This is a genomic window from Acinetobacter sp. V102_4, from assembly GCF_031799005.1.
In the GTDB taxonomy this organism is placed as follows: domain Bacteria; phylum Pseudomonadota; class Gammaproteobacteria; order Pseudomonadales; family Moraxellaceae; genus Acinetobacter; species Acinetobacter calcoaceticus.
In genome coordinates this window covers 288,357-346,027 of sequence record NZ_JAVQNR010000052.1, presented here as the reverse complement: position 1 = coordinate 346,027, position 57,671 = coordinate 288,357, and the positions used below count along the sequence as shown (strand labels likewise).

Here is a 57,671-nt window from a genome sequence, read left to right as displayed (position 1 = left end):
TGAATGAGGGAAGTGCCGGAGCTGAAAAACGCCGTATTGTGGTTTTTAGCGATCAAACCGTGATTTGTAGTGGAGTGAGTTCTGAACAGGCTCGGCAATATTTACAACCATGGTTTAAAATCTGGCGTTACGCACAACAACAACCACTAGTTTTGCCAGCAGCCTTATTATTAAAACCGTTAGAAAAAGCCAAAGCATATCAGTGGGAAACGGCAGATCAGGCAGAAAAAGCAAAACTGGATGAGAAGAGCTATGCTGAGCTGTTAAAATACTGGAATGAAACAGGGTCATTTACCACGATGGATATGACTCAAAATGAAGCTTGCAAGCTACATAAAGACTGGAGCTTTATTTTACAAGAACAAGATGCACAAGCTTTACTTCAACATGCTTGTGATGAGTTTGCGTATGATCTGTACCATCCAGTTTTTCAATTTCAACATTCGGAGTAAGACATGAACTCAAGAGTACAGGTGTCTTATCAACCTATTATTGATATTGATTTTAGTGGATTACACTTAATTGAAGCTTCGGCAGGTACAGGAAAAACTTATACTTTATCGAGCTTGATGGTCCGTATTTTTCTTGAAAAGTACTTGCCTCGACAAGTGATTGCGACCACGTTTACCCGTGCTGCTGCTGCCGAGTTAAAAAGCCGTATTCGTGCCCGTTTGGTCGAAACGTATCGTTATTTAGAGACGAAGCGCAGTTTTACAGAACACGAATTAATTACGCAGGCCGAGCAAGAGCCTGATTTGTTACTCCAACACATTTTAAAAAGCTTTGCGACGCGAATTGCCTATGCGTGTGAGCGTTTAAAATTAGTTATAGATCAGTTCGATGAGCTATTTGTTGGAACACTCGATAGCTTCAGCCAAAAACTATTACGTGAGTTTGCTTTTGAGAGTGGCAAAATTGAACGTGCTCAAATTACCGATGATGCAAAAACTTATAGCCGACAACTCATTCATGATGTACTACGTGAATGGATACAGTCTCAGCCTCAAACCGTGATTGATGCTTTGTATCTAGCAGGTGAACTTAAGAGCGTCGATAGTTTTGTCAAACTTGTCGAAGACTCACTTAATTTTAGTTCTGCTCATTTTAAACTTCCTGAAAAACCCACTATTCAGTTTGAGCAACTTGCGCAGCTCAAACAGTTGGCGACAGAAATTGACTTAAGCCTTTTAGAGCACTATTACCAGCTTGATGGCGAACACTATAAGCATGTGAGCGGTACGGTATTTCGAAACGGCGCTTTTAATAAATTATTTAGTGAATGTTTACCGCAGCTACTGCAAGTTTTAACGCAAAGCGACAGTATTTTAGTTTTTGATGGGTCGCTATCAGCACAGCGTGAACTTGTTTTTAAATTTTTAGGTCAAATTGCCGATCAGAAAGTTTTTAAAAAATGTCCGGCTGAAATTTCAGATGGTTTCTATCAACACCCTACAGTTCAGCAAATACAGCAACTCTTTGGTGTACTGAAAAACTATGCTGAGCAGTTCGACCAACTTCATATTTATTTGAAGGCCTATTTGTGTGTCGAAGTTAAAAAACGACTACCGCAGGTTTTACAAAATAAAGGCGAAACGACCTTTTCTCAGCAAATCCGTACACTGTCTGATGCTTTAAAAGGCGAGCAGGGACAACGTTTTGCAGTATTTGTTCAGGCGCGTTATCCCTTAATTTTGGTCGATGAATTTCAAGACACTAACCAAGATCAAGACGACATGCTCGCCAGTATTTGGCGCCATCCGCAGCGTTATCAAAAAGGCTGCATGATTATGGTGGGTGACCGGAAACAGGCAATTTACGGCTTCCGTGGCGGGGATATGCTCACCTTCCTAAATGCCTATAAGGATATTCAAGCTAAACATGGGCGCGAATATAAGTTAATTCATAACCACCGTTCGGTAGCCGATCTGGTTGAAGTGGTCGATGCCTTATTTCAACGGCAAATTGACTTTGGTGAACAGGTTCAATATGACCCGATTCGGGCAGGTACTCGACCTCATCCTGTACTGATTGAACACAACAATAATAATCCTCATCCTTTGCGCTGGCTGATGCTTAAAGATAAAGAAACAGAGGCTCAGCAAGTTGCATGGAAGATTCGGGATTTACTCAACCGTTCTCATGAGGGTCGTTTATATTTTCAAAAAGACTCTCAGATTCAAGTCTTAAACGAAGATGATATTGCAGTATTGTCCCGTAATCATGATGGGCTTGATAAAGTTCAATATGAGTTAGAGCGTTTAGGCATTCGGGTTAATCGTCCATCGAAACGAAGTGTTTTTGATTGCACGATTGCTCAAGACGTCGGTGCTTTATTGACAGCAATACTTCACCCTTACGATGAGGCAAAAGTGAAGCGGGCTTTAATTAGCCGTCTATTCGCTATGGATTTAAAACAACTATTACAGCTTGAGCAGACAGCAGAAGGCTTAAGCCAGTTCATGACTGGTTTTGACACTATTAGAGAGTTGTGGTCCGCTCAGGGCTTTTTAGTGGCATGGCAACAATGTCTCATCCAGTTTGATATCTGGCAAAATTTGGTGGCTGCTCAAAGCAAAGATAATGAACGAGTTGTGGTGAACTTGCGTCATTTGACTGAAATTTTGAGTCAGCACAGTGAGAAATACTCAGGCGCGCAAAACCTCTATCATTGGTATCTCAAACAGTTGCGTTCTCCTCTTGATCGTGATTGGGAGTTAGAACGTAAATTGTCGAGCGAAGCTGGCGTTCAGCTCATGACAATTCACCAGTCAAAAGGACTGGAATTTAAAATTGTTTTTTTGTTGGGTGCAGACAAGCCGTTTCGAGAAAATAATAAAACTCTGAATTTTTCGACCCAAGATGTAGTCCAGCCAGACTCAAGCCAGATGTTGACTCAACGAGTCGTTGCGATTGCTGACAAGACATATTTGAATGAAATTGAACTTAAACAACATGAAGAGCGGGCATTAGCTGAACAGAATCGTCTTTGGTATGTCGCTTTAACGCGCGCGAGTCACCGTGTCTATGCCGTTTTACAAGATGCTGATGGTAAATCAGTTTCAGGCTTAGCTTTCTGGAAAAATAGGAATGAGCCTTTTCAGCACCATTGCTGTACAGATGAAATGGTTTTGGAGCAGATTCCACAGGCAATTCATTTAGCTAAGCAAACCAGTATTATTGAACTACAAGCACAACGCTTTCCTGAGCAACGTTTTTATTCTCGTGGTAAAACCAGTTTCAGTTACTTGGCGCAGCATTTAAAACATAAGGTTGGCACAGATTTATTGGCGAGTCAGAGCAATGATGCTGTATTAGCAGAAGATGAGCTGGACTTGGTCAACACTGTTGAAACAATCAGTGCTCAGCCGATTGACTGGATAAAGAATAATTTTCCGCGAGGAACGCTTGCTGGTAATTTCCTGCATGAAATTTTTGAGCATATCGATTTTCAATGTTCAGATGACTGGGTCATAGAAATACGTCGTCGTTTTAAAAATGATTATAGTAGTCTCTGGCTAGATTTACTCAGTACATATAAAGAGAGCTTCCCAGAGGAAGAAGACGCCGAGAATCTGCTTTATCAGTCAGTTGCACAGTGGTTGCAAGATGTTTTACGAACACCACTCTATCAGGGCTTCCGATTGAATCAACTTCAACCAGAGCAGCATTTGTCGGAGTTTCCTTTTTATTTGGCATTGTCGGATCGGGTTTTAGCCATGACTCGTGTTCAGCAGCTCTTTGCTGAATATGGCCTAAATATGCCGGAGCTACTTGAAGCGCGTTCGGCCCGTTATCTCAATGGTTCTATCGATTTGGTTTATTTTGATGGACAGCGCTATCACATTGCCGATTATAAAAGTAATTATTTAGGAGAAGATCTTGCAGATTATCGTAGCGATAACATTGCACAAAGCATGTCTTTGGCAAGTTACTGGCTACAGGCAGGTCTATACTTGGTGGCATTACATCGCTATTTGCAAGTCAAAATGCAGGATTACCAAATTGAGCAACATTTAGGTGGGGCGACTTATCTTTATTTGCGTGGCATGAATGGTGAAGCAGAGCAGGGGTATTATTACTGGCAACCTAGTATTGAGTTTATTCTGCGTCTTGATGCCATTTTGGGGTATTTTGCTGAGGATAAAATCGCATGAAAAATGCTGATAAGTTAGGTAATTTTAAGATTAACAAATACTTGACATGTGGATAAGCCTGTCTATAACCATGTGGACAAGCGTGTGGAAAACTAGGTGGATAAGTGTGTGGACAATCTAAATAGCCCTGAACAAGCCGATTTAAGCTGGTTAACAACGTGGAGTAACTTCTTAAATCAGGCTCCATTTACTGAGCAATCACAAGTGCCAGATACCGCTTCTTATTTACAGCAGCTTATTGAAGCTAGCTTGCAAGGTGATAGCTGTATCGATGTCAGTCCAGAGCAAATTGCAGCACTTGGTCAACTTGCTATATCAGCCGATCAAGCGACTTCAAAAGTTGCACCATGCGTCTACGATGAGCAGGGGTTGGCATTATACCGATATTGGCACCTAGAGCAACGCCTTGCAGAACAAATTTGTCGATTAAAGCAACAATTAATTCAGCCTGTATCTTGTGATGACTATATAAGCTTACTCACAGACCCTCATCAGCAGGCAGCTTTACAAATGGTTGCTCGGCAGAGCTTGAGTATTATTACGGGTGGGCCGGGTACAGGTAAGACCTATACACTTGCACGTATTATTGCTGTGCTTAGCCAAGCAATTCCGCATATTCGTGTGGCGATGGCTGCTCCAACGGGTAAAGCAGCACAGCGCATGCAAGAGGCCTTGCAGAACTCGTTTAATGACCCTAAATTGCTTGAGTCCGGATTAATGAGTGAAGAGCTCAGAAATCAGGGAACACAAACGATTCATCGTTTATTGGGAATGGGGCATAGCCAAACACCACGGTTTAATCAAAAACAACCGCTTCCTTACGATGTGATTGTGGTGGATGAGGCCTCCATGCTGGATTTAAATCTGGCAACTCTTTTATTTGAGGCTGTGCCAGAGTCTTGTCGAATTATTTTATTAGGAGATGCAAATCAGCTCGCTTCCGTTGATGTAGGTGCAGTACTTGCTGACTTGCAACAAATACAGGCACTAGCCGACAACAGAGTACAATTACAAACCAGTCGTCGTTTTGCTGAAGGGGCGTTGATTGGGCAAGTTGCTAAATTTATTCAGGCACAAACCTATCAACAAAATCATGAAGTGGTTTTGCAGCAATTTGAGATTGATATTGTTGAGGTTTCTGAATTAAAGCCTATAGTTTTACAAAATGACATGCCAGATGTGGTTCAGCTTGAGTATTTACCGGAAGGGAATCACACAGAAGTCGAAATTTATTATCAGAAACTCATGTTAGGTTTTCAAGGCTATGTAAAGAGCCTAAAAAATTATTTAAAAGAAGAACACTCGATTGAACAGGTTCAAAACGTAGTAAGAGCATTCGATGACTACCGTATTTTAACGGCGGTCCGTCATGGCCCATTTGGCTTACAGCAGTTAAATCAGTACGCACAGCGCTGGCTACAACAACAGTTATCAATAGTTACAGTGGGTGGTTGGTATGTAGGTCGTCCGGTAATGATGACTTATAACGACTATCAACTTGGTATTTCAAATGGAGATATTGGCCTATGTTTTGAACATAGAACTCAGCCTCAGCAGTTTGAAGTATATTTTCCAAGTTTAAATAAATGGGTGGCGGCAAACCGGTTACCTAAAAGTATCCAAAGTGCATTTGCTTTAACAATTCATAAGTCGCAAGGGTCTGAATTTACACATACTGCTGTGGTTCTTGATCAGGCTGCAAAGAATTTATTAAGTCAGGAGCTCATTTACACTGCGATTACACGAGCTAAAAAAGTAGTGAGTCTTTTGGTTCATCCAGAAGCTTTAGTTCAGGCATTTACAGTTCGTACTACACGAAAAAGTGGTTTAGTTCAGAAAGTTAATCGGTTAGTTCGTTAAGACAAACTTAATATTTTTACCCTTGTAAGAAAAAGCTTACATAGATTCGAGATATTTGCTGCTAGAGTACACCCCACGTTTTTGAGATTATAAACACACAACGAGCTTGGCACGGAATGTCGGGCAAAATCGCACAATAATAATAGCTTAAGTCGAGAGACTGCGAACTTACAATGATGTAGGTGTATAAAGAGGAAACTTACAGCCGCTAAGCCTTGTAGTTTTGGGAGAGACTACAGGGCTTTTTTATATTCACGTTTTAATTTACTTCTAAAAAATTATCAAAAAAGATCTGTTTTAGACCTCTATTTAGTATGTTTTCTTTTAAAAATTTATATCAATATATTTATCTGTAATATGATTTTTAAACAGCCATTTTTCCTGTGAATTGTTAAGTTATATGTTATACAGAACTGTACGTTAAATGTTAAAAATGGTTATTTACTAAATATTATACAGACCTGTACGTTTTTACTTACATGATGATAAGAAAAATACTACTTTTCTTCATAATTGGATGTGTCACAATACATCACATAAGGAAATAGAAACAAAGACACTGGAAGTGAGTTAAAACAACAAGAAGGATGTGACTAGCATCTCACCAACGATAATAAAAACAGAAATAACACGATAAACAAAAACTACAGCGCAAAAAACCCAAGCAGAAATGCTTGGGTTTTTTATTTGCTTTTACACTAAGTTAGTTTCGTGTGAGTCGCTACCAAACAAAGATCGGCGCTGATCTCTAGGAATGCGTGGGCATTGTGTCGAAATCTGATAAAGCACGTTGGCTAAAGCAGGAAGGTGGGTTCCCACGACAGATTTGCCCGTTGTTAATAGAGACACGCTAATATCTCTTTCAGGGTCGGCCCAACATAAAATATTAGAGAACCCTAAATGACCAAAAGCTTGTCCTGTCATTGGACCAAAAAGACCTACAGGGTTACTACCTAACATTGGTCCTAAGGCATAGCGCATTGGAATTAATAAAGTACGATCAATGCTAACGCCTGTAGTCGGCAGTGTTGCCCTGAAAATCGTTTTCTCACTGAAGATTTGCTGACCGCCATAGCTTCCTCCACTTAAAAGCATTTCAAAGAAACGACCAGCTTGTTCTGCGCTGGTATAGATGTTTCCGGCTGGGCAAATTGTGTCCATAAAACGATTGTCGTTAGTGACATCAACTGCAAGTTGTAACCCTCCACCTAATACATGGTTCAGGTAGTGGTCGGTACCAAGGCGAGGATGTAGGCCCGTTGCACAATTTAAAGCAACCTCTGAGCGGTACTCTGGTTTTAAACCATAGTTGAAATAAGGCATTCCCATCGGCTTTTCGATAGTTTGATGCACAAATTCACGTAAATCTTGCCCAGTCACCCGCTCAATCACTTCTCCTAAAATATAACCCGCCGTAACAGCATGATAGGCAAGGTGGTTTCCAGCAGGAGACACAGGTTTGGCAGCATATAAACGTTTTAAAATTTGATCTTTATCAAAGAGTAATTCTGGTGTGACATCGCCGTCTATATAGGGAATGCCGCCACGATGTGCTAATAAATGAAAGATAGTCGCACGGCGTTTACCATTTACGCCATATTCCGGAATATAGTAGCTCACAGGATCAAGCAAATTGATTTCGCTTTTTTCATCTAATAGATGAATTAACATGGCGGTGATCATCTTTGATGCTGAAAACAGGCAAACAGGTGTATCTGGAGTCGCAATCAGAGCGTTTTCTTGAAGTCCTGCCGGAGAGTTCCCTTGGGCATATCCAATGCTTCTGTTCAGCAAAACTTTACCTTGTCGACGTAGACAAAAAGTAATAAGTGGATAATTTCCGGTTTTATATAATGCTTCTACACTGTTCCAGATTTTTTGAATCTGGCGTTCAGTCATTCCACCCTGTTCGGCAGCAACCTCATCTTTACGACGAATAACTTGCTCAATATTGTCCGGTACTGGACAAGTGTTGGTTGAAAAAATTTTCACACGTTCCTCGCGCTTATTTCTTTTTATTCAAGGGTAGTGTGCAGAGTTAATATGCTCATGTCAGTGTCTAAAATGACAAGTTACTGAAAACTATTTTGCAATCCACCTATAGATACCTTAAAATAGGCGACTTGCTGTAGTGATGCACGGCAGTCAGTTGCCTCAACTGATTCATATCGTTTACTTTTTTTAAGCATCTCGGAGAAATCGAATGGCTTTAACTAATGCAGACCGCGCAGAGATCATTGCTAAATTTGCTCGCGCTGAAAATGACACTGGTTCACCAGAAGTACAAGTAGCTTTATTGACTGCTCAAATCAATGATTTACAAGGTCACTTTAAAGCTCACAAACACGACCATCATAGCCGTCGTGGTTTGATTCGTATGGTTAACCAACGTCGTAAATTGCTTGACTATTTAAATGGTAAAGACCACGGTCGTTACACTGCTTTGATCGGTGCTTTAGGTTTACGTCGTTAATTCGATTTTCACTTTGTTTTCGCTATTTCGCATGTCGCAATGCTTGATTGCTGAAAAGAGAGTTTCACTTAATTTTAGATTAAGTGATTTTTAGAAGGGGCGCTTGTGCGCTCCTTCTTTGCGTTTAACTTTTAACATTATTTAAAATTTTTGGTCTAGTGTGATGGCTTCTAAGCTTTGTCATTTATCTACCAATCGGTGTAGTCTGAATGCCAAACCTTAGGGGTCTCACTAGAATAAAATTAGGAAAATACAATACATGTCAATGTTTAATATCGTTCGTAAAGAATTCCAATATGGTCAACACACTGTTGTTTTAGAAACAGGTCGTGTTGCACGTCAAGCAAATACAGTTTTAGTTACAATGGGCGGCGTAACTGTTTTAGTTGCAGTAGTTGCTCAACCTAAAGCAAAAGCGGGTCAGGACTTCTTCCCGTTAACAGTTAACTATCAAGAAAAACAATATGCTGCGGGTCGTATCCCAGGTGGTTATGGTAAACGTGAAGGCCGTCAGTCTGAAGCTGAAACTTTAATTTCACGTCTTATTGACCGTCCAATTCGTCCATTGTTCCCAGAAGGTTTCTATAACGAAATCCAAGTGACAGCGACTGTTGTTTCTTCTGATAAGACTATGGATGCTGACATTGCTGCAATGATCGGTGCTTCAGCTGCAATGTCAATTGCAGCTGTTCCATTCCGTGGTCCAATTGCAGGCGCACGTGTTGGTTTAATCAACGGCGAATACATTCTTAACCCAACCCACGAACAATTGAAAGAAAGTGATCTTGATCTTGTGGTTGCGGGTACTGAATCTGCGGTACTGATGGTTGAATCTGAAGCGAAAGAACTTTCAGAAGACCAAATGTTAGGTGCTGTACTTTTCGGTCATGACGAAATGCAAATTGCTGTTCAAGCAATTAAAGAATTTGCTGCTGCTGCTGGTGCAGTTGAATCAACTTGGGTTGCTCCAAGCAAAAACGAAGCTCTTCTTGAGCAATTAAAAGCAGCTTTCGAAGCTAAAATTTCTGAAGCATATACGATTGCGGTTAAACAAGATCGTTATGCAGCACTTGATGCACTTTATGCAGAAGCTGTAGCTCAGTTCGTTCCTGAAAATGACGAAACTGGTATTGCTGACGAAGTAAACGAATTATTTGAAGAACTTAAATACCGTACAGTACGTGACAACATCTTGTCAGGTAAACCACGTATTGATGGCCGTGATACTAAAACTGTTCGTGGTATCGACGTTCAAGTTGGCGTATTAGATCGTGCTCACGGTTCTGCATTATTTACACGTGGTGAAACTCAAGCGTTGGTAACAACAACTTTGGGTAATACTCGTGATGCACTAATGGTTGATACATTGTCAGGTACGAAAACTGACAATTTCATGTTGCACTACAACTTCCCTGCATACTCTGTAGGTGAAACTGGTCGTGAATCTGGTCCTAAACGTCGTGAAATTGGTCATGGCCGTTTAGCACGTCGTGGTGTTCAAGCAGTTCTTCCTGCAGCTGACCGCTTCCCGTATGTTATTCGTATTGTATCTGACATTACTGAATCTAACGGTTCATCTTCAATGGCTTCTGTATGTGGTGCGTCATTATCACTTATGGATGCGGGTGTTCCACTTAAAGCACCAGTTGCTGGTATCGCAATGGGCTTAGTGAAAGAAGGTGAGCGTTTTGCAGTACTTTCTGACATCTTGGGTGATGAAGATCACTTAGGCGACATGGACTTTAAAGTAGCAGGTTCTGCAAATGGTATTACTGCACTTCAAATGGACATCAAGATTGAAGGTATTACTGAAGAAATTATGGAAGTTGCATTAAACCAAGCATTTGCTGGTCGCATGCACATCCTTAACGAAATGAATAAAGTCATTTCACGTGCTCGTCCTGAAATCAGCGCTCATGCACCGACATTTGAAGTCATTAACATCAATCCAGACAAGATCCGTGATGTTATTGGTAAAGGTGGTGCAACGATTCGTGCCATTACTGAAGAAACTAAAGCTGCAATTGATATTGAAGACAATGGTACAGTTCGTGTATTTGGTGAAACTAAAGCTGCTGCTCGTGCTGCGATTGCAAAAATTCAAGCACTTACTGCTGAAGTTGAACCAGGTAAGATCTATGACGGTAAAGTAATCCGTATTGTAGAATTCGGTGCGTTTGTAAACATCATGCCGGGTACTGATGGTCTTCTTCACATTTCGCAAATTTCAAATGAACGTATTGCGAACGTAACTGATGTTCTTACAGAAGGTCAGGAAGTTAAAGTACAAGTTGCTGATGTTGATAATCGTGGTCGTATTAAATTGACTATGAAAGACATTGAACAAGCATAATTGTTCTAGTGACATGAAAAAGTCCGCTTGATGCGGACTTTTTTTATGGCATGATGCAAGTAATACAAAAACAGATCATCGTGGTATGCAGGTTTATTACTTTTATCGCCATCAAAGCGACGGCTATGTCTTTTTAAGCCGCGAACAGCATAGTGAACATGTTCTAGAGTTTTTCTGGATTGATAGTCTCAGAGCGGATGTGGTCAATCATAATGAAGAATGGCAACAAGAGATTCAAAAGCTTTCAGGCGTAGTTATTAATGAGTTTCATATGCGGGATATTTCGAATATTGAACATCCTTGCGCCTTTGACACGCTTGAAGAATATGACTTACTGATTTTTAAAAAGCTAGTTACGCCTGATGATGAAATTAAACCTGCTGAATCCCAAGACAGTGTTTTTGGTTTGGCGACTACACCAATTAGCTTTATTTTGACGCCAGATGTGCTGATTAGTGTGCGTGAGCCGGGAAACAAGTCTATTGAAAATTATATTCAACGTCTTGATAACATTTTATGTAGAACTTTAGAAGAGCAAAATAAAACCCGTAAATTACCAAATTCACCGATCGATTTATCGTTACGGTTGTTAAACAGTATGATTGATGGCTATCTCGATATTCGCTCGCCATTGACGAGAAGAGTCGAGCATTGGCAACAGCAATTGCTTCAGGGTAATCGTCGTTTTAAACAATGGCATCAACTATTCCATGAAAATATGGCATTTCAGCAAGTGGAAAATCTATGCGAGGAGCAAATTGAAAGCTTGCAAGAGTTTAGAGATGAAATCGTAGAAAATTACCACCATGTGATTGGCAAGCATATCCACAATTCACAAGATATTTTACTGGTGCGTTTAAATGATTTAATGAGTCATGTTGAACGTATTCAAAAACATACATTACGGTTGCGTAGCGCCATTCAGTCTGCAATTGATCTGCATTTTTCAGCCATTGCGAACCAGACCAATGAAAACATGCGGATTCTTGCAATTATCACCGCCGTTTTTGCGCCTCTTACTCTTTTAACGGGTATTTATGGAATGAATTTTGAGTTTATTCCTGGTCTTAAATCGCCAGTTGGTTTCTGGATTATGCTAGGGGTCATGCTGCTTAGTACAATTTTTCTATTGTACTATTTTTATCGACAGCATTTGGTGGGGCGAGGTGAACGAAGTGTCATTGATTTATTGGCCCAACAACACCGTCAAGATCGGATGAATTTATTTTGGTTTTTGGAATATGAACCGATTAAGCAGACATTGAAGGAAGTGGAGAAGATTACTCGGTTGAAGTAATAGGAATTTTCAAAGATCAGTAAAGTTGATTTGTTAGTACTGCCTCAAATTTAGGGATTAATTTGATACTTATTGTCTAGGCATATCCTTACTTTTGACTGGGCAAAAGTAACAAAACCCCTTCCTTGGACTGACGGTACATCCATGTTACCGCAGTCCAAAAGGCGGCATCCATGCCGCCCATCACGTTAGCTCATACCTGTGTGAAAGATTATTTAGAAGAAAAAATCTTAATGAAAATGCTTCAACTGTTTTCTAAGTTGTTGTACTTCATCAATCAAATCTAACATCACTGCAACTGCCGCCAAACTTGCGTCAAAGTCACGTTGTAGACGATAAGCTTTACGAGCACGAGAGACATCTTCGCCCATAAACTGATGGGTTTCAGGTGCAGTATTGACCGATAAAATATCATATTCAATTAGCTGAATAATCCAGTCGGGACTTTGACCACAAGCTTGTGCAAATTCTTGTAGATCAAATGTGGATTGTTCATCAACGACCTCAGCACTAAAGGTATGGCCGTCATATACAATTTCTCGATAATGAATGGTTGTCATAATCTTGCTCCCTAATGAGATGAACGAGGTTCGAATGAAGCAAAGGCTTCAGCCAGTTGCTGATAGGCTTGTTTTTCTTTTTCAGAATGTGCAGGTGGAAATACAATATTTAAGATTAAGTATAAATGCCCTGGTGTTTTATTAGGTATCCCTTTGTCTTTTAAACGTAGCTGTTGTCCTTGTTTTGCATTGTGAGGTAAATTGACATGCAAAGGTCCAGCTGGTGTTTTTACTTCAATACCTTGACCTAGCGCTGCTTCCCACGGAGCGACATCTACAGTCAAATATACATCACTGCCTTCGACATGAACGCGATCTGTATCTTTATACTGGATTTCAATATAGAGATCGCCGTTAGCACCGCCATTGATACCACTTTGTCCTTGTCCACTTAAGCGGATTTGCTGACCTTCTTTCATACCTTTTGGTATTTTGACTTGAAGGGTTTTACGTTGAACTTCAGGTTCGCCATACGCATTCACGGTCGGAATTTGCAGGGTAATTTGTTGCGTTGATCCATGATAGGCAATATCAAGATCGACCTCTATGCTGGCATGTTGATCTTCACCGCGATAACTACGCTGTTGTCTCTGATGTTGCTGTTGACCACCACCAAATCCTGCACCAAAGCGGCCAAATAAATCTTCAAAACCGCTAAAGTCTGCTTGCTCACCACCTGTAAAGCCCTGGCGATAAAACTGTGCTCCATCAAAACCACCTTGCGCAGCACCCTGACCAAAGTTATTAAAACCTTGTGGATGATCTAATAACTGGTCATATTCAGCTTTTTTTTCTGCATTGCTTAACGTGTCGTAGGCAACATTAATTGCCTGCATCTTTTCTTCGGCATCTTTTTCTTTGCTGATGTCAGGATGATATTTACGAGCTAATTTTCGATAAGCTTTCTTAATTTCATCAGCAGAGGCTTTGCGTGTAACCCCTAATTCTTCATAATAATTTTTAGCCATAATGTTTTATCAGGATGGTGTGGTTTATTTCATTATGAAACGATTTTTAGAGTTTTCAATAAGCTAGATTGTATAAGAGTTGTTCTATTAAAAAATAAAATTGAGAGAAAGAGGTATAGATGGATTAGGGCTATACCTCTCATTAGTTAGATAAAAGTTTGGTACAAGCCGTAAATAGCAATCAATAGAAGTAATAGACCACAAAGCCCTAATATTTTTGGATATAAATGGCTATTAGAAAGACGGTGGAAAAATACATAAACCAGAGATAAAGTTAAGAAGTCTAAAACAATCCATGTCAGGGTGAGTATGGTTAAACTTAGGTTGAGCTGTGGTGTAATAGAAACAAATTGGGGAAAGAAAGCTGAGAAAAAAATAATATCTTTAGGGTTGGATATTCCGACAAAAAAGCCCTTTTTGAAGCCACCATTTTGTGCCGAAACTGTTTGTATTGCTTCTGGGTGAGGTGCCTGAATGACTTCTTTAAGAATAGTGAAACCTAAATATCCAATATATAGACAGCCTAAAATACGGATAATATTGAGATAACTATCGTTAACACTCAGTACTCCCTTTAAAACGAGTACTGAAATAAAAATTAAAATAAGTGAGGCTAAATTGGTCCCAAAAATGGTTTCAAGAGCTTTTTTATAGCCCCCTTTAAGTCCAGCGCTTGCAACTAAAATCATGACAGGGCCGGGGGTAGCAATCATAATAATGACGCTAAAAATAAATAGAAAATAATCAAAATAATTCATGGAATATAAGTATCTTATTTATTGGGCTATAAAGTAATCTTATATTATCTTATTTAAAATAAGATATTGAAAACGATCATCAAAAAATAAGGATAAATAAAAAGGCGGTATATCCGCCTTTTTATAAAATTTAACTACTAACTCAAATGCTCACCAAATAACGCTAAAGCTTCTTCAGCGGTAAAGGTGTACTGCGTATTACAGAACTGACAGTCCATACGAATAGGGTTCTGTTCTTCTAACGTTTCATGAACAGCATCTACACCAATTTGAATCAGTGCATTAGCACAGCGTTCTTTTGAACATGTACAGCCGAATTTGAGTGCTTCAATTTCTGGTAAACGGACCTCTTCTTCGTTATATAAACGATATAAGATCTCGGTTGCATCTAAATTGGTGAGCTCTTCAGCTTTTAATGTTTCGGTTAACATGGTCAAGCGTGGCCATAAATCTTCATCAACCAACTTTTGCTCTTCGTCATCATGACGTGGTAAAAGCTGAATGAGTAAACCACCAGAGCGCTTAGCAGTACTCGCTAGCACAATTCGAGTTGGAATTTGTGCAGATAAGTCGTAATACTGCATGAGGCAACCCGCTAAATTTGCTTGATCAAGAGGTACAATGCCTTGGTAACGCTCGCCAAATTCCGGTTCAATATTGATAAATAAAACGGGGTTAACTAAAGCGCCGAGAACTGTGCTGCTGTCTGTTGCTTCAATGAAGCGTGGATCACTTTCATAATCGGCGAGAGCACGAACTTCACCTAAATGATTACATTCAGCCATTGCCCATTTAAAGGTGCCGCTAGCCTGGATTTGCAAGCTGATACGACCTTTGATTTTTAATGTACTTGCAAGTAATGCAGTCGCACTCAACATTTCACCTAGCAAAATTTTAACCGCAGGCATATAGTCACGTTGAGCTAAAATAGTTTGTAGTGCTTCTTCTAGATGAACTACTTCCCCACGAACTGGAAAGTTCTCAATATAAAAGCGTTGGCGTAAATCAGACATAATATTCTCCAGGGCCCTAAGTAGATTATAACAATTTAGTTTTAAGCAAGCTTAGGGAATGCAGCGAAGCCGCAAGTAGGACAAAGGACAGCTTGGTGTCCATTGTCCAATTATTTAGGCAATGTGAATAAGTCCTTAATATAGCCATTTTTTGAAATCTCAAGTTATTCTAGATGATCTCTTGTAATATCAATGCGATTTGGCTGTAAATGACGCTTTAAATTCACATCGTGTTTTGATGTGGCTTGTTGTTGAGCATCACTTTCAAATAGATGTTCAAGTTCGGCTAAAGCGTTACGATGCGTCTCAAAGATCTTTTGCTCATCAGTATAAATACTTTGCTGTTGTATGAGCAATTTCTCATCATAATCCCGAAAGATTTCGATATTGTTATAGGCTTGCTCGTCAGAGATACCGAGTTCTCGTAAGGCTTGATAAGCCATTCCTAATGAAGATAAATACGTCTCACGCCAAATATATTCAACGCCTAAATCTCTTAAAAGATGTACATGATGGCGATCACGAGCGCGAGCCAATAACTTTAAGTTTGGATAATTTAATCTGAGATGACGTGCCACATTCATAGAATCTTCGACATCATCAATCGCTAAAATAAATACTTTAGCTTTTTCAATACCCGCAGAACGCAGTAAATCTGGTTGGGTTACATCACCATAATAAAGTGATCCACCATATCGTCTGACAAAGTCAACTTGATGAAGATTGTTATCAATTGCGGTAAACCCTAGATGTTGCAGGCGGGCAATACGCGCAATAATTTGTCCAAACCGACCAAAACCAGCAATGATTATCGGGTTTTCTTGCTGAGGAATTTCATCATACTCAGGTGGGCGTTCTTTATTAAACAGTGGAATGACCTTGTATGCCATAAACCAGTAAATCACTGGTGTGAGTACCATCGACAAAGTCACAATAAGAGTCACAGGTTCTAATAAAGCTTGAGTTAAAATCTTTTCACTTTTAGCTAAGCTTAAAATGACGAAAGCAAACTCACCGCCTTGCGCTAAACAAGTTCCTAATAGTAGGCTGTTATTCCAACTGTATTTTTTATAGCGTGCAATGGCGGTCAATATCAGTGTTTTGATGAGCAATAAGCCGATTGCTCCACCAATAATAAGCCACGGCATTTCAATTAATAGTGACAGTTGAGTAGTCATACCCACGGTCATAAAGAATAAGCCAAGTAGTAGGCCTTTAAACGGTGCAATACTGGCTTCAACTTCGTGACGAAATTCGGAATCTGCTAATAATACGCCTGTGAGGAAAGCACCTAATGTCGTGCTAATTCCTAATGTATCCATCAGCAAAACGACAGCAAGAATAATAAATAATCCTACCGCCGTAATGAGTTCAGTTGCTCCACTTTTGGCAACAAAACGGAAAAATGGACGCATCACATAACGACTAAATAGAAATAGACCAGTGAATGTTGCGATGATAGCCGCAAAATAAGCCACACCATGATGGGTAGATTCTGTTCCTGCGAGTAATGGAATAATTGCAAGTAACGGAATCGCAGCTATATCTTGGAATAGCAAAATTGAGAAAGACTGCTGACCATAGGTCGTGTTGAGTTGCTGTTTTTCAGTCAAAAGCTGTAATACAAACGCTGTAGAAGACAGTGCCAGCGCAAAACCAATCACAAAGCTGACAGCAAGTTGCTGTTGAAATAGGAAGAGTACGATCAGCATAAGAACGCCACCGCTAATAAGAACTTGCAGACTTCCCATTACAAAAATAGAGTCACGCATTTCCCACAAACGCTGTGGTCTTAATTCTAAACCAATCAGGAACATCAATAAAATGACACCGAATTCGGCAAGTTCCATAATTGCTTCAGGGTCATGAGCAATATTTAAAACACTAGGACCCAGAAGTATTCCTGTAAATAAATAACCTAAAACTGTTGCAATCCCTAGGCGTTTGCCAAGAGGGACTAAAATCAGAGAAGCTCCAAGAAAGATAGTTGCTTGCAGTAGGAATGACATCCATTGCCTCGAATGTATTAGTCTCTTTTAAGTGTAAAACGAAAAAGACGTCTTCACACCATGATATTCAAATCATCTAATTAAATTCTTGCGGATCAACATCAATTGATAGCCTGAGTTGATGCTGCCTTGGTGCATGAACCAATTGAGACCACCACTGTCTTAAGTAAAAATGTAGACGAGCGCGGTCGGCAGATAAAATCACCATGTGTGCACGATAGCGTCCCGCTTTACGTTCCATCGGTGCTGGAATAGGTCCCCAAATATCAACAATCTCACCTGCAACTTGGCGAAGTTGCTCAGCAGCTTCATTTAAAAAATGCAAGGTATAGTCTCGATCTTTCGACTCTGCACGTATGAGTACGGCATAGCGATAAGGAGGTAGCAAAGCAACTTTACGTTCAGCCAATGTTTGTTTGGCAACCGCACGATAGTCTTTTTCGATGAGTGTGGTTAGGAGTGGGTGATCTGGTCTTAAGGTTTGTAAATAGACATGGCCTTTATGCTCACCACGGCCTGCACGGCCAGCCACTTGAACAATCAATTGCGCAGTACGTTCTGGCGCACGGATGTCTACGCTGAGTAACCCTGCATCAATATCTAAAATGGCAACCAAAGTCACATGTGGGAAATGGTGACCTTTTGCCAACATTTGAGTGCCGAGCAAAATTGTTGGTTTGTTTTGATGAATGCGATCATAGATTTTTTGCCAGCTTCCGACACGACTGGTACTGTCACGATCCACCCGAATCACGTCATGCTCTGGAAATAATTCTTGTAAGTGTTCTTCGACCTTAGCTGTTCCTGCGCCTAGTGTTTTTAAGCTCTTTTGCTGACATTCAGGGCAATGATCTGGTAGGCGATGAATGGTTCCACAGTGGTGGCAATGTAAATAAGAATAAGGCTGGGTATGCAAAGTAAAATGTGCATCACAATGTGGACAATTGGCTTGCCATCCACAGCTTTCACAAACCAGTACAGGTGCATAACCACGACGGTTTAAAAAGATTAAAACCTGTTCTTTTCTAGCTAAAGTATGTTTGATTTGTTCAATGAGAGGCTGGCTAATTCCATGCTGTTTTTTGACAATTTTAAGATCAATCAAATGCATTTTAGGCAAAAGTGCATGTCCAGCACGTTTGTTGAGTTGCAGTGAAGTTAACTTGCCAGTTTCGACCAAATAATAACTATCAATACTTGGTGTTGCCGAACCTAAAATCACTGGGCAGCTTTGTAAGTGTCCTCGGTATAGTGCGACATCACGCGCATGGTAACGGAAGCCTTCTTGCTGTTTATAAGACAGGTCATGTTCTTCATCTAAAATGATTAAGCCCAAACGTGGCAGCGGTGTATAGATGGCAGAGCGTGTCCCTAAAATAATAGATGCTTTTCCTGTCTGTGCCTGTTGCCATGCTTGTAAGCGTTTGGAGTCGTTGAGGCCTGAATGCAATAAAGCAATATCACAATTAAAACGAGACTTAAAACGCGAAATGGTTTGAGGAGTTAAACCAATTTCAGGCACCAAAACCAGTACTTGTTTACCTTGCTTTAGCACCTCGTGCATGATGTGTAGATAAACTTCAGTTTTACCGCTACCCGTTAAGCCATCTAGCAAAAATGCTTGGTATTGATGCTGTGCTTTAATAACCTGTTGGGTTGCTTGCTTTTGATCTTCATTTAGCGTGAGCGGCATTTGCGCCAATTGAACAGGTGTAGGGCTAAAGTCGTGTGGTTCAAGCGTACATTCAACCAAACCTTTCTTTTCTAGCGCTTTAAGTGTTGCAGTTTCTACGCCACTTAAATTGAGAATGTTCTCTGTTGTTCCCGCAGGATGTAACTTTAAAATCTGATAAGCATCTTGTTGCTTTACTGAACGTTTAAGCAGTGCTTCAACATTGTCGCATGGAGTAATTTTCCAGAGATGGAACAAAACGTCCATCGGTTTGCCCTGACGCAGTATAGCCGGAAGAGCGGTTTGCATGACCTCGCCAACTGGAAATTGGTAATATTGTGCGGACCATGTCAATAAACTTAAAACTTGTTCATCTAAAATAGGCTGTTCATCTAAAAGTTCAGAAATGGCTTTAAGCTGAAAGTTGCCTGTAAATGGCTCATGTGGATTCACTTTTTCAGTGATGATACCAATCAGGTTTTGTCGCCCAAATGAAATAGCGACGCGTGAGCCTACTTGAGCCCGTTCATATTGTGCTTCGGTGAGTGTATAGTCAAAAGTGTCGTACAGATGCACAGGTACGGCAACACGCACACGATAAACAACTGAATCAGGCTTTGGCGTTATGGTCATAGAGGCTCATTTCGTCAATTTTAAAAAACGGCATAGCGTCGTGAAGAGGACTTGGGTATTCTACACAGGCTATAGAATGAATATGAATGATTGCGTAGCATAGATGCAACAGCAGCGACTATTATTTTTGGAAAATTAGAACATTACCATGCCTGCATATCAATTTACTGCCATTGATGCTTCAGGGAAGCAGCAAAAAGGAGTGCTTGAGGGAGACTCAGCACGCCAGATTCGCCAACAATTACGCGATAAAGCATGGACACCAATTAGCGTTGACCCTGTTGAACAAAAAGATAAACATAAGAGTCAGGGGTTATTTCAAAAAAAGTTCAGTGCCTATGATTTGGCACTCATGACCAGACAACTTTCTGTTTTGGTTGCAGCCGCAATTCCTTTAGAAGAAGCTTTACGTGCGGTGAGCAAGCAAAGTGAAAAAGCGCATGTGCAAAATCTTTTATCGTCTGTTCGTTCGCGAGTCATGGAAGGACACTCATTGGCTCAAGGTATGCAGCAATCTGGACGTTTTCCGGACCTCTATATTGCAACAGTTGCTGCAGGTGAGCGTTCTGGACATTTAGATCTGATTTTAGATCAGCTCTCGGATTACACCGAAAACCGTTTTGCCATGCAAAAGAAAGTTCAAGGGGCTATGATTTACCCGATTATTTTAATGCTGATGTCATTTGCTATTGTGATGGGCTTAATGACTTTTGTTGTGCCAGAAATTGTTAAAACCTTTGATCAGAACAAAGATGCACTACCGTGGATTACGGTCGCTTTAATGAAAGCGAGCGATTTTATTCGTCATGCGTGGGTGTTTATTATTATTTTTGCAGTTGTGGGAATTGTCGCATTTGTTCGGTTTTTAAAAACAACAGCTGGACATTATGCTTTTGATCGATTAACACTCAAATTGCCATTATTCGGTAAACTGTCACGTGGTATTAATTCTGCACGCTTTGCAAGTACCTTATCTATTTTGACCCGTTCAGGCGTGCCGTTGGTTGACGCATTAAAAATTGGTGCAGCAGTGACCAATAACTGGGTCATCCGTGATTCAATTGCCCATGCGGCTGAGCGTGTTACAGAAGGTGGTAACTTGGGTACGCAGCTTGAGCGCAGTGGTTATTTCCCACCAATGATGGTACAAATGATTCGAAGTGGTGAGGCATCAGGTGAGCTCGACCGCATGTTAGAACGAGCATCGACCATGCAAGATCGTGAGGTTACAACATTTATTTCAACCTTACTGGCATTACTTGAACCGCTTATGCTGGTTCTAATGGCAAGCATTGTACTGGTTATTGTAATCGCGGTTATGCTGCCAATCGTAAATATGAACAATATGATTTAATAACTTTGATATTAGAGATAATGATGAAAGTAAAAAATATTCAAAGCGAAACAGCGATGGAACAATACAGTGATTCTGCGGTTTCAAATCAGTTTGAGCCAACGTGCCATTCCGAGCATAGCTCTTTATCAAATGACTACTCCTCAAGCGTAGCTTTCGGACTTGGGGCACGTTCGAACGGTGTTCGAATGAAACGTGCCTCAGGCTTTACCCTCATTGAAGTTATGGTTGTGATTGTAATTTTAGGCGTGTTAGCAGCGCTCATCGTACCAAATGTCATGGGGCGTAGTGAAAAAGCTAAAATTGATACCACTCAAATTACATTAAAAGGTGTAGCTGGTGCTTTAGATCAGTACAAGCTCGATAACGGTCATTTCCCAACAATGCAAGAAGGGGGACTAGATGCTTTAGTGAATCAGCCTGCTACAGCAAAAAACTGGATGCCGGGTGGATATGTTAAAGGTGGTTATCCTAAAGATAGTTGGAAAAATGATGTTCAATATGTAATTCCAGGTGCAGATGGTCGAGCTTTTGATTTGTACTCGTTTGGTGCAGACGGCAAAGAGGGCGGTGAAGGTAATGATGCAGATATTTATTACCAACCTTAATTGAAAATATAATGGAGATTATCAATTCGTTTAAAAAGATAAACTGATAAATACGAATTGATAATCTTTCTTAATCATGAAAATATAGTAAGTTTTTGAAAAATATAAAATAAAGTTAATATTTATATTTGAGACTTATAATAAGAATTATTCCCATATTTAATAGTTACAAGAAAGTTAAAATGTAGAGAAAAATAAGCTATATATTTAAATAAAAGCTTTGCATAATAAATAAAAAGCACTTTATTACATTAAAAGGAGAGATTAAATGAAAGCATTTCTCATCGTAGATGAACTGACTCAGTTTCATTGGGTAATGCTGAAGTCTGTCCTATTGATTTTGGGTTTATTGCCGATTGCTGAAGTTTTTTTAAAGCTATGGCTTAATACCGAAGGAAGTAGCCAAATTATGATTGGTTTCTTCGCATTAAGTATTGTGAGTGCATGGTTAATGGTGAGCTTCTTTACTGCATTAAAAGCGAGTGTCTGGCAAGCTAAACAAATATCCACTAAATATGAGCAATTGCTTTTTAAAGCCTATCGTTATGTACCAATGGTCTTTCTATCGAGTTTAGTTGCTTATTTATCTTTGCAATTATCGATCGCTTTTTAATAATATTTTAAAACCAAATTTTTAGATAAAACGTAGACTGAATATCTACGTTTTATTTTTTAATTTAAGCAGGCTGTTGTACTAGCATTGCTGTAATTTTACGAACGATAGGCAGGATGAAAAGTAGCGTTGGGAAAGCAATTAACCAAGAAATAGCCCATGCAGACATCCATACATAAATGGAAAATTCTTCTAATCCCAAACTTCGTAATGTACTAATCATTGAAACCACAAACGTCATAATGATCGATAGAAGAAAGGGTAAAGCGATAGATGTATAGCGATTTGGAAGTTTTTTAAAACTAAACAAAGATTTTGAGTTTTTCATTTTTGACTCCGTAAACCAACAAACGCCAGTGCCATTCAAAAATATAAAAATATTTTGAACAAATAGCTCCAAGCATTGTTGGAGGTATGTTGGCACGTTGATTGACGTAAACGTTTACGGCTTTTTGATGAGCAGATTTAATTTAACATGAATTTTGAAAGCTGCAAATAAAAACAGGGTATTTCTTTATTTGTACATATTATATGCTTCAAATCAGATGTTTAAGAACATGAGAAAAAGTAAATGGAACAAATCGAGTGGAATGATTTTTTAAAAGTAGAGCTTCGCGTTGGTAAAATTATTCAAGCCGAGGTTTTTGAAAAGGCACGTAAACCTGCTTATATTTTGCATGTAGATTTTGGTGAAGAATTGGGTGTACGTAAATCAAGTGCACAGATTACAAAGCTCTATCAGCCACAAGATTTGATTGGTAAGTTAGTTGTTGCTGTAGTGAATTTTCCCAAAAAACAAATTGGACCTATTCAGTCAGAATGTTTAGTGACAGGGTTTCATAATGCAGAGGGTGATGTAGCACTTTGTATCCCAGAGTTTGAAGTACCTCTGGGTACAAAGTTATTGTAAGTTAGCGGCGGGATTTAAAAGAAACGTCAACTTTACGAGGACGATAAACCCAACCTAAAACTAGCAGTAATACTGCAAATCCTAAAATTGGATAATCACCTAAACGGTTATAAAGGGTCTGACCTTGCATCGCTGGTAAATCACCTCTCAAAACAAACTCTTTGTCGATCGGTGCTTGTTCAGTGATATGACCATTTTGATCAATAAAGGCAGTTACACCCGTATTGGTTGCACGGATAAACCAGCGGCCATTTTCTTTAGCTCGCATTTGTACCATTTGTAAATGTTGCAATGGTCCAGCAGTGCCAGTAAACCAAGCGTCATTAGATACGGTCACTAAAAAGTCGCTGTCTTGTGCATTACGTCGGGTGAGGTTTGGATAAGCCACTTCATAACAAATCGCAGCGGCAAGCGCGTGCCCCTTAATCATAAGTGGTTTTTGGTCCCTCTCGCCACGTGTAAAACCACTCATGCTAATATCATTTTGCATGGCCGGTAATACCCAAGAGAGTAAACCTGAAAGAGGGATATATTCACCAAACGGAACAAGACGTTGCTTTTTATATAGACCACTGGAATCGCTTCCAGAAGCCATAATACTGTTGTAATACAGTGGGCTACCGACTTCATGTGATTTGGTAACATCCCAGTAAGGAATTCCGGTTACCCATGCAGTGTGGTTCTTTTTAGCTTGTGCATCCATTGCATCCAAAAACGGTTCGATATCGGTTTGGAAGAGTGGAATTGAAGATTCAGGCCATACAATTAAGTCACGGCCCCATTCAGATTGAGTCAAACCAGCATAAATCTCTAATGTTCTAACTTGATATTCGGTTAGCCATTTTAAATCTTGTGGAATATTACCTTGAATGAGTGAAACACTAAGCGGCTTGGCAGCTTTAGGTTTTACAAACTGTATATATGATGCTCCCCACGCACCTAAAACCAACAGGGCAGAAGGGATAACCCAGAAAATACGCTTACGTAGAACTTCAACTAAAGCACAGGCTAATACAATGACGACAAAGGAAATTGCATAAATACCGAATAGAGGCGCATAACCATCGAGTAAACGTTCGGTAAACGCGTAACCTACAAACAGCCATGGAAAACCTGTAAATACCCAAGTTTTTGCCCACTCGAAAACAATCCAGAGTGGTGCGAAAGTCAGTGGTGTTTCAGGGAAGAAACGTCGGTAAACCCAAGTCTGGAATGCGGTAAACAGGCCCATCACAAGGGCCATAATGGCAATCATACAAACGCTTAGAAACGCATTGGTATCGCCATATACATGGATGGACGTGTAGAGCCAGAAAGCTCCCACAAACCATAAACCAAAGCCATAACTCAAGCCAATAGCAAAAGCTTGTTTGGCTGAGCGGTTATGTAATGATGCATAGAGTAGGGCAGGAGATAATATTGCCAACCACCACCAATAATAAGGTGCCAGTGAAAAACTGAATACGGCACCTGAAAATAAAGCAATGAGTAAAGGAAAAATTAAAGGAAGCTGTTTTTGTTGTTGCGAAGAATCTAACAACTTTTCAAAGTATGCTCTCATTGACGTACAGCTCGAATCAGATGAATAGTGCGGGCATCTGCTTCAACAATTGTAAATAACCAATTTCCAAGCTCAACAGTTTGACCTTGTAAATCACTTACCAGACCAATCTCTTGAAGCAATAAACCGCCGACAGTTTCTACTTCATCGTCAGAAAAATCAGCATCTAAAACAGTATTGAAATGTTCAATTGGTGTAAGTGCTTGCACCATCCATGCATTTGCTACCGTATGGTCATTGTCAGGAACAATGTACTGAGCATCTTCATCAGCAGTGTCATGTTCGTCTTCGATTTCGCCAACGATTTCTTCAAGAATATCTTCAAGCGTAACAAGACCAGCCGTTGAACCATATTCATCAATCACAATCGCAATGTGAGTCTGAGTATGTTTCAACATGCGTAGTACCTGATCGGAACGCGCACTTTCTGGAACAAATAAAGGTTGACGCATCAGAACTCGAATATCCACTTTGGTATTCGGTTCAGTTAGAAATGGCAACAAATCTTTTGCGAGCAAAATCCCGACAACATTATCAGGCTGATCAGAAGAGAAGACTGGAAAGCGTGAGTGAGCAGACTCGACCAGTACATCAAGAATATCAAGTAACTGATCATTTTCTTGCAAACTGATCATTGCTGTACGTGGTGTCATGACTTCACGAATTTTTGTAGCAGGAAGGTCAAGAACACCTTCAAGCATGGCAACAGTATCTGGTTCTAAAAAGCGGCGTGAATTTTGGACTAATTTTAATAATTCATCACGGGTTTCTGGTGCTGTACCTAACCATTTACGTAAGCCTCGCATTCCCCACGATGGACTTGGTTCCTCTTGCATGATCTTTCCTAAAGACTCAATCTATCAAATGAATACTTTGAATCATACCGAAGAAAAGATGCATATGCATCTATAAAACCAGCTAAAAGACAAAACGCATATTGTTATGTAAAAGCCAGTTACAGTTAACAGGTCAGTAATTTGTTTATGCTAAAATGTGAAAATTCTATTTGTTCGAGTTTGTCATGTCGGAACAATCCATTTCACCTACTGTCCAAATTAATACACGTGGTTTACGTTGTCCTGAACCTGTCATGATGTTGCATCAAGCCATCCGCAAATCTAAATCTGGCGATGTGGTTGAAGTCTTCGCAACAGACAATTCGACTTCGTGGGATATTCCTAAATTTTGTATGCATTTAGGCCATGAGTTGCTTTTGCAAGAAGAACGCTTAGATGAAAATGGTCATAAAGAATTTCATTATTTGGTGAAGAAAGGGTAGTAGAATAATAAGGCTTCTAATAACGACTGTTAGAAGCCATTAATAATTCAAATTTAATTTGAAATGATAATTTTTCACAAATAAGAATCGTTATATAATTTATAAAATGATGTATATAAATGACGTATAAAAATGAATGATTATTTTGTGAAACGAAGCTTATTTATTTGTCTTTGGTTTTTCTCTATTGCTGGTTTATTAAATCTAGAAACCGCTTGGTTATCTGAAACTCTTGCCACCATTATTTTAGTTACTATTATTATTTTTGGCTCAATTCTATTGGGTTATAGAAATACATCTTTTGCTCCCGAACCAAAGATAAAGATGAGTCTGATTTTGCATACAAGGTTTATGGGGTTCATGTTAATTCTTGATTTATTACTTGGTAAATCGGTTTGGTACTTCGATTTAGCTCGAAACTTTGGTTTTCTTGGCCTATTTTTATTAGGCACATTTATTTTTTATAAAAAGAACCTTAATTTAAACGTAGCAAAAATACCGCCTTTTCAATAAGCGAATTCCAATAAGAAGCCCCGAATAATCGGGGCTTTTTGTATTACATGTTCGGATAGTTTGGACCACCACCACCTGAGGCAGGAAGAACAAAGCAGTGCTTTGTCCTGCCGCAAGTGCAAAAGCTATGCTTTTGCAGAGAAGGTGGCTGTTCTATTACATGTTTGGATAGTTTGGACCACCACCACCTTCAGGCGTTACCCATGTGATGTTTTGAGATGGGTCTTTAATATCACAGGTCTTACAGTGAACACAGTTCGCTGCGTTAATCTGGAAGCGTTTAGAACCATCATTATCTTCCATGATTTCGTAAACACCAGCTGGGCAGTAGCGCTGTGCAGGCTCATCCCATTTCGGTAAGTTCACATTCACTGGAATTGAAGCATCAGTCAGCTTCAAGTGAGCTGGCTGGTTTTCTTCATGAACCGTGTTTGAAATAAACACAGAAGATAAGCGGTCAAAAGTCAACTTGCCATCTGGTTTTGGATAGTTTGGCTTGAAGCTGGTTGCATCAACCGTTTTCAATGCAGCGAAGTCTTGCTTCAAGTCATGCAAAGTAAATGGAACTTTAAAGACATTCTGGTCGATAAAGTTAAATGCACCACCAATCCACTGACCGAATTTATGCATTGCTGGACCAAAGTTACGAGAGTTGTAAAGCTCTTCTTTTAACCAGCTGTTGTTAAATTTGTCAGTGTATGACGTTAATTCTTTAGTAAATAAATCTTCGCCTTCGGTAACACGTGCAATCGCAAGGTCACCGCCTTTTTCTACACCCGCAGCAATCGCTTCAAATACAGCCTCACCGCATAACATGCCTGATTTCATGGCAGTGTGAGAGCCTTTGATTTTTGCAAAGTTTAAGAAACCTGCGTCATCACCAATTAAGCAACCGCCCGGGAAAGTCAATTTAGGCAATGAGTTAAAACCGCCTTTCACTACGGCACGTGCACCGTAAGAAATACGCTTCCCACCTTCTAAAAACTGTTTAATCAGTGGGTGAGTTTTCCAGCGCTGCATTTCCATAAATGGATACATGTGTGGATTTTCATAAGACAAGTCCACGATCATGCCCAAAGTTACTTGGTTATTTTCAGCGTGGTATAACCACCAGCCACCAGAAGAAGCTGTTTCAGCCAATGGCCAGCCTGCACCGTGCATGACTAAGCCCGGTTTATGTTTCGCAGGGTCAATTTCCCAAAGCTCTTTAATCCCGATACCATAGTGCTGAGGATCAACATTTTTATCGAGGTTATATTTAGCAATCAGGCGTTTACCTAAATGACCACGGCAACCTTCAGCAAAGAGGGTGTATTTAGCGTGAAGTTCATAGCCTGGTGTAAAGTTATGCGTTGGTTCGCCATCTTTACCAATACCCATGTCACCAGTTTGAATACCTTTTACAGTACCGTCTTCGTGGTAAAGCACTTCAGATGCAGCAAAGCCAGGGAAGATAGATACTTCTAATTCTTCAGCTTTTTGGCCTAACCAGCGAACCACGTTACCTAAAGAGATAACATAGTTGCCATCGTTATGCATGGTTTTAGGAACCATCCAGTGAGGCACTTCTTTAGATGTGGTGTCTGATAACAAGAAGAAAGTTTTATCTTCAGTTACAGGTACGTTTAAAGGCGCACCTTCTTCCTTCCAGTTCGGGAAAAGTTCGTTGATGGCACGTGGCTCAAGCACAGCACCAGACAAGATATGCGCACCTACTTCAGAGCCTTTTTCAACTACACAAACAGAAAGATCGGGTAAGTTATTTTCAATCGCTAATTGACGGATCTTAATCGCAGCAGATAGACCTGCAGGTCCTGCACCTACGATGACAACGTCAAACTCCATCGATTCACGTTCGATGTGTTCCATGTAGGACTCCTCAATACTTAAAGGTGGCAACCGTCATATTCAGAAATTCGGTGCTGCCGTGAGTGTTTTAATCCATAGGCGCAAATATGCTATTGTGCCTTTTATCGTTTTGGCTAGTATAGTTTTAAACCATGATCTAGCCAATTGGCTGAGTCGTCATATTTTTTCGTCAGCAAGGCATAAACTATGGTAAATCAAAATAATTCCCCATCGGATATGGGAAAAATACCGTTATCTGATGATAAAAACTTAATGAACATTGCACAATACTTAAAAGGTGTACAGCAAAGTCACAAAAGGTCAATTCCACCTTTAGAGCAGTGGCATCCAAAGCATTGCGGCAAAATGGATTTGACGGTTAAAGCCAATGGAGAATGGTGGCACGAAGGTCAATTGATTAAGCGCCAAGCCCTATTAGATCTATTTACCAAAGTCCTATGGAAAGAAGACGGTAAATTCTACCTGAAAACCCCCGTAGAACAAATTGAAATTGAGGTCGAAGATGAACCTTTATTAGTCAATCAGGTAGATCAAGTTGAAATTTCAGGTGATCAGTTTTTACAACTGACCACGACGAATCAAGATGTGATTTTGGTCGATGCTGAACATCCAATTTTTATGCGTGAATATGACGGGAAATTGCGTCCTTATGTGCATGTGCGTTTTGGAATTAACGCCCTTATTCAACGTCAGTCTTTTTATCATTTAGTGAACTATGGAACACTCATCGAAAATGATAATGGTGAAACCATTTTAGAGTTAAAAAGTGGTAATTTGCTCTTGCAATTAGGCACTTGAGGTTTAAGCTTTAGGAAGTGAAAATTTCCGACACTTCAGTACAGCCATGACAGCCATACAACCTCTATTTACCGATCTAGAACCTATGCCTAACGCATCAGCAGATGCTCCAATTGGTATTTTTGATTCGGGAATTGGGGGAATGTCAGTTGCAGCAGAAATTGCCAGATATTTGCCAAACGAACGTATTGTATATTATGCCGATACTGCCTACGTTCCTTATGGCCCACGTTCCGATGACGAAATTAGGGAACTCACGGCGCGTGCTGTTGACTGGTTATATCGTCAGGGTTGCAAAATTGCGGTTGTAGCATGCAATACCGCCTCAGCATTTAGTCTTGACCATTTACGCGAGCATTATGGTGAACACTTTCCAATTGTTGGGTTAGTTCCAGCATTAAAACCTGCCGTATTACAAACACGCTCTAAAGTGGTTGCTGTATTGGCGACACCTGCTACTTTTCGTGGACAACTCATTAAAGATGTTGTTGAAAAGTTTGCTGTTCCAGCAGGTGTTAAAGTGATGACTTTAACCAATCTCGAACTTGTTCCTTGTGTGGAAGCAGGGCAGCAAATGGGGGAGGCATGTTTAAATGCATTAAAAGAGGTTTTACAGCCTGCCGCTGAGCAAGGTGCAGACTATTTAGTGCTCGGTTGTACTCATTATCCTTTCTTAAATGAAGCAATTCATCATCTTTTTGATAACCAATTCACACTGGTTGATTCGGGATTAGCAGTAGCCCGACAAACAGCCCGTATTTTAATAAAAAATGCGTTATTATGTGACCAAATAGGTCAGAATGTTGCACGTATTGAATGTTATGTCAGCGGAAATAATGCCGAGGCACTGCAACCTGTTTTACAACATATGATTCCACAAGAGTTAACTTGGACACTTCATAATCTGAACTGATCTTTTTGATATCATTTAGAAAATAGTGTTTTTTAGATTTATTATTTTATTTGGGGCGGTTCATGATCTTGGCTGATATTAAGTCAAGTACAGGTCATGGGGCGAAAGGGTATTGTTATGCTCGATACACGCTATCAGATTTTTATTTCAACGTCTGGCCGCGATATGCAGCCAGAGCGAATGGTTTTGTCTCAAACCTTGGTGGGGATGGGTTTCTTTGCTTGGGGATTAGAGCATCGAACACCTTTAACCACTACACTTGCACGTCGACAGATTGATGAATGTGATTATGTAATCTTACTTCTAGGAAGTCAGTATGGAGAACAATCGATTTCTGGTGTGAGTTATCTGTCTTTAGAATATGAATATGCATTAAGTCAGGCGAAACCTATTATTGTGTTCATGCATGAACAGCCTGAAAACCGTGAAATAGATTTACAAGAAACACATCCACAACTTAAAGATAAATTTCTCGCATTTAGAAAAAAGTTATTACACGAAGCAGAGCATATTTTTTACTTTAAAACCCCACGTGAACTGGAGTTGGCTGTCCGTTTAAATATCCCTTTAATGGTTGAGCAACATATGGGACAAGGTTGGGTTCCTGCTCATCAAGCTCAACAGTTACAAGATGAAATTAGGCTGTTAAGAAGTAAAATTTTGCAGTTAGAACAGCGAGTAATAGAGCCATCAATACAGTTAAACGAAGTTGCACCGCAAGATATTTTTGCATTTGAATATCAGATTCAAGCATTTCAGGATGGCAACTTTAAAGAACTTAAACGTCAGCGGCAAATGACGTGGTCTCAATTGTTAAGCGTGCTGGCAAAGCGCTTTGAAACAGCGGTGCCAGAAGAGAATTTTGGAATTTGTCTGAATGAATATTTAAATCAGGCTGGCTTAGAAGATGCTCGTCAGGAATTACCACGAGCACATGCGGTGGCCTGTGCACAGATTAATCACAAGGCACTGTTTCGAATTAAAAATCAAATGCAATCACAAGGCTGGATTGTTCCAACCCAGACTGAACAATCATATGGCCTATGGAAACTAACCACTAAAGCTCAAAAGATATTGCTGAGCTATAAATGGAATCATCGGGGCGTTCGATTAAAAGCTTAGAGCGATTCAATTTATATATGACAATGAAAACTGTTACATTAGTGTCATAAGATGAACTGAAAGGCATTTACACATGTCGTTTGAACAAAAACCGAAAGTTACTGTCATTTTAGCGAATTTAGGCACACCAGATGAGGCGACTGTGCCTGCGGTGCGCCGTTTTTTAAAACAGTTTTTATCTGATTCACGCGTGATTGAAATACCGAAACTGATCTGGTGGATAATTTTAAATCTGTTTGTTTTGCCTTTTCGCCCGAAAAGAGTGGCGCATGCCTATGCTTCAGTATGGTCCGCAGATTCGCCAATGCGTGAAATTGTGTTTGAGCAAACTCAACGTGTGCAGGCTTATCTACAGCAGGAAAATAAACAGTTTGATTTAACTGTGGTACCCGCAATGACCTATGGAAATCCGGGGATTGATGCAGTTTTAGAAAAATTGGCGGCTAACCCGCAAGAGCATGTCATTTTATTGCCTTTGTTTCCTCAGTATTCAGCGACATCTACAGCGCCGTTATACGACGCGTTTGCCAATTGGATTCCTAAACAGCGGAATTTGCCCGGGCTGACGATTATTAAAGACTATTATCAGCATCCCATGTTTATTCAGGCATTGGCAGAAAGCGTTTTAGCCTACCAAGAGCAGCATGGCAAACCTGAAAAACTATTGATGTCATTTCATGGAATTCCACAGCCATATGCAGACAAAGGTGACCCTTACGCAGACCGTTGTCGCATCACAGCAAAGTTAGTCGCTGAAGCCTTACATTTAAAAGATGATGAATGGGCGATTAGCTTCCAGTCACGTTTTGGGAAACAAGAATGGGTGAAACCTTATACAGACCAGCTGCTACAAGATTGGGCGAAGCAAGGCGTTAAGTCTGTTCAGGTATTAAGCCCAGCTTTTTCTGCCGATTGTCTAGAAACGCTTGAAGAATTAGCGATTCAAAATGCTGAACTATTTCAACAAGCAGGTGGTGGTAACTATGCTTATATTCCAGCTTTAAATAGCGATCAGGCTCATATTGATTTGCTTGCAGGTTTAGTTCAGGCTAATCTTGATGCCCTTACCCATACCTTAGCCCACCGTTAATTGTGTTTTAGCCAGAGGTTTTTATGCTGCAAGTCAAAATTGTTCCAGTTACTGCATTTGCCCAAAATTGTTCCATCATTTGGGACAGTGAAACGAAAGAAGCGGTTTTGATTGATGCTGGTGGTGACGCTGCTGTTTTGAAAAAAGAAGTTGAAGCTTTAGGTCTAAAAGTGAAGGCCCTGTGGCTGACTCATGGGCATTTAGATCATGCTGGAGCGGTGGGTGAGCTTGCTAAAGAATGGAGCGTTCCAGTTATTGGTCCACATAAAGAAGATCAGTTCTGGTTAGACATGATTCAGGAAGTTTCAGCACGGTATGGTTTCCCAATTCCGCAGCCTGTTAAAGTCGATCAATGGCTTGAAGGTGGCGAAGTGCTAAAACTTGGTGAAGATGAGTTTGAGGTGCGCTTTGCACCGGGGCATACACCAGGACATGTTGTTTTCTATAATAAAAACCATGGGTTACTTTGGACGGGTGATGTTCTGTTTAAAGGTTCGATTGGACGAACAGACTTCCCGCGTGGCAATCATGATCAGTTAATTGAATCGATTAAACGTGAATGTTTTAGTTTGCCAGATGATACTCAGTTTATTTCTGGACATGGTCCGATGAGTACCATTGGCTATGAAAAACAATTTAACCCTTTTGTCGCTGGTAAAGCAGGTTAATCCTCATAATCATCTTCATTTTGACTACCCTTGTTTTGCTGAGGAGCATCTTGGGTAGGCAATTTATATTCATCGTTTGCCCAAGCGCCTAAATCAATTAATTTACAGCGTTCTGAGCAAAACGGACGAAACTCATTACCTTCCCAAACACTTGGTCCACCACAACGTGGGCAGGGAAATGTACGTGGCATATAGCGATATCCTCAAAGTGAAGAGAAATAGATTAGGCAAAAGTCAGGTGACTTGTTAGACTTATGCCGATTTTTATTTAGTTTGATGTGATTATGCCGATTCGTCAATTTCAAGCACAACGTATGCAAGCGCCTCGTGATTTTACCCCAATTAAAAATACACCGATTTGTGTTGAAATTGGTGCTGGCAAGGGTAAACATGCTTTGCTCTTTAGCGGCCAACAGCCACAGCATACGTTATATGCAATTGAACGAACCCGAGAAAAATTCTTGGCAATGCAAAAACAGCATGGTTTGGAACCAAGAGATAATTTGGTACCTGTACATGCAGATGCTTTACCTTGGGTTGTACACGCTTTACACCCTGCTCAAGTTGAACATTTCTTTATACTCTATCCAAACCCAGAACCACATAATCCGGCACAGCGCTGGTTGAATATGCCATTTTTTGAGTTCTTAATCTCACGCTTGCAAACAGGTGGAACCATTACATTGGCAAGTAATATTCCTGAATATATTGAAGAAGCAGAACAGCAGTTAATTCATGTGTGGAAGCTGCCTTATCAAAAAGAAAAAATTGCCCAAACCTCTGCACGTACTCATTTTGAAATTAAGTATTTGGAACGTGGCGAGCTTTGTCAGCAACTCATTATGACCAAGCCTGAAGGCTACAGCACACGTTTTGATGAGTTTGCGCCGCTGCAAGGGCAAACACATGGCGAATAAGCGGGTTGCCATTATTGGGGCAGGCCCAGCAGGTCTTATGGCTGCTGAAGTATTAACCCAATATGCTTATGATATTGATGTATATGAACAAAAACCATCTGCTGCGCGTAAGTTTCTTATGGCGGGTAAAACAGGGTTAAATATCTCACACGCTGAACCATTAGCACAGTTTATTGAGCGTTACGACCGTTCAGAATGGCTAAAACCTTGGATTGAAAATTGGGATGCCGTCTGGATTCAAGACTGGATGAAAAGTCTTGGAATTGAGTCTTATGTGGGCAGCTCTGGTCGTATTTTTCCTGTCGAAATGAAAGCTGCACCTCTATTACGTGCTTGGCTAAAACGCTTGGCAGAACAGCAGGTTAAATTCTTTTATCGTCATCGTTGTATTGATTTGCAAGGTACAACAGTGACTTTGCAAAATCAGAATAATCAAAACACTGAAACTTTTACCCAGCAATATGATGCTGTGGTATTGGCATGTGGGGCTGTGTCGTGGTCACAATTAGGTAGTGATGGTGCATGGCAGCAATGGATTCATCAATCTAATATTGAGCCTTTCCAGCCAAGCAATGCAGGGGTCTTGCATGTTTGGTCTACTTTTATGGAAAGTTGTTTTGGTGAACCCTTAAAACGCGTCCATGCATGGGTCGATCCTAGCCAAATTACACATGGTGATATTGTGATTACTCACTATGGTTTAGAAAGTGGGGTTATTTATAAACTCGGGCGTGCCTTACGAGAACAGCAAAAACAAGGGCAAAGCTTAAATCTATTTTTAGATTTATTGCCTGATGTAGAAATGCCGCTATTAGTTAAAAAATTACAGGGTGGTAAGAAACAATCTCTGACTAATATCTGGCGTAAAGCAGGCTTAGACACAGCCAAGATTAACTTAATCAGAGAAGTGGTTGATAAAGCATTATGGAACCAACCAGATGCCATGGCTCAGCAAATCAAAGCACTTCAAATCAAGTTAGAGGGCTTTAGACCCATTGAAGAAGCGATTAGTTGTGCGGGAGGCATTAAGCAAGAAGCACTGTCCGAAAGTTTAAATCTCAAAGAAATATCAGGGGTGTTTTGCTGCGGTGAAATGCTAGATTGGGATGCACCTACAGGTGGTTATTTGCTTACAGCATGCTTTGCCACAGGGCGAGCCGCGGGAGAGGGTGTGCGTTCATTCTTGGAGCGATAAGTGCTTCATTTGGCGCTATGTTTGATAGGTGAAAAGTGTTATTTTTGAGCGATCAATAATAATAGGAGTTGCGATCACATGTCTCAAGCATCACCAGTCTATCAGGGAAGTTGTTTATGCCAAGGTATTCGCTATGAAATTAAAGGCGATATCGGGGATATTATTCAGTGTCACTGCCAACGATGCCGAAAAGCCAATGGAACAGCATTTGCCACGAATGCTCCTATTAAAAGTGCAGATTTTAAAATTACCCAAGGCGAAGAATTAGTCAAAAAATTTGCTGTGGAAGGTGTGTATCGTTGGTTCTGTAGTGAATGTGGTTCACCTTTGATTAGCTCGCGTGATGGACAGCCTGAACTCTATCGTTTAAGAATTGGTACTCTGGATACACTATTAGATCAAAAACCGACATTACATCTTTTTGCTGCTTCAAAAGCAGAGTGGGATTGTATTCTGGATGATTTGCCGCAGTATGCTGAACGTCCATGATTTAAAAAAGTATATTTCAATCAACTTTTAGATGGACTAATATAATCAAAATAGGGAGATGGCATTCTTCCCTTGAAAAACCGCCGTATTGGCTAATGATGCCTACGTTACCCTCATGTATTTATATCGCTGGGTACGTAGGTTATTGCGTACTTTGCTTATTTTTGGAGTACGCCATGTCACATTTACCTTCATGCTTTTTTACTCTTTTAGCGTCTATCTAAAGGGGTGGTCCTATGTATTACTCTCTAATTTCAATTGCTTTAGGCTCCGTTCTAGGGGCGTGGTTACGTTGGTTTCTAGGCTTAAAACTCAATCCGATCTATCCGCAAATTCCATTAGGTACCGTCACTGTTAATTTAGTGGGTGGGTTTATTATTGGTTTTGCGATAGCCTACTTTGCTCATAGTGACTTAAGTCCAAACTATAAACTTTTTGTGATTACTGGTTTTTGTGGTGCTTTAACCACTTTTTCAACATTCTCGATTGAAATCGTCACTTTGTTGCAAAGTGGTAAATTGGGAATGGCGATGTTGGGGATTTCTATTCATTTAATTGGGTCGTTAATTTTTACGTGTTTAGGGTTAGCGACTTATTATTGGGTAGCTGGAAACTGATTATTCAGATGTTTAAGGCACGATATATATGGCACGGCCTCTGTTTTACGTTATTCTCAAGCACTATTTGTATAGGCATACCTTACTTTTGAAAGATCAAAAGTAAGCAAAAATCTTTTGTTTCGCTGATGCTACATCCTTATAGCGCAGCGAAACAGCGGCATCCTTGCCGCTTGTCACGATAGTAAATGACTAATTATTATTTAAATTATAAAAAGAAAATTATCTGATTTATTCTTTGATTTGATACGCGTTAAAGTCATCAACAGCCTGACTGAAATCAGAGATATATTGTTTTTGCAAAATATTGGATAAGTGCAAACAGATAACAGGTTCTGTTGATGAAAATGGTTTTGCCTACTTTTCCCAAAAGAAAAGTAGGTCGAGCCGAAGGCTAATCTAGGTATAAAATCTAACTGAAAAAACTCTGTTGTGACAATCCTATGATTTGAGGCATTAGCTAATAAAGCTTATTATTTTTCAGCTAAAGCCTGACCTTCAAACTTCACACCATCCCAACCATTTTGCATAAATTGACGAATATTTTGATGGTCAGTTCCCTCTGGTGTAGCTAATACAGATGCATAGTGTTCTGCAAATAAACTTAAAGTTTGTGCTTGGTCTAAACCTTGTAATTTGGCAAAAGAGAAAACTTTTGCACTGCCTTGATTTTCAGTAGCAGCGTTATGCTGTGCGCCATTTTGAAAAGCTGTTGGAGTATGTTGGTAGCGTGCTTCAATATGAGCTAAAACGTCTGAAAATTTTGCTGTGCCTGCTTGTAATTGGGCAAGTAACTCTTGTGCCATTATCTTAAACTTCCTATCAAATGAGGGTTTAAGCATAGCATCGAATAGAAGCTTTGAAAGCTTGGAGAATACAAAAAATTGACGAGTTGTGGAAAAAATAAGGATAGTTTTTAAATAAGTTGTGGATAAGTTCTCTTTTATACACAACATAAAAAGATCGAAAAAACGGACATAAAAAAAGAAGCCTAAGTGGAGGAGATAGTCTTAGGCTTCCAATGATTTAAGTGTATTGATCAAACCTTAACGTAAGATTAACTCTTACGATTAAAGCGAGCGAAACGTTTATTAAAGCTTGCAACACGGCCTTCGTTACTTGCTTGACGTACTTCACCTGTATAGAAAGGGTGTGATGCACTTGAAATATCAAGGGTGACATAAGGATAGACTTGACCTTGATATTCTTTAGTTTGTTTCGTCTGGAGAGTACTGCCAATTAAGAAGTACACATCTGCATTGGTATCATGAAATAACACTTGTTGATAAGCAGGATGAATATCTTTACGCATGAGAGATTGTCCTAAATTATTTTTGATTAAAGAAATGTTATAACATAACAATTAAAAAGTCAATGTACCCCCTAAAGGTCACACTGACTCAAAATTTAATTAGCTAGATGGCGGGACCAGTTCTTCAAATAAATCACTGAGATTGTCATGTACTTTTAAGTGAATCAGGTTCCAGTAGTGTCCTGAAATTGTTCTATTGACCATCAGCGTATCTGGTGAAGGTTTAAAGACATCCCAATACTTTAAAGATTTTTTCACAAGCAACATGCCATCATGATGTGATGAGTTCTCGGCAAAATCATAAGTGGTATTAAGCGGGCGTAATAACACTTCAATCCATAGCTTATACAGATCACTTGGGAACTTGCCTTTTTCAGCAAGGGAATGTAGTTCGAGTAGCTCTGTTTCAATCAGATCAATATTTTCATGGCGAGCTGCATTCACCAAACGCTTGAAGTGCTGAACGATTTCATTTGAAAGTGTTTTAACACTGCCATAGTCATAAATAATTACACTGCCGTCTTGGCGGAAAGCGAAATTTCCAGGGTGAGGGTCACAGTGAAAACGTTTTAAAAAGAACATTTCCTGACCTAAAGCACGTATTAGGCGGTTTCCAATTGTATTTCGAATTTCGAGCGGCCAAGAACTTGCAGTTTCAATGCTGTCACCTTGTTCGAGGCTTAGGGTCAAAATACGTCTTGAAGAGTAATCTTTATAAACAGTGGGAATGATAATTTTGTCATCTAACTGACTATGGAATGTTTTAAAGACCTCAAGATTTTGAGCTTCAATTTCATAATTGAGTTCTGCTGAAAGGCTATCCTGAATTTCTGCAAAAAGCTGATCCTGCAACTTTTTATCAATTTTAAGTACACCCATTAAGCGAAGGGCTAAACGTACTTGTTTTAAGTCACTTTCACAGGCTTCATCAACACCCGGATATTGCACTTTAACCACGACTTGTTCGCCACTAGGCAGAGTAGCTTTGTGAACTTGCCCAATCGATGCAGCAGCAAAAGGTTCACTATCAAAAGATTTAAAAGCCACATTAAGCGGTTTCCCAAGCTCTCGTTCAATTTGCTGTTGAATCGCGGCAAAAGGCATGGCTGGGGCTTGGCGTTGTAACTTTGAAATTGCTTTAGCGACTTCGGGTGGGAAGATATCTTTATATTGCGAAGCAATTTGCCCGACTTTCATGACGGCACCTTTCATTTCTCCTAAGGTGTCGGCAATTTGCAAACCAATATCCTGAAATAATTTGGTTTTTGAAGCCAGCTTTTGCTCTTCATCTGCGGTCAAGTTTCGAATCGAGTTAGAAACGGTTTTCGTTGCAATGCTCGCGGTCATTCCTGCAAGTTTCATAAAACGTTTGCCTGGTGAACTTGCATTCTTTGCCATATCTTCGATACCTCATTGACTACAACATAATATTGCTTAGTTTTGATCATAGGTGACAAAGCTTAAAAAGCCTATACGAAATTGTTTATCTCATGTAAGAAAATTTTCGAAAAACAAAATGTTATTTTTATAGTAAAAAATATGAAAAGCTTGTGAAAATCCATTTCATAAACAAAGCTTTAATATCTATAAAGTCTCTATTTTTTTAGTGCTAATGTGAATGACAGGTTAAATAAATATAGAGATAACAAAAGCGATGACAAGTTTAAATTCGGCCCATGGACGATCTCAAGCGGTTCCTTTATCTGTATTTGAGCAGTCGAAAGATGCGCATATTATTCGCTCTGATGAAGAGGCAATTGAGGTTGCAAAACAACTTGCCCAAGAGTTTGCACAAGAGGCATCAGAGCGAGACAGAGAGCGCCGTTTACCCTTAAATGAAATTCAACAGTTCTCACAAAGTGGCTTATGGGCCATTACAGTTCCTAAGCAGTTTGGTGGTGCACAAGTCAAATATCGAACTTTGGCTGAGGTCATCAAAACAATTGCGAGTGTTGATCCATCCCTTGCGCAGCTTCCTCAAAATCATTTGGCTTTTATTGAACATTTACGTCTTGATGCAGGCCCAGAACAACAACAGTTTTTCTTTAATTTAGTGTTGAGAGGTATTCGTTTTGGAAATGCCTTTTCGGAAAAACATAGTAAAACGGTTGCTGACCTCACTACAACATTGAGAAAGACCGAGCACGGTTATGAAATTAATGGCAAGAAGTTCTTTGCAACAGGCGCATTACTTGCACATTGGATTCCGATTGTCGCGGTGAATGAACAGGGGCAGCCTTATGCAGCACTAGTCCCTCGGGAAACGTCAGGGGTGAATATTATTAATGACTGGTCTGGTTTCGGGCAAAGAACTACGGCCAGTGGCACTGTTGAACTTAATCAAGTTCCAGTACGTGAAGAATATTTAGTTCCGATTTATCAGGCTTTCGAGCGACCAACACCTGCGGGAGCAATTTCACAATTTATTCAAGCTGCTGTCGATGCAGGTATTGCACGTGGTGCAATTGAAGAAACAATTCACTATGTCAAAAATCATAGCCGCGCATGGGTTGATTCAGGTCTAGAAAAAGCCAGTGATGATCCTTACACAATTGCAAACATTGGCGATTTAAAAATAAAACTGCGTGCAGCAGAAGCCGTATTGGATTTGGCAGGAGATGCGATTGATCAAGCAATTGCCGACACGACTGAAGAACATGTAAACCAAGCCACCTTACTGGTTGCCGAAGCAAAAGTACTCACCACTGAAGTTGCGATTTTAGCTGCCAATAAGCTTTTTGAATTGTCGGGAACGCGCTCCACTTTGTCTGAGCTTAATCTGGATCGCCATTGGCGTAATGCACGTACCCATACCTTGCATGATCCGGTGCGCTGGAAATATCACATTGTCGGTAATTATTACCTCAATGGCATCCATCCGCCCCGTCATGCATGGAGCTAAATTGAAGAAAAAATAAGATTAGGAGAATAAAGATGACGATTACTCAAATTGAATTAGAAGAACTGTCCGTAGGCGCTGATTATGAAAAGGTAGCAAGCAGATTTCGTCCAGTTTTTGAAAAAATTGCACAAGGCGCAATTCAACGAGAAAAAGAACGAATCTTACCTTTTGAACCGATTCAGTGGTTAAAAGAACTCAAACTAGGTGCGGTACGTGTACCTGTTAAGTATGGTGGAGATGGGGTGTCATTACCGCAACTTTTCCAGCTTTTAGCAGAGCTAGCACAAGCAGACTCGAATATTGTGCAAGCTTTGCGTGGACACTTCGCTTTTGTTGAAGACCGTTTAGTTGCCCATAAAGAGCATTCGCAGGAAGTTTGGTTTCAGCGTTTTGTACAAGGTGATTTGGTCGGGAACGCATGGACCGAAGTTGGAAATGTACAGATAGGTGACGTCGTTACACGAGTAACCAAAGATGCTTCGGGCAACTTGGTGGTGAATGGTGAAAAGTATTATTCAACTGGAAGTATCTTTGCAGACTGGATAGACCTATTTGCTTATGATGAAGTGAATGACCGCCATGTAATTGCTGCTATTTATCGCCATGAAACAGGGGTAAGTGTGATTGATGATTGGGATGGCTTTGGTCAAAAGACAACGGGCAGTGGCACCTTAAAAGTACATCAGGTTCATTTGCCAGCTTCGCACCTCATTCCATTTGATCAGCGTTTTAAATATCAGACTGCTTTTTATCAGGTCGTACACCTTGCAACCTTAACCGGGATTGCGCAGGCAGCTGTAGAAACTTTTAGCCAAGAAATTCGGGAGCGGAAACGTATTTTTAGTCATGGTAATGGCGACCTTGTTCGCCACGATCCACAAGTTTTACAGGTGGTGGGTAAAGCCTCTGCTCAAGCCTATGCGAGTCTAGCAATTACGATTAAAACAGCAGAAGCATTACAAAAGGCTTATGAAAGTCACTTTAGCGAGTTAGAGGTAAAAGAACATCAGTTTAATGTAGATGCTGAGCTTGAATCGGCGCAAGGACAGGTGGTGATTTCTAATTTGGTACTGGATTTAACCAGCCAATTATTTAATGCTTTAGGCGCATCGGCAAGTAGTCAGGTCAAGCAACTCGACCGTTTCTGGCGTAATGCGCGAACAGTGTCTTCACATAATCCTCTTATCTATAAAGAAAAAGTGATTGGTGATTGGGAAGTGAACCGTACTGATTTGCCTTTTGTCTGGCAAATTGGAGCAAGCCCACGGGCAAAATCTGCATAGTGTAAAAGAGCCGATATTTTATCGGCTCTTTTTTATTAGGTTTGGCTTAAGCGTTTGGTGTTGATGTACAACCGCGAAAGTAATAAGACACAGGCAATGCTTAAACCAATAATTAAGCCTAGCCATACACCAGCTACGCCCCAATGGGTATAGCGAGCTAAATAAAGCCCAATAGGAAAAGCAATCACCCAATATGCCATGAGCGTAATCCACATTGGTGCTTGAGTATCTTGCATACCTCTTAAACAGCCTGCGGCACTTACTTGTAACGCATCCATCAACTGATATGCCATTGCAAACCAGAGTAAATACATCGCAACAGGAGCTACGGTTAAGTCTTGAGTATAAATCGAGATAATTTGTTCACGGCCTAGAGCAATAAAAGTCATGGTTAATATGGCAAAAAAGATTGCTGTGCTCAGACCAATCTTTTGTACCTGATACATTGCAGCCCAGTTCTTTTCACCATAATAAGTACCGACACGGATGGTTAAGGCAATGGCTAGTGAAAGCGGAATCATAAACAGCACAGAGGTAACGGAAATTGCGACTTGGTGTGCAGCAATAAACACTTCACCAAGCGGGCTAAGGACCAATGCACCTGTACTAAAAATACTAATCTCAAAGAACACAGCTAAACCGATTGGTAGACCAAGCTGTAAAATTCTTTTAACCCAAGCCATATTAATTTTATCAAATCGGCCAAAAATAGACGTGTTTCGATAAGCTGAGGCTTTATAAATATAGCCAGCTAAAGTAATCAGCATTAGCCACTGTAAAATGGATGTTGCAAAACCACAGCCCGCGCTACCTAATGCAGGTATTGGTCCTAATCCATGCATAAAAATCATGTTAAGAGGGATCAATACAACTAAAGCTAACATGCTAATAGCTGTGACAGGGCGTGGATGGCCTAATGCCTCTGAATAGCCACGTAGTGCTGCGTACATGGTCACAGCTGGCATACCCAAACCAATTGCATGCAAGAATAGACTTGCTTTAGGTCGTAAGCTCTCTGGTACACCGAACACATGCAAGAAAAACGGCATAAGCTGCAAAATGAGCATTGCCAGTACACCTAAAATGACGGCAACCCATAATGACTGACGAACAACGACAGGGATCTGCTCTGTATTTCTTGCGCCTTTTGCTTCGGCTACCAAGGGTGTAGTTGCAATCATAATGCCGCTGAACAGGAGCATGATTGGAACCCATAAACCGACCCCTACAGCAATTGCTGCTAAATCGGTTGCAGATAAATGCCCAGCCATAATAGTGTCAATTAACCCGAATCCTGCTTGAGCAAACTGGGTAATTAAAATCGGTAGCATTAAGTGGAAGAGTTGTTTTAGTTCAGACCGAAAAGATGTGACATTCGACACAAAAGGTACTCTTTATAAATATAAAAATGAAGCTAACGCTGCAAAGTGAGTAGCACACCGACAAAGATGATGACTCCACCAAGAAACCGTTGCCATGTAACAGGTGTCTTTTCTGTACCTAACCAACCAAAATGGTCAAGCAACATTGAAATGAGCAATTGCCCAAAAATGACTAAACCTGAAAAGGTTAAAAAACCAAGTTTAGGTGCAGTATAAATGCTCATGCTAATTGCATAAACCCCAAGGAATCCCCCAGTCCATAGAATCCATGGAATATTTGATATTTCACTTAAAGTTGGCTTCTCGGCACTTTGAAAGAAAACCATGATTGCTAAAACAATAGTTCCTACTAAAAAGGATAAGAGGGCTGCTTGTAAAGGGGTGTGCAACTGTTCTCTGAGTTGGGTATTGATGGCAGTTTGAAAAGCCATGGCAATGCCGATTCCCAGAGCTAAGGGCAAAAATAGGAAAAATTGGCTAGAAAATTTCATCATTTTTATCAGTATTTAAGTATCTTTAAAAACAGTCTAAAGCAATTAAGGTATGTTTTCATAAGCCCATTGATGCAGTCATGTTAAAATAGAAATATTGTGTAAATTGGACCTGTTCCTTGGCTGTATTAAACCCTGCTTCTATCCCTTTATCTTTATATATCCACATGCCTTGGTGTGTGCGTAAATGTCCATATTGTGACTTCAACTCGCATGCCGTACCAGATGGAGCACTTTCTTCAGAACTCGAGCAAACCTATTTAAAAGCGTTGGTAGCTGACTTTGAAACTCAACTCGAGATGGCACAGGGACGTCCAATTCATAGTGTGTTTATTGGTGGAGGGACTCCTTCACTGATTTCGGCACAGGGCTATGTATTGTTATTTGCAGAACTTAAGTCATTGCTTAAGTTTGAAGATGGCTGCGAAATTACCTTAGAGGCAAATCCGGGAACGGTAGAGCATGACCCATTTGCAGGGTATTTAGAGGCAGGCATTAACCGCTTATCGATAGGTGTTCAGAGCTTTGATACTGATCATTTGCAAAAGCTTGGACGTATTCATTCTGCAAATAATGCAATTGAAGCGATTCAACAAGCAAAGCAAGCTGGCTTTAAGCGAGTTAATGTCGACTTAATGCATGGTTTGCCTGAGCAAACACTAGAACAAGCGCTCTATGATCTCAAGCTTGCTGTAGAAAGTGGCGCAACTCATATTAGTTGGTATCAACTCACCATTGAACCTAATACTGTTTTCTTTCGTACCCAACCTGTTCTACCGCAGGATGAAATGCTAGAAGACATTCAAGAGCAGGGTGAGGCATATCTTAAGGCAAATGGTTTTATAAACTATGAAGTTTCGGCATGGCGTAAAGAGTTGCCTTCAACACACAACTTAAATTATTGGGAATTTGGCGATTATCTTGCGATTGGTGCAGGTGCACATGGCAAAGTTACACGACCAGATGGAGTCTATCGTTTCCAAAAAACTCGTTTGCCGAAAGACTATTTAGCCAAGGTTCCAGCTGAACATTTGCAAATGAAAAAGATTGAGGCAGAAGAGCTACCATTCGAGTTTATGATGAATGCTTTGCGTTTAAATGATGGTGTCAAAGCTGAGTTATATGAACAGCGTACAGGTTTAAGCTTGGATGGCCTAAATGATGTGCTAACGTCGCTACGAGCTAGAAAACTACTGGTAGATGATGTTTCCCGTTTAGCTTGTACAGAGCAAGGCCATATTTTCTTAAATTCGGTGCTTGAAGAGTTTTTATAATGAAGCAAAGTAAAAGCCGCATCATCAGATGCGGCTTTTTTTATTTTAGCGAGTGGTATAACCACCATTTGCAAAAATAGTTTGACCAGTAATCCACCAACCGTCGGTCACTAAAAAGCGAACTAATGGCTCAATATCTTCAATTTTAGTAAGCCCGCCTAAAGCTGAAGCTGATTTATGATAAGCCACTGCTTCGGTAGATTCCTGACCATAAAAGAACGGTGTATCCATAGGTCCAGGTGCAACAGCAGTCACAGAAATCTGACGGTCTCCAAATTCTTTTGATGCAGCGCGGGTGTAATGCTCAACAGGCGCTTTTAAGCCTTCATAGGTTGAGTACAACCCAGTGTAAGCTGCAAGAAGCGAAGTAACGATTGAGCAGATTTTTCCGCCGTCATTTAAATGCCGACCAGCCGACTGAATAAAGAAATAGGCAATTTTTGAGTTGATATCGCTCATACTATCAAACTCTTGTTCTGTGGTTTCCAAGAAGGATTTTTTCAAAACCTTACCAACCGTATTAATAGCAATATCAATTCCACCAAAATGCTGTTTGGTGTCTAAGAAGAGCTTTTCGATATTATCAATATGCGTTAAGTCTGCCTGAATTAAAACGGCATCTACGCCTAAAGCTGTTACATCTGCGAGCGTCTGCTCTGCATCAGCTTGAGTTTCCGAACTATTGTAGTGAATTGCGATTTTTGCACCTTGTTCTGCAAATTTACGGCTAATGAGTCCACCTAAGTTTTTTGCACCGCCTGTAATCAGTACAATTTTATCTTTAAGAGTATGAGTTGCCATGATGATTGTTCCTATGATGACTTGTTCTAATGTGTTTTTAGTCTAGATTGGCGGTAATTTTTGATCAATTATGCTAGTTTGGTTTAACTATTCAGAAAATACGAACAATTAAATGGATCGGTTGCAGCAGTTTTTTATTTTTACGGAAGTCGCTAAACGACAAAGCTTTAGTGAAGTGGCAAATCAGCTCGATTTACCTCGCTCGACAGTGACCAGTGCTATTCAACAGTTGGAAACTCACTATGGTGTTCGGCTATTTCATCGCACCACCCGTAAGGTAAGTCTTACGCAAGATGGGCAAAGGATATTGCCCGAATGTCAAAATCTATTATTTGATTATGAGCAATTAGAACAACTTATACAGGCGCAAAAGCAGCATTACCGTGGCACACTAAAAGTTTCAATGCCCAGCCGAATAGTGCATCAAGTCATTATTCCAGAACTTCCCGATTTTTATAGCCGCTATCCAGATATCCATTTACAACTGAATAGCTCTGATGACATCACTGACTTGATCGAGAAAGGGATTGATTGTGTTGTTCGGGTGGGGCAGCTAGACAATAGTAGTTTGATCGCGAAATTCGTTGGCAACTTGATTATGGTGAACTGTGCAAGTCCCGATTATCTGGAACATTATGGTATTCCTGAACAATTAGAAGATCTATCTCAACACAAACTCATTAACTACGCAGGAGCGGTAGGGGAAAAACAGGGTGTATTTTTATATCAAGATCGAACAGTGATGATGGACAGTGCGTTGAGTGTAAATAATACAGAAGCTTATATTGCAGCAGCTTGTGCCGGTTTAGGAATTATTCAACTACCTTACTATGATGTTCAGGATAAAATTGAGCAAGGAACTCTAGTTGAAGTGCTAAGTGCATATACTGCTCAATCTTTGCCACTTAATATTTTATATCCGAACCGAAGTTATATTCCTAAACGGTTAGAAATTTTTATGGAATGGGTTAAAGAGGTTTTATATAAGAAATGTATCGTCATCTTTTAGTCATGAAATTAAAATAAGATAACAATAAAAAAAGCCTCTCGCAGTGAGAGGCTTTTTAGAATTTGGTGGGTCGTCCGCGATTCGAACGCGGGACCAACGGATTAAAAGTCCGCTGCTCTACCAGCTGAGCTAACGACCCAAATAGGTCAAAACAGATAAGTGGTGGGTCGTCCGCGACTCGAACGCGGGACCAACGGATTAAAAGTCCGCTGCTCTACCAACTGAGCTAACGACCCGTATCGTTTTGATGTCGCGTATTTTAGCAAGTTATTCAACTAACACAAGAGGTAAATCAAAAACATTTGCATGATTGCCTATAAAAAGCACGATTTCCTCTTGTTTAGCTAAAAAATGAACTAAAAACGGTATTTATATGCCTGAATGTTGTCAAAAATTTCAGTTGTGACGTCACAATAACTGTTCGCACCAGGTAATAAAGCGAGTAAACGTTCAGAAGTTTTGCCTGGATTAAACGAATCTTCCTTCAATTTATTCTTTTGATATTTAAAAGTACCTGTTGTTTCAACTTTAGCCTGCACACGTAAAAACACGGGTACTGCGTAAGCCGGTAGGCATTTTTTAAATATCGTTACCATTTCTGTTAAATCAGACTCATTTAACTCAGCACCATCAGCAAGTGTGATTGCTGCCATACCAGCACGACCATTGGTATTTGGAATTTCTACACCATAGACCACTGCTTCAGCGATCTTGTCGTATTCACAAACCATGTTCTCAACTTCAGTCGTAGATACATTTTCGCCTTTCCAGCGGAAGGTATCTCCTAAGCGGTCAACAAATTGAGCATGACGGAAACCAATGTTACGGACAAGATCACCTGTATTAAAATATGAATCACCTTTTTTAAAGATATCTTGCATAATCACAGATTTATTCTTTTCAGGATCGGTATAACCATCGAAAGGAAAGCGACTGGTAATTTTGCCTACAAGCAAACCCACTTCACCTGCTTTAACTTTTTTACACCAGCCATTTTTATCGCGTACAGGCTCATTCTTTTCTTTATCAAACTGAATGACCGCGTATGGCATAGGAGAGAAGCCGACTGTGTTGTCAAAGTTAAAAATATTACTAAACCCGACATTACCCTCACTTGATGCATAAAGCTCAAGAACTTCTTGGACACCAAAGCGTTGTTTGAATTTATCCCAGATATTTGGACGCATGCCATTGCCGATCATTTTGGTTACGCGGTGGGCACGGTCAATTTCTGTAGTAGGGGCATCCATTAAATAGCGGCAAAGCTCTCCAACATATCCAATTGCAGAGGCATTAAATTTCTGAACATCTTTCCAGAACGCACTGGTTGAATATTTACGTCGAATTGCAAGGGTAGAACTTCCTGCAATCACCCCACACCAACACACAACCACACCTGTTGCATGGTAAAGCGGTAAGGTTACATACATCACATCATCTGGACCAAGGTTCAAAATGTGCCCATAGGTGCCATATGCCAGCGTCCAGCGACTATGTTTGAAAACAACAGCTTTTGGTAAACCTGTTGTGCCAGATGTGTAAATATAAAATAGACCATCATTTCCATGAACAGAATTTGTGGTTGATGGATTAAATTTTGGAAACTGATCAATTTCTTTTGCAAGATTGGCATAACCTTGAGGCGCTGTTCCCTGATCTTGACGTGTAGCTTGATCTGCAAACCAATGGAAACGATCTTTAGGAACATTTAGGTCCTGACGGATTTCATCAATTGCAGTTCGAACTTCTTCCCCAGCAATTAAAGCAATTGGCTTTACAAGGTTAATGCTATGAGAGAGTACTTTACCGACTTGTGAAGTGTTAACCAGCGCAATAGTTACTCCGATTTTAGCTAAACCTACAATCGTGGCAATAAGCTCAGAACGGTTCTCAACCATTACGGCAATCACGTCACCTTTACGCGCCTCGAGAGATAGATAATAGTGAGAAATCTGGTTAGCCCATTCATTTAAAGCTTCATAAGAATAACTTTGATCTTCAAATAATAATGCAATACCTTGCGGATTTCGCTTAACAGCTTTTTCAAAAGCTACACCTAATCCCGTTGGTGTATTTGCTGTTCTTAAGTAAGCCTGTTTAAGACCATTCAGGATATGGGGTACTTTGGGGATGAAGCTAGGAAGTCTTGTTGCAACATCACCAAGCGTAATGATATCGGTCTGTGTTGTCTGGCTCATATCAATCCTATTTATTTTTCGATCAATCCAAAAAAGGTTGCGTTGGCAAAAGTACAGTATTTTTCATGGTTCACCATGCTTTTAAAACTTTTCTTCTAGTGCAATCAACCTAATTGGTTAAAAATAACAAAAAAAACCTAGTCATCGAAATGACTAGGTTTGTTTAAATTAGCTGCAATTGAGCAAATGATTTACTCAGCTACAGGATTTGCTTTCTTTGGTGGACGACCACGAGGACGACGAGGAGGGCGATTTGGTTTGTCCAGATCTGCCTTAGAATCTTCTGATTCAACCTCTGCATTAGCTTCTACTGGTGCTACAGCTTGTTCAGTGGCTGCTTTGGCTTTTGCTCTCGGTTGTTTCACAGCCGGAGCTTCAACCACAGTTACAGCTGGTGCTTCTTCTGCGTTTGTTTCACTTTGCGCTACTTCAGCCACCTGATCAAGCTCAAGCGGTTGTTGTTTTGACTCAACAGGTGCTTGCGTTTCAGCAACAGGAGCAACAACAGTTTCTTCAACAACCGGAGCTACAGGAGCAGCTTCTTCTGGTGCAGAGTGTTGTTGTTTAACTTGCTCAAAAGCTTGTTCAGCAGCAAGTTTTGCTAAACGACGACGTTCACGTGGATCATTAGCAACACGTGGTGTCGACTCTTTTTGTGGCGTCAATGCAAGTACAGGCGCAGGCTCTGCTTCTTGTGACGGTTTGTTGCTTGGAAGCTCTGCATCACGAGTAACAGGCTTCTTGTCTTCAGCATCAGACGCGACTTCTGTTACTAGAGTACTTGCGTACTGTTCTGCAAATTTTAGCAATGCACGATTAAACGTTGGAACTAAACCAAACTGTTCAATCAATACTGTGCAGTCTTCACCATAAACATGACGAATCAAGCTACCAATTGTGTATTGCGCCAAAGTTGGAATTTGCGATGGGGCAATAGACGGTACCGCAGCTTTGGCACGTTTTGCGTTGCGTTGTTCACGGCGACGCATACGAGGATCATTACTCGCACGTTGAATTTGCGGTTGATTTTTGTTGTGTGCTGGAGGAGGAGTAATTTCTTCTGCTTCAGCAGTTACTGTCTCTTCTACAACAGCAACAGGTGCTGGAGCTGGCTCTTGAACGACTTCAACAACAGGTGCTGTTTCAGTACGTTTAACAGGCTGCTCAGGAGTTAAAGCGATAATTTCGCTTTGTGCCTGATCAACATTGATCACTAAGGCTGTATTCATGACTTCGTGCTTTGGTGCATCAATCAAATCAACCTTAATTTGTTTCTCATCAACAACTATTGGTGCCGGCGCATTTTGATTTTCATTTAATACGCTTGGATCGCGGTGGCGATTTGGACGGTTCGGACGTTGTTGATTATTACGGTCACGACGCGGCACGGCATTTTCAGTTTGTTGTCCATCATTTTGATGTTGTGGATGTGGCTGATCAGGGTGCGGACGTTTTTGTTGACGTTTTAACTCACGTTGTTCTTGACGTGATAACTGTACAACTTCTTCATGAACCTGTTGTGGTTGTTGCTGCTGTTGTTGTGGCTCTTGAGTATGGTGATGTTGTTCACGTTGCTCTTTGTGCTTACGTTTTTTGTTGTTTGGACGTTGTTGTACTTTCTCGTCTTTTTCAACATTCTCACGAACTTCCTGTTTAGCAGGAGATTGCGAAATATAAGCATTGTTAGATGGCGCCGAAACAACTTCAGCAACTGCTGGTACTACGACTTGTCCAAACTGGCCACGGCTTACAGCGCCAGTATTCACCATTTGTTCAATTGACGCAGCAGCGTTCTGTGCCGAACGAGATTGGTCAACAGTTTTAGCTTGTTTTTGAACAAAAAGGTTCTCTAACCATGCACAAGGGCTCGCTGCTTTTTGAGTGCTTGGTTGAGCAGCAGAAGGTTGAGCTGGTTGATTTACTTTCTTTTGACCGGCTGTGTTATTTGCAGCAGGAGCTGCATGAGCATGGCCATGATCTGCTTCTTCTAAATGCCATTCAGAAGATTCATAACCTAACTCTTTCTCACTTGAACGAGTTGCTTCAGTACGTTCATAGCTAGATGGTGCAAATCCATCTGGATTGTACTGAATTTCATAATGAGGTGTTTCTAAGTGTGGGTGAGGTAAAATAGTCACACGAACACTAGAAGTTTGTTCTAAATAAACAAGGCTATGGCGTTTTTCATTGAGTAAGAACGCTGCAATTTCAACAGGAACTTCTACTTGTACTTCACCATGACGTTCACGAAGTGCAATTTCTTCTACTTTACGCATAATTGAAAGCGAAAGTGAGCGTAAGTCACGGACCATACCTGTGCCATGACAGCGTGGGCAAACATATCCAGTTGCTTCTTCAAGTGATGGACGTAAGCGTTGACGGCTCATTTCCATTAAGCCAAAACGAGATAATTGGCCAAACTGGATGCGCGCACGGTCGCTTTGTGTTGCTTCACGAAGTTTTGCTTCAACCATGCGTTGGTTGCGTTCTTTAGTCATGTCAATAAAGTCGATCACAACTAAACCGCCAATGTCACGAAGACGAAGTTGGCGAGCAATTTCTTCTGCTGCTTCTAAATTTGTATTAAGCGCAGTTTCTTCAACGTCATGTCCACGAGTCGATTTCGCAGAGTTAATGTCGATTGAAACTAAAGCTTCGGTCTGGTCAATTACGATTGAACCACCAGAAGGAAGTTTTACTTCACGCTCGTAAGCAGTTTGAATTTGGCTTTCAATACCAAAATGAGCAAACAATGGCTCGTTTAAAGTATAAGTTTTAAGTTTGTCTAATTGACGAGGCATTACTGCTTTAACAAAGTTATAAGCTTCGTTATAGGCTTGTTCGCTATCAATTAAAATTTCTGCAACGTCATCACGTAAGTAATCGCGGATAGCGCGAGTTACTACACCAGCTTCTTGGTGAACAAGCATTGGAGACGGGCCAGAACTTGCTGTGCCTTGGATTTGTGCCCAAAGGTCAAGCAAATGCTGTAAATCTAACTGTAATTCTTCTTGAGTACGGCCAATACCTGCGGTACGCACAATAACACTCATGCCGCGAGGTAAATTTAAAGAAGCTAAAATTTCTTTTAATTCTTCACGTACAGAACCTGAAATTTGACGGCTAATACCACCGCCTTTCGGGTTGTTTGGCATAAGAACCAAATAACGTCCTGCAAGTGAAATGAATGTAGAAAGGGCAGCGCCTTTGTTACCACGTTCTTCTTTTTCAACCTGAACAAGTAATTCAGTACCTTCAGTGATGAGTTCACGAATGTTTGAAGTTTGTCGCGGGTCTGCTTGGAAATAGCTGTTCGCAATTTCACGCATAGACAAGAAGCCTTGACGACCTGCGCCATATTCAACAAACACAGCTTCTAAAGAAGGTTCTACGCGGGTGACATGGCCTTTATAGATATTGGATTTTTTCTGTTCTCGGGTACGATTTTCTAAATCAAAATCGTAAAGACGATTACCAGTGATAAGTGCAACGCGGACTTCTTCTGCGTGAGTTGCATTAATCAACATACGTTTCATGGGTGTGACACCTAATAGTGACCCACACAAACATATCGCACAAACTTAAAGGTTCTGAACGAACATCGAACATGACGGATCATTTCCCAGATCTCAAAATATTTGTGGTCTGAGTCATCTGTTACCGGCTACATTTAGCCTGAACTTCGATTCTCGTCTGTGATGTAGGCAATACTGCTTCAACCTTTAAATCGGACTTCCTTAGTGCTTCACTGGCGGGTGAGCGGTACATTGGTTAATGACTTTCACTGTCATTGTGCGCGAAGTGACTTCTTTTTAGAAGTTTGATACGGAATGTTCATCGTATCGGTGCTTTCGGCAGTTCCAATGCATCAACGCTTTAGCCTGAAGGCAACATTAAGGAGCGATTTGTCTGATGTGTATCAGTTTACGTTCCATAACCAACTAGAGTTGGTAACATATTTTTTTGAACAAACTGAATTAAACGCAACAGTTTGTCATTTTGCCGATATAATAAGCCTTCGGCGTCGGCATAATTCTTTAGGACCTATCCGAGCTGATGGTGAAAGCATCATTTTGATTGAGGTTTCAATCAGGGAAATTCCCTATTAGATGTTCACTTACGGCGGTATCCGTGCGCTGACTATATCAAACCTTGCAGCATCTGCCTATGGGCTAAGCTTAGATTTCTTGTGAAAAAACTAAGCTAAACGGTCATTTATTAATCAAATTTAGCAAAATTTCAGGTTTAAATATTAGTATGAATTCTACACAGCAATGGCAAAGTGTCACTTGGTTTGAGGTGGATGAACATCAAGCAGGACAGCGAATTGATAATTTCCTGTTCTCGCGTTTAAAAGGTGTACCTAAAAGTCGTATTTATCGTTTGATTCGTGAAAGTCAGGTTCGAGTAAATAAAAAACGTGTTAAAGCTGAGACTAAACTTGAGATTGGCGATCAGATTCGTGTTGCTCCAATTCGTTATGAACAAAAAGATGAAACAACCGCTCCTGTTAGTGACAATGTAGCACAAAGCTTATTAAGCCGTATCGTCTATGAAGATGAAGGTCTATTAGTTGTTAATAAGCCTTCAGGTATTGCTGTCCATGGTGGCAGTGGTATGGCATATGGTTTGATTGAGGCATTACGCGCAGCGACTGGCAAAAAATATTTAGAACTTATTCATCGTATTGACCGTGATACTTCAGGTCTGGTCATGATTAGTAAAAAACGTAGCACTTTAAAACTACTACAAGATATGTTGCGTGAGCACAAAATTCGTAAGACCTATGCTGCGATTGTTAAAGGTCAAGTGAGCCTAGATAAACAACTGATTGATGCGCCTTTATTGCGATATGAACTGGCAAATGGCGAGCGTCGTGTACGTGTGACTAAAGATGGCAAACCAAGTAAAACTGAATGGGTTGTAGCAGAGCGCTTTAAAAATGCAACATTAATCCATGCGTCACCTTTGTCAGGTCGTACTCATCAGATCCGTGTGCATGGTTTAAGCATTGGACACCCGTTGATTGGCGATGATAAATATGGGCACACTACTGCGTACACTGGCCCTGAAGCACGTCGTCTATGCTTACATGCGATGCGTTTAGACATTCCAGGTTATCCACCGATTGAAGCACCGTTACCAGAAGATATGACCCAGTTATTAAAGGCTTTGAGAGTGGCAAAATGAGTCTAAAAACCGAATTAGTTATTTTTGACTGGGATGGGACTTTATATAATTCTGTTGGACAGATTGTTGCGAGCTTACAACATGCCGCAGAGCAGCATGAATTGTCTTTAACCGATGAAGCAGCAAAAAGTATTATTGGTTTAGGCTTGCCTGAAGTCATGCAAACCTTATTCCCAGAAGCACCTGAGTTGCATGATTCAATTTTAAAAGCGTATGGCGATCACTATATTGCGAACTCTACAAATGATGCATGGTTCGATGGTGTTGCTGAACTCTTACATGACTTAAAAGCTCAAGGTTTAAAACTTGCAGTCGCAACGGGTAAAAACCGTCGTGGGTTAGATCGTGTAATCGCAAAAACACAAAGTACTCATCTTTTTGATGTGACTCGAGCAGCCAATGAAACCCGATCAAAACCAGATCCACTTATGTTGCAAGAAATCTTAACAGTCACTGGGGTGAGTGTTGAACGTGCGGTCATGATTGGTGATAGTAGCTATGACCTTGAGATGGCCCAGCGTTTAAACATGCCACGAATTGGTGTTGGTTATGGAGTTCATTCGATTGAAGTGCTGCAACAATTCCAGCCTTTAACGATTGCCAAGGATGTTCAGGAACTTCATAACTTTTTAAAAGGTTATGCTCAGTTACCTACAATAGATGTGGCTTAATTTAGAATAATACAAAAAGGGGGAATTGATTCCCCCTGAATTAAAGTTAAATAAAACAATAAGAAGAGAGATATGAGCCGTTCTATTCGCCTATTAAATCTTTTGCAACAACTCCGTGAAGCCCGTTACCCAGTCACTGCGCAAGTTCTCGCTGAGCGTATGGGAATTAGTGTGCGAAGTATCTATCGGGATATTGATAGTTTACGTGAGCAGGGTGTAGAAATTGAGGCATCGGCAGGTATCGGTTTTCAGCTTAAAGAAGATATTGTACTACCACCAATGACGCTCAATGAAAATGAAGTTGAAGCTATTTTTTTAGCATTGTATTGGTTGAAGAGTGTGCCAGATCAATCATTACAATCGGCATCTACAGCAGTATTAGCTAAATTGAATTCTGTTTTACCTGAACATCGGCAATATTTATTACAGCAAACGACTTTAAGAGCGTTTAATACATGGCTGCCTGTAGATGAAAATCGAGTTGAACAGGTGCGTTTAGCTATTCGGCAGCAAGTCAAAATTTCGATGCATTATCATGATGAGCAGCAACGAAGTAGTGTTCGAACCTTGTGGCCTTTTGCCTTGGGATATTTTAATGACAAAATTGTATTGGCTGCATGGTGTGAACTCAGGCAGGATTTTCGACATTTTCGACTCGATCGTATTCAACAGCTGAGTTTAAGCCAAGAATTATACCCATCATTTAAGCAACAACTATTTCAGCAGTGGTGGGCACAAGAATCGCAGACTACTGACAAAAACTGACAAAGAGGTTTTGTAGACTAGGACCCACGATAAACAAGGAGCCATAAAAATGAGCCTTAAACTTTATACTAACAAAGAGTCGCGTGGTGTTGTGATCGACTGGCTTTTAGCCGAATTAGGTGTTGAGTGTGAACGTATTGAAGTTGCATACAAGACCGAAATGAAATCACCAGAATATTTAAAAATTAACCCTTTTGGAAAAGTGCCAGTATTGGTGGATGGCGATGTCGTGATTTATGAGCTAGGCGCGATCTGTGCTTATCTGGCTGATAAATTTTTCGACAAGGGGCTGGCTCCGGCATTAGATGATCCTAAACGTGGTTTGTACTATCGCTGGTTATTTGTGATGGCAGGTCCATGGGAAGCTGCAGGTGTTGATAAAGCCCTTGGAATAGAGGTATCCCCTGAGCAAAAAATGTTTGTGGGCTATGGTGATTATAACGATGCTTACCAAGCTTTAGTGCAAGGCTTGAGTGAAGCAAATCCGTATGTGTGTGGCGAACAATTTACCGCAGCAGATGTAAGTGTTGGAGCAATGCTTTTATGGCAATTGAAAATGGGTGTGATTGAATCACATCCAGCCATTACACGCTATGTTGAAGCAATTAAGCAGCGTGAAAGTTTGCAAGCGTTAGGTGCGGTTTTCTCCAGCTAAGCTTTTAAGTAAAAAGTCATCCAAACGGATGACTTTTTGTTTTTATAAATAAGAAGTTAGTTGGTAAGAAAGCCAGCAGCAACGTTAATACAAATTGCTAAAATTGTGGTGTTAAAACCAAATGACAACACGGCGTGAAATAAATTTAAAAGCCGCATATGTTTGGTGGTAATCGAAACATCGGCAGTTTGAGCAGAGGTACCAATAATATAACTAAAGTATAAAAAGTCGGGATAAGTTGGATGTTCTGTTCCGGGAAAATCTAAACCGCCATTTTCTTCATTTCTAGACAAAGCCATATAGAAATCATGTGCGTAATGTAGGGCAAAAACGCTATGCATAAATAGCCATGCAGAAACAATTGTTAATAAAGCTAAAGCTACATGCCCTAGCTTTGCAGAACTCTCAGAAGGAAGCTGTGAGAGTTGGATTAGAATAGCCACTAAACACATGGCTAAGGCCAATAAAACAATCAGCATAATGACCCATTTGCTTTCATCTTGTTTTTTGGCTTGCTGTTGCATTTTTGAATGATCGCAACTTTTCATAAGTTGCAAAATATATAATAGATATACGCTAACAGAAGCATTCCAGCTGACTAATAAAATCGTTGACCATTGCCATGAAGTTAACCACGTCAGAATCATTGCTGTGATAAATCCAATGAATAAAGCAATAAAGAAGTGAGGGCGGTTTCGTACACTACGTCCAAGATGTTGAAATACTGCAACCATTTTCCTAATCTCCTTTTACTACATGGTAAATATATTATTTTTTATTAAATGGTGAAAATAATATCCAGTTTTATATAGATTTTATTCCAAGATTTTCAATTGTATTTAAGAGATATTTACTTTGCCGAGTAGATAAAATAGAACAAAAGCAGGGGCTAAAATGTTTATAAAAAGTATAAAATAAATAAAAATAATATTTACTTATACTTTTTATAAAGGTGTTCTTATTAATCATCTACTTAAAAATAAAATATAGCTTTTCTGATTAGGTGTGAGTTAAGTTTTTATCTAGATGAAATACTTTAGTGAGTTGATCAATGAACTTTTGGACGCCTAAAGACTGTGAGTTTTTACGGTAATTTACGAATAAATCCAGTGTTGGTAGCTCGATATCAAGCGGGCGGACTACCGTATTTTTGATTCCTAAAGGTGCAACGTAGGCAGGTAAAATAGTACAACCTAATCCAGAACCAAGAGAGTTAATATTAAACAACATGCTATCTGCTTTTTGAACAATATTGAGGTTAATATTGTGAGTTTTGGCAAAGTCTAGAATAGTGTTATGTAGTGTTTGTGACTGCTCGGCAGCAGGAATAATAAAATCAACGCCTTGTAAGGCATGGACAGGAATTCGGTCATATTGAGTAAGTGGGTGATTTTTAGGAAGTAAAAAAATCAGGGGTTCAGTCAAAACAAATTGGCTTTGGATATCATCACTATCTGTATTTTCTCGGGTAA

At 40.2% G+C, this 57,671-nt stretch carries 51 protein-coding genes, 2 tRNA genes, 1 pseudogene and 1 riboswitch (2 of these 55 cut by a window edge); of the genes and pseudogenes, 30 read left to right on the top strand and 24 right to left on the bottom strand.

Annotated elements, in window-relative coordinates; all coding sequences use genetic code 11:
* From RMB13_RS20215 to recD, 3 genes are all read left to right on the top strand, one after another.
* Window positions 1–452 carry the end of an exodeoxyribonuclease V subunit gamma gene (locus tag RMB13_RS20215; RefSeq protein WP_311086171.1) on the top strand. It extends 3,184 nt beyond the left edge of the window, so 452 of the gene's 3,636 nt are visible here — the last part of the coding sequence; its start codon lies beyond the left edge, outside the window; it ends in the stop codon at window positions 450–452.
* Between the two features lie 3 nt (window positions 453–455).
* Window positions 456–4,154: a UvrD-helicase domain-containing protein gene (locus RMB13_RS20210; protein ID WP_311086170.1), complete on the top strand. Its 3,699-nt coding sequence runs from the start codon at window positions 456–458 to the stop codon at window positions 4,152–4,154.
* A 108-nt stretch (window positions 4,155–4,262) separates the two neighbouring features.
* Window positions 4,263–6,014 (top strand): exodeoxyribonuclease V subunit alpha, encoded by a 1,752-nt coding sequence (gene recD / locus RMB13_RS20205; protein ID WP_311086169.1) that lies wholly within the window; start codon window positions 4,263–4,265, stop codon window positions 6,012–6,014.
* A 693-nt stretch (window positions 6,015–6,707) separates the two neighbouring features.
* On the opposite strand, the gene RMB13_RS20200 is transcribed toward recD, so the two are convergent.
* Complete coding sequence (locus RMB13_RS20200; RefSeq protein ID WP_311086168.1) at window positions 6,708–8,006, bottom strand: serine hydrolase domain-containing protein; 1,299 nt, start codon at window positions 8,004–8,006, stop codon at window positions 6,708–6,710.
* Between the two features lie 211 nt (window positions 8,007–8,217).
* On the opposite strand from RMB13_RS20200, the gene rpsO reads away from it, so the two are divergent.
* The 3 genes from rpsO to RMB13_RS20185 all read left to right on the top strand — a co-directional run bounded on the left by rpsO (window position 8,218) and on the right by RMB13_RS20185 (window position 12,137).
* Window positions 8,218–8,487 (top strand): 30S ribosomal protein S15, encoded by a 270-nt coding sequence (gene rpsO, locus RMB13_RS20195; protein WP_002114951.1) that lies wholly within the window; start codon window positions 8,218–8,220, stop codon window positions 8,485–8,487.
* A 265-nt stretch (window positions 8,488–8,752) separates the two neighbouring features.
* Window positions 8,753–10,840, top strand: coding sequence for a polyribonucleotide nucleotidyltransferase (pnp, locus tag RMB13_RS20190; protein ID WP_311086188.1), 2,088 nt, complete (start codon window positions 8,753–8,755; stop codon window positions 10,838–10,840).
* A gap of 85 nt (window positions 10,841–10,925) precedes the next feature.
* Window positions 10,926–12,137, top strand: a complete 1,212-nt coding sequence (locus tag RMB13_RS20185) for a magnesium transporter CorA family protein (RefSeq protein ID WP_045436888.1) — start codon at window positions 10,926–10,928, stop codon at window positions 12,135–12,137.
* 230 nt (window positions 12,138–12,367) lie between these two features.
* Here the strand turns inward: RMB13_RS20185 and RMB13_RS20180 are convergent, their stop codons facing one another.
* From RMB13_RS20180 to RMB13_RS20155, 6 genes are all read right to left on the bottom strand, one after another.
* Window positions 12,368–12,697: a chaperone modulator CbpM gene (locus tag RMB13_RS20180; protein WP_151743562.1), complete on the bottom strand. Its 330-nt coding sequence runs from the start codon at window positions 12,695–12,697 to the stop codon at window positions 12,368–12,370.
* Between the two features lie 11 nt (window positions 12,698–12,708).
* A complete protein-coding gene (locus RMB13_RS20175; RefSeq protein ID WP_311086167.1) occupies window positions 12,709–13,665 on the bottom strand; it encodes a DnaJ C-terminal domain-containing protein in 957 nt (318 codons plus the stop codon).
* 146 nt (window positions 13,666–13,811) lie between these two features.
* Complete coding sequence (locus tag RMB13_RS20170) at window positions 13,812–14,423, bottom strand: LysE family translocator (RefSeq protein WP_311086166.1); 612 nt, start codon at window positions 14,421–14,423, stop codon at window positions 13,812–13,814.
* 137 nt (window positions 14,424–14,560) lie between these two features.
* On the bottom strand, window positions 14,561–15,436 hold the full coding sequence (gene hslO / locus RMB13_RS20165; protein WP_080026220.1) for an Hsp33 family molecular chaperone HslO: 876 nt from the start codon (window positions 15,434–15,436) through the stop codon (window positions 14,561–14,563).
* 164 nt (window positions 15,437–15,600) lie between these two features.
* On the bottom strand, window positions 15,601–17,445 hold the full coding sequence (locus RMB13_RS20160) for a monovalent cation:proton antiporter-2 (CPA2) family protein (protein WP_311086165.1): 1,845 nt from the start codon (window positions 17,443–17,445) through the stop codon (window positions 15,601–15,603).
* Between the two features lie 76 nt (window positions 17,446–17,521).
* Window positions 17,522–19,750: a primosomal protein N' gene (locus tag RMB13_RS20155; protein ID WP_080026222.1), complete on the bottom strand. Its 2,229-nt coding sequence runs from the start codon at window positions 19,748–19,750 to the stop codon at window positions 17,522–17,524.
* A 148-nt stretch (window positions 19,751–19,898) separates the two neighbouring features.
* On the opposite strand from RMB13_RS20155, the gene gspF reads away from it, so the two are divergent.
* The 3 genes from gspF (at window position 19,899) to RMB13_RS20140 (ending at window position 22,325) form a co-directional block, all read left to right on the top strand.
* On the top strand, window positions 19,899–21,104 hold the full coding sequence (gene gspF / locus RMB13_RS20150; protein ID WP_311086164.1) for a type II secretion system inner membrane protein GspF: 1,206 nt from the start codon (window positions 19,899–19,901) through the stop codon (window positions 21,102–21,104).
* A 23-nt stretch (window positions 21,105–21,127) separates the two neighbouring features.
* A complete protein-coding gene (gspG, locus tag RMB13_RS20145) occupies window positions 21,128–21,712 on the top strand; it encodes a type II secretion system major pseudopilin GspG (RefSeq protein ID WP_311086163.1) in 585 nt (194 codons plus the stop codon).
* 268 nt (window positions 21,713–21,980) lie between these two features.
* Window positions 21,981–22,325, top strand: a complete 345-nt coding sequence (locus tag RMB13_RS20140) for a hypothetical protein (protein ID WP_003654643.1) — start codon at window positions 21,981–21,983, stop codon at window positions 22,323–22,325.
* Between the two features lie 64 nt (window positions 22,326–22,389).
* Here RMB13_RS20140 and RMB13_RS20135 read toward each other — a convergent pair whose 3' ends face one another.
* Entirely contained in the window at window positions 22,390–22,653 is a 264-nt protein-coding gene (locus RMB13_RS20135; RefSeq protein WP_311086162.1) for a DUF2798 domain-containing protein, read from the bottom strand.
* A gap of 243 nt (window positions 22,654–22,896) precedes the next feature.
* On the opposite strand from RMB13_RS20135, the gene RMB13_RS20130 reads away from it, so the two are divergent.
* Window positions 22,897–23,235, top strand: a complete 339-nt coding sequence (locus tag RMB13_RS20130; RefSeq protein WP_032030925.1) for a tRNA-binding protein — start codon at window positions 22,897–22,899, stop codon at window positions 23,233–23,235.
* A gap of 1 nt (window position 23,236) precedes the next feature.
* Here the strand turns inward: RMB13_RS20130 and lnt are convergent, their stop codons facing one another.
* Both lnt and RMB13_RS20120 read right to left on the bottom strand, forming a co-directional pair.
* On the bottom strand, window positions 23,237–24,796 hold the full coding sequence (gene lnt / locus RMB13_RS20125) for an apolipoprotein N-acyltransferase (protein WP_281836722.1): 1,560 nt from the start codon (window positions 24,794–24,796) through the stop codon (window positions 23,237–23,239).
* Window positions 24,793–25,632 carry an HlyC/CorC family transporter gene (locus tag RMB13_RS20120; protein ID WP_107880656.1) on the bottom strand — a complete coding sequence of 280 codons (840 nt, stop codon included), beginning with the start codon at window positions 25,630–25,632 and terminating at the stop codon, window positions 24,793–24,795. The genes lnt and RMB13_RS20120 overlap by 4 nt, the downstream gene beginning before the upstream one ends.
* A gap of 185 nt (window positions 25,633–25,817) precedes the next feature.
* Between RMB13_RS20120 and tusA the strand changes: the two genes are divergently transcribed.
* Both tusA and RMB13_RS20110 read left to right on the top strand, forming a co-directional pair.
* Window positions 25,818–26,075: a sulfurtransferase TusA gene (tusA, locus tag RMB13_RS20115; protein WP_005037115.1), complete on the top strand. Its 258-nt coding sequence runs from the start codon at window positions 25,818–25,820 to the stop codon at window positions 26,073–26,075.
* 132 nt (window positions 26,076–26,207) lie between these two features.
* On the top strand, window positions 26,208–26,588 hold the full coding sequence (locus RMB13_RS20110; RefSeq protein ID WP_281836719.1) for a hypothetical protein: 381 nt from the start codon (window positions 26,208–26,210) through the stop codon (window positions 26,586–26,588).
* A 156-nt stretch (window positions 26,589–26,744) separates the two neighbouring features.
* Here the strand turns inward: RMB13_RS20110 and RMB13_RS20105 are convergent, their stop codons facing one another.
* Window positions 26,745–28,457: an electron transfer flavoprotein-ubiquinone oxidoreductase gene (locus RMB13_RS20105; protein ID WP_005037110.1), complete on the bottom strand. Its 1,713-nt coding sequence runs from the start codon at window positions 28,455–28,457 to the stop codon at window positions 26,745–26,747.
* Between the two features lie 186 nt (window positions 28,458–28,643).
* Between RMB13_RS20105 and RMB13_RS20100 the strand changes: the two genes are divergently transcribed.
* From RMB13_RS20100 to RMB13_RS20080, 5 genes are all read left to right on the top strand, one after another.
* Window positions 28,644–29,255 carry a DUF1285 domain-containing protein gene (locus RMB13_RS20100; protein WP_311086161.1) on the top strand — a complete coding sequence of 204 codons (612 nt, stop codon included), beginning with the start codon at window positions 28,644–28,646 and terminating at the stop codon, window positions 29,253–29,255.
* Between the two features lie 46 nt (window positions 29,256–29,301).
* Complete coding sequence (gene murI, locus RMB13_RS20095) at window positions 29,302–30,168, top strand: glutamate racemase (RefSeq protein WP_004640924.1); 867 nt, start codon at window positions 29,302–29,304, stop codon at window positions 30,166–30,168.
* Window positions 30,169–30,285: 117 nt separating this feature from the next.
* Window positions 30,286–31,290: a DUF4062 domain-containing protein gene (locus tag RMB13_RS20090; protein ID WP_311086160.1), complete on the top strand. Its 1,005-nt coding sequence runs from the start codon at window positions 30,286–30,288 to the stop codon at window positions 31,288–31,290.
* 73 nt (window positions 31,291–31,363) lie between these two features.
* Complete coding sequence (hemH, locus tag RMB13_RS20085) at window positions 31,364–32,380, top strand: ferrochelatase (RefSeq protein ID WP_311086159.1); 1,017 nt, start codon at window positions 31,364–31,366, stop codon at window positions 32,378–32,380.
* A gap of 23 nt (window positions 32,381–32,403) precedes the next feature.
* Window positions 32,404–33,048 (top strand): MBL fold metallo-hydrolase, encoded by a 645-nt coding sequence (locus RMB13_RS20080; RefSeq protein ID WP_004640931.1) that lies wholly within the window; start codon window positions 32,404–32,406, stop codon window positions 33,046–33,048.
* On the opposite strand, the gene RMB13_RS20075 is transcribed toward RMB13_RS20080, so the two are convergent.
* Complete coding sequence (locus RMB13_RS20075; RefSeq protein WP_003654666.1) at window positions 33,045–33,239, bottom strand: DNA gyrase inhibitor YacG; 195 nt, start codon at window positions 33,237–33,239, stop codon at window positions 33,045–33,047. The genes RMB13_RS20080 and RMB13_RS20075 overlap by 4 nt on opposite strands.
* Before the next feature lie 87 nt (window positions 33,240–33,326).
* On the opposite strand from RMB13_RS20075, the gene RMB13_RS20070 reads away from it, so the two are divergent.
* The 5 genes and pseudogenes from RMB13_RS20070 to RMB13_RS21885 all read left to right on the top strand — a co-directional run.
* A complete protein-coding gene (locus tag RMB13_RS20070) occupies window positions 33,327–33,965 on the top strand; it encodes an SAM-dependent methyltransferase (RefSeq protein ID WP_080632429.1) in 639 nt (212 codons plus the stop codon).
* The gene (locus tag RMB13_RS20065) at window positions 33,955–35,160 is read left to right on the top strand and encodes a TIGR03862 family flavoprotein (RefSeq protein ID WP_311086158.1); all 1,206 of its coding nucleotides are present in this window, start codon (window positions 33,955–33,957) and stop codon (window positions 35,158–35,160) included. The genes RMB13_RS20070 and RMB13_RS20065 overlap by 11 nt, the downstream gene beginning before the upstream one ends.
* Before the next feature lie 78 nt (window positions 35,161–35,238).
* The gene (locus tag RMB13_RS20060; protein WP_198496466.1) at window positions 35,239–35,649 is read left to right on the top strand and encodes a GFA family protein; all 411 of its coding nucleotides are present in this window, start codon (window positions 35,239–35,241) and stop codon (window positions 35,647–35,649) included.
* A gap of 45 nt (window positions 35,650–35,694) precedes the next feature.
* Window positions 35,695–35,761, top strand: a riboswitch (Fluoride riboswitch).
* A gap of 124 nt (window positions 35,762–35,885) precedes the next feature.
* Complete coding sequence (crcB, locus tag RMB13_RS20055; protein WP_005037095.1) at window positions 35,886–36,266, top strand: fluoride efflux transporter CrcB; 381 nt, start codon at window positions 35,886–35,888, stop codon at window positions 36,264–36,266.
* 219 nt (window positions 36,267–36,485) lie between these two features.
* Window positions 36,486–36,581, top strand: a pseudogene (locus tag RMB13_RS21885) (hypothetical protein); the annotation flags it as partial.
* 158 nt (window positions 36,582–36,739) lie between these two features.
* Here the strand turns inward: RMB13_RS21885 and RMB13_RS20045 are convergent.
* From RMB13_RS20045 to RMB13_RS20035, 3 genes are all read right to left on the bottom strand, one after another.
* Window positions 36,740–37,072 (bottom strand): HopJ type III effector protein, encoded by a 333-nt coding sequence (locus RMB13_RS20045; RefSeq protein WP_016144213.1) that lies wholly within the window; start codon window positions 37,070–37,072, stop codon window positions 36,740–36,742.
* 251 nt (window positions 37,073–37,323) lie between these two features.
* Window positions 37,324–37,578: a type B 50S ribosomal protein L31 gene (locus RMB13_RS20040; protein ID WP_003654672.1), complete on the bottom strand. Its 255-nt coding sequence runs from the start codon at window positions 37,576–37,578 to the stop codon at window positions 37,324–37,326.
* A 99-nt stretch (window positions 37,579–37,677) separates the two neighbouring features.
* A complete protein-coding gene (locus RMB13_RS20035) occupies window positions 37,678–38,976 on the bottom strand; it encodes an AarF/ABC1/UbiB kinase family protein (protein ID WP_004640943.1) in 1,299 nt (432 codons plus the stop codon).
* A 256-nt stretch (window positions 38,977–39,232) separates the two neighbouring features.
* On the opposite strand from RMB13_RS20035, the gene RMB13_RS20030 reads away from it, so the two are divergent.
* Together RMB13_RS20030 and RMB13_RS20025 are read left to right on the top strand one after the other, a co-directional pair.
* Window positions 39,233–40,480: an SfnB family sulfur acquisition oxidoreductase gene (locus RMB13_RS20030; protein ID WP_133747567.1), complete on the top strand. Its 1,248-nt coding sequence runs from the start codon at window positions 39,233–39,235 to the stop codon at window positions 40,478–40,480.
* A 32-nt stretch (window positions 40,481–40,512) separates the two neighbouring features.
* Window positions 40,513–41,763: an acyl-CoA dehydrogenase family protein gene (locus RMB13_RS20025; RefSeq protein WP_004640946.1), complete on the top strand. Its 1,251-nt coding sequence runs from the start codon at window positions 40,513–40,515 to the stop codon at window positions 41,761–41,763.
* 35 nt (window positions 41,764–41,798) lie between these two features.
* Here the strand turns inward: RMB13_RS20025 and abeM are convergent, their stop codons facing one another.
* Window positions 41,799–43,145, bottom strand: a complete 1,347-nt coding sequence (abeM, locus tag RMB13_RS20020; protein ID WP_003654676.1) for a multidrug efflux MATE transporter AbeM — start codon at window positions 43,143–43,145, stop codon at window positions 41,799–41,801.
* A gap of 32 nt (window positions 43,146–43,177) precedes the next feature.
* A complete protein-coding gene (locus RMB13_RS20015) occupies window positions 43,178–43,639 on the bottom strand; it encodes a DMT family transporter (RefSeq protein WP_005037083.1) in 462 nt (153 codons plus the stop codon).
* A gap of 116 nt (window positions 43,640–43,755) precedes the next feature.
* On the opposite strand from RMB13_RS20015, the gene hemW reads away from it, so the two are divergent.
* On the top strand, window positions 43,756–44,910 hold the full coding sequence (gene hemW / locus RMB13_RS20010; RefSeq protein WP_311086157.1) for a radical SAM family heme chaperone HemW: 1,155 nt from the start codon (window positions 43,756–43,758) through the stop codon (window positions 44,908–44,910).
* Window positions 44,911–44,955: 45 nt separating this feature from the next.
* On the opposite strand, the gene RMB13_RS20005 is transcribed toward hemW, so the two are convergent.
* Window positions 44,956–45,711, bottom strand: a complete 756-nt coding sequence (locus RMB13_RS20005) for an SDR family oxidoreductase (RefSeq protein ID WP_311086156.1) — start codon at window positions 45,709–45,711, stop codon at window positions 44,956–44,958.
* Window positions 45,712–45,823: 112 nt separating this feature from the next.
* Between RMB13_RS20005 and RMB13_RS20000 the strand changes: the two genes are divergently transcribed.
* Window positions 45,824–46,720, top strand: a complete 897-nt coding sequence (locus RMB13_RS20000; RefSeq protein WP_311086155.1) for a LysR family transcriptional regulator — start codon at window positions 45,824–45,826, stop codon at window positions 46,718–46,720.
* 63 nt (window positions 46,721–46,783) lie between these two features.
* Here RMB13_RS20000 and RMB13_RS19995 read toward each other — a convergent pair.
* The 4 genes from RMB13_RS19995 to RMB13_RS19980 form a co-directional block, all read right to left on the bottom strand.
* Window positions 46,784–46,859, bottom strand: a tRNA-Lys gene (locus RMB13_RS19995).
* Window positions 46,860–46,880: 21 nt separating this feature from the next.
* A tRNA-Lys gene (locus RMB13_RS19990) sits at window positions 46,881–46,956 on the bottom strand.
* A 120-nt stretch (window positions 46,957–47,076) separates the two neighbouring features.
* Window positions 47,077–48,918, bottom strand: a complete 1,842-nt coding sequence (locus tag RMB13_RS19985; RefSeq protein WP_311086154.1) for a long-chain-acyl-CoA synthetase — start codon at window positions 48,916–48,918, stop codon at window positions 47,077–47,079.
* Window positions 48,919–49,109: 191 nt separating this feature from the next.
* Window positions 49,110–52,454 carry an Rne/Rng family ribonuclease gene (locus tag RMB13_RS19980; RefSeq protein WP_311086153.1) on the bottom strand — a complete coding sequence of 1,115 codons (3,345 nt, stop codon included), beginning with the start codon at window positions 52,452–52,454 and terminating at the stop codon, window positions 49,110–49,112.
* Between the two features lie 721 nt (window positions 52,455–53,175).
* Here RMB13_RS19980 and RMB13_RS19975 point away from each other — a divergent pair.
* The 4 genes from RMB13_RS19975 (at window position 53,176) to RMB13_RS19960 (ending at window position 56,199) form a co-directional block, all read left to right on the top strand.
* Window positions 53,176–54,108, top strand: coding sequence for an RluA family pseudouridine synthase (locus RMB13_RS19975; protein WP_003654686.1), 933 nt, complete (start codon window positions 53,176–53,178; stop codon window positions 54,106–54,108).
* Complete coding sequence (locus RMB13_RS19970; RefSeq protein ID WP_205469948.1) at window positions 54,105–54,779, top strand: HAD-IA family hydrolase; 675 nt, start codon at window positions 54,105–54,107, stop codon at window positions 54,777–54,779. The genes RMB13_RS19975 and RMB13_RS19970 overlap by 4 nt, the downstream gene beginning before the upstream one ends.
* A 72-nt stretch (window positions 54,780–54,851) precedes the next feature.
* On the top strand, window positions 54,852–55,544 hold the full coding sequence (locus tag RMB13_RS19965) for a YafY family protein (protein WP_311086152.1): 693 nt from the start codon (window positions 54,852–54,854) through the stop codon (window positions 55,542–55,544).
* A gap of 49 nt (window positions 55,545–55,593) precedes the next feature.
* A complete protein-coding gene (locus RMB13_RS19960) occupies window positions 55,594–56,199 on the top strand; it encodes a glutathione S-transferase family protein (RefSeq protein ID WP_311086151.1) in 606 nt (201 codons plus the stop codon).
* A 56-nt stretch (window positions 56,200–56,255) separates the two neighbouring features.
* Here the strand turns inward: RMB13_RS19960 and RMB13_RS19955 are convergent, their stop codons facing one another.
* Entirely contained in the window at window positions 56,256–56,933 is a 678-nt protein-coding gene (locus tag RMB13_RS19955; RefSeq protein WP_056483017.1) for a DUF1345 domain-containing protein, read from the bottom strand.
* Between the two features lie 265 nt (window positions 56,934–57,198).
* Window positions 57,199–57,671: the 3' portion of a DNA-binding transcriptional regulator HcaR gene (gene hcaR / locus RMB13_RS19950; protein WP_005037060.1), read on the bottom strand. The gene runs 433 nt beyond the window's last position; only the last 473 of its 906 coding nucleotides appear in the window; its start codon lies beyond the right edge, outside the window; its stop codon occupies window positions 57,199–57,201.

Coding starts and splice junctions, on each gene's coding strand:
- RMB13_RS20090 (WP_311086160.1), top strand. CDS start 30,286: ATGCTCGATACACGCTATCAGATTTTTATTTCAACGTCTGGCCGCGAT.
- RMB13_RS19960 (WP_311086151.1), top strand. CDS start 55,594: ATGAGCCTTAAACTTTATACTAACAAAGAGTCGCGTGGTGTTGTGATC.
- RMB13_RS20170 (WP_311086166.1), bottom strand. CDS start 14,423: ATGAATTATTTTGATTATTTTCTATTTATTTTTAGCGTCATTATTATG.
- RMB13_RS20040 (WP_003654672.1), bottom strand. CDS start 37,578: ATGCGTAAAGATATTCATCCTGCTTATCAACAAGTGTTATTTCATGAT.
- RMB13_RS19955 (WP_056483017.1), bottom strand. CDS start 56,933: ATGGTTGCAGTATTTCAACATCTTGGACGTAGTGTACGAAACCGCCCT.
- RMB13_RS20075 (WP_003654666.1), bottom strand. CDS start 33,239: ATGCCACGTACATTTCCCTGCCCACGTTGTGGTGGACCAAGTGTTTGG.
- RMB13_RS19985 (WP_311086154.1), bottom strand. CDS start 48,918: ATGAGCCAGACAACACAGACCGATATCATTACGCTTGGTGATGTTGCA.
- hslO (WP_080026220.1), bottom strand. CDS start 15,436: ATGTCTGATTTACGCCAACGCTTTTATATTGAGAACTTTCCAGTTCGT.
- gspF (WP_311086164.1), top strand. CDS start 19,899: ATGCCTGCATATCAATTTACTGCCATTGATGCTTCAGGGAAGCAGCAA.
- RMB13_RS19965 (WP_311086152.1), top strand. CDS start 54,852: ATGAGCCGTTCTATTCGCCTATTAAATCTTTTGCAACAACTCCGTGAA.
- crcB (WP_005037095.1), top strand. CDS start 35,886: ATGTATTACTCTCTAATTTCAATTGCTTTAGGCTCCGTTCTAGGGGCG.
- RMB13_RS20065 (WP_311086158.1), top strand. CDS start 33,955: ATGGCGAATAAGCGGGTTGCCATTATTGGGGCAGGCCCAGCAGGTCTT.
- RMB13_RS20110 (WP_281836719.1), top strand. CDS start 26,208: ATGAATGATTATTTTGTGAAACGAAGCTTATTTATTTGTCTTTGGTTT.
- tusA (WP_005037115.1), top strand. CDS start 25,818: ATGTCGGAACAATCCATTTCACCTACTGTCCAAATTAATACACGTGGT.
- RMB13_RS20185 (WP_045436888.1), top strand. CDS start 10,926: ATGCAGGTTTATTACTTTTATCGCCATCAAAGCGACGGCTATGTCTTT.
- RMB13_RS20130 (WP_032030925.1), top strand. CDS start 22,897: ATGGAACAAATCGAGTGGAATGATTTTTTAAAAGTAGAGCTTCGCGTT.
- RMB13_RS20105 (WP_005037110.1), bottom strand. CDS start 28,457: ATGGAACACATCGAACGTGAATCGATGGAGTTTGACGTTGTCATCGTA.
- hemH (WP_311086159.1), top strand. CDS start 31,364: ATGTCGTTTGAACAAAAACCGAAAGTTACTGTCATTTTAGCGAATTTA.
- RMB13_RS19975 (WP_003654686.1), top strand. CDS start 53,176: ATGAATTCTACACAGCAATGGCAAAGTGTCACTTGGTTTGAGGTGGAT.
- RMB13_RS20045 (WP_016144213.1), bottom strand. CDS start 37,072: ATGGCACAAGAGTTACTTGCCCAATTACAAGCAGGCACAGCAAAATTT.
- RMB13_RS20160 (WP_311086165.1), bottom strand. CDS start 17,445: ATGTCATTCCTACTGCAAGCAACTATCTTTCTTGGAGCTTCTCTGATT.
- RMB13_RS19970 (WP_205469948.1), top strand. CDS start 54,105: ATGAGTCTAAAAACCGAATTAGTTATTTTTGACTGGGATGGGACTTTA.
- RMB13_RS20080 (WP_004640931.1), top strand. CDS start 32,404: ATGCTGCAAGTCAAAATTGTTCCAGTTACTGCATTTGCCCAAAATTGT.
- gspG (WP_311086163.1), top strand. CDS start 21,128: ATGAAAGTAAAAAATATTCAAAGCGAAACAGCGATGGAACAATACAGT.
- RMB13_RS20175 (WP_311086167.1), bottom strand. CDS start 13,665: ATGGCTAAAAATTATTATGAAGAATTAGGGGTTACACGCAAAGCCTCT.
- rpsO (WP_002114951.1), top strand. CDS start 8,218: ATGGCTTTAACTAATGCAGACCGCGCAGAGATCATTGCTAAATTTGCT.
- RMB13_RS20140 (WP_003654643.1), top strand. CDS start 21,981: ATGAAAGCATTTCTCATCGTAGATGAACTGACTCAGTTTCATTGGGTA.
- RMB13_RS20120 (WP_107880656.1), bottom strand. CDS start 25,632: ATGCAAGAGGAACCAAGTCCATCGTGGGGAATGCGAGGCTTACGTAAA.
- RMB13_RS20155 (WP_080026222.1), bottom strand. CDS start 19,750: ATGACCATAACGCCAAAGCCTGATTCAGTTGTTTATCGTGTGCGTGTT.
- RMB13_RS20210 (WP_311086170.1), top strand. CDS start 456: ATGAACTCAAGAGTACAGGTGTCTTATCAACCTATTATTGATATTGAT.
- RMB13_RS20015 (WP_005037083.1), bottom strand. CDS start 43,639: ATGATGAAATTTTCTAGCCAATTTTTCCTATTTTTGCCCTTAGCTCTG.
- RMB13_RS20000 (WP_311086155.1), top strand. CDS start 45,824: ATGGATCGGTTGCAGCAGTTTTTTATTTTTACGGAAGTCGCTAAACGA.
- RMB13_RS20005 (WP_311086156.1), bottom strand. CDS start 45,711: ATGGCAACTCATACTCTTAAAGATAAAATTGTACTGATTACAGGCGGT.
- lnt (WP_281836722.1), bottom strand. CDS start 24,796: ATGAGAGCATACTTTGAAAAGTTGTTAGATTCTTCGCAACAACAAAAA.
- RMB13_RS20180 (WP_151743562.1), bottom strand. CDS start 12,697: ATGACAACCATTCATTATCGAGAAATTGTATATGACGGCCATACCTTT.
- RMB13_RS19980 (WP_311086153.1), bottom strand. CDS start 52,454: ATGAAACGTATGTTGATTAATGCAACTCACGCAGAAGAAGTCCGCGTT.
- RMB13_RS20025 (WP_004640946.1), top strand. CDS start 40,513: ATGACGATTACTCAAATTGAATTAGAAGAACTGTCCGTAGGCGCTGAT.
- murI (WP_004640924.1), top strand. CDS start 29,302: ATGACAGCCATACAACCTCTATTTACCGATCTAGAACCTATGCCTAAC.
- RMB13_RS20100 (WP_311086161.1), top strand. CDS start 28,644: ATGGTAAATCAAAATAATTCCCCATCGGATATGGGAAAAATACCGTTA.
- RMB13_RS20030 (WP_133747567.1), top strand. CDS start 39,233: ATGACAAGTTTAAATTCGGCCCATGGACGATCTCAAGCGGTTCCTTTA.
- RMB13_RS20135 (WP_311086162.1), bottom strand. CDS start 22,653: ATGAAAAACTCAAAATCTTTGTTTAGTTTTAAAAAACTTCCAAATCGC.
- RMB13_RS20060 (WP_198496466.1), top strand. CDS start 35,239: ATGTCTCAAGCATCACCAGTCTATCAGGGAAGTTGTTTATGCCAAGGT.
- pnp (WP_311086188.1), top strand. CDS start 8,753: ATGTTTAATATCGTTCGTAAAGAATTCCAATATGGTCAACACACTGTT.
- RMB13_RS20035 (WP_004640943.1), bottom strand. CDS start 38,976: ATGGCAAAGAATGCAAGTTCACCAGGCAAACGTTTTATGAAACTTGCA.